Below are 55,377 nucleotides of genomic sequence, written 5' to 3'. Positions count from 1 at the left end.
GTCGCTCTCCCAGCCGAGCACTGCCTCGCGGATCTGCGCGCGGCTCATGACCTGCCCGGGGTGGCGGGCGAGGTACTCGCAGATGGCGTACTCGGTGGGCGTGAGCGGCACGTCCTCGCCGCCCACGGCGAGGACGTGCGCCCCGAGGTCGATCCGCACCTCCCCGAAGGAGAGGGCGTGCGAGCGCGGCCGGCGCTCACGGCGTAGATGGGCCGCGACCTTGGCGCGCAGCTCCGCGGCCCCGAAGGGCTTGCGGACGTAGTCGTCGGCGCCCAGGCCGTAGCCGGCCACGGCATCCTCCTCGGCCACGCGCGCGGTCAGGAAGACGATGGGCCCGTCGAAGTCCGGGCGGATCTGCCGCACGAGCTCGAAGCCGTCGAGCCCCGGCATCATGACGTCGCAGAGCACGAGGTCGAAGCGCGAGAGGTCCATCCCCGGGACCGCCGTCGGGTCCGCTGTCTTGACGACCTCATGGCCGTCGCGGCCAAGGACGCGCGCGATCGCGTCGAGGATCGCCCGTTCATCATCCACTGCCAGTATCCTCGCCATGTTCGACCTCCTGAAACTCCCTTCGGCATTGTACTTGCGCCGCGCTCAGCGGTCCAGAGCCCCGCGCGCAGCCGCGGGCGCGGCCGCCCACATGGCGATCTCAGGGTTGGGAAGCACGCGGTCGGCGATCGAGCGCAGCGCCGACCCCCAGCCGGCGTCGAGCAGGGCATTCCCGCCCAGGACGAGCGCTGCGGAGAGGAGGGCGAGCACGGCGGCGAGCGGCTTCCTACGCATCTGCCCTCCCGTCCTCGAAGCGGCGGAACCAGGCGAGAAGGACGGCGCCGGCTGCCAGGGCGAGCACGAGGCTGGCGAGCGCAGTCGTGAGGAGAGGGGCCGCCGCGCGTGCGGCGTCGATGAAGGCCTCCACCCCGAGCGACCCCAGGCGCGCGGGCCAGGCGAGCGGCACCCAGCTCAGGGGCGTCGCCAGGGCACCGGTGAGCTCGCCGGTCATGAGGCCGTGCGCAAGTCCGCCCACCGAGAAGAACGCGAGGAGCACCCCCGCCGCGCCGGCGCCGATGGCGGCGTTGCGGCCGAGGCGCAGGGCCACGCCGAGCCCCAGCGCGTAGAGGGGCAGGCTGCCCAGCACGATGCCCGCCCAGGCGGCCGCAAGCGGAGCGGGCCCGAGCGGCAGGCGCCCGGCGACGGCGAGCACGGCCCCGAACACGCCGAGCGCCACGGCCAGCGCGCCCGCGCCGAGCGCCGCGAGGGCGAGCAGCTTCGCCGCGACGGCGCGCCCGCGCGAGGGGACCGCCGTGAGGTTGGCGAGGCGCCCGGCAGCGCGCTCCTCGTCCACGGCGAGCCCGCAGACGATGGCGGACATGAGCGGCATGAGGGCGCCGAGGAACTGGGCGTAGGCGTCCGCGCCCAGCGCCGGGTCCCATCGGGTTACGGAGAAGTACTCGCCGCAGGCAAGACCGGCTGCCAGGCCGCAGACGAGGTGCACCACTGCGAGCGGGGAGCGCGCCAGGCGCAGGGCCTCGGAGAGCAGGGCCCGCGGGAGAGTCATGCGCGGCGTCGGGTCGGAGAGTCGTGTCATGGCCATCACCTCTCCTCGGAGCGCGCGAACCAGGCCGCGCCCGCCGCCGTGAGCGCGGCGAACGCGAGCGCGCAGACCGCAAGGCCCGCCAGTGTGAGCATGCCGTCCGCCGTGAGCGCCCCGCCGAGCGCCATGTCCGCCGCGAGTGGCTCGCCGCTCGGCAGCACGGGGATGAAGCTCGTGGGGATGACCATGCTCGCCGACGGCGGAAAGAGCTGCGGCAGCGGCATCAGCGACCAGGCGAACCCACCCACGAGCTGCGTGGCGAGCGGGCAGAAGATGCCCGCGAGCATGCCGAGCCGCGCCGTGAGGAAGAGCCCTGTGGGGATCATCCACGCCGCGGTCACCGTGTTGGCGAGCGCGCAGAGGAGCATCGTGAGCGTGCCCGCGGCCGTGAGGCCCTGCGAGGAGAACGCCGATCCCGTGAGGTAGATGCCGAAGACCACGAGGTTCGAGAGCGCGCAGAGCGCGAGGCACCAGAGTGCCTTGGCCCACCAGGCGCGCCCGAGCGGGAAGCCCAGGCCCAGAAGCCCCCGCATCCGCGTGCGCGCGTCCGCCCGCGCGACGCACGCCACCACGAGCGAGAGAGACACGGGCAGGAAGAGCGCGTACCAGTAGTTCCACGCGCTGAAGATCTGCACGCCCCGGTAGGGCATCGCGCCGAGCAGCGGCATCGGCAGCGCCATGAGCACGGCCAGGCGAACCGGTGCCGCGTGGCGCGACTTCAGGGCCTCGGCGCGCAGGCCCGCGAGCAGGCCGCCTTTCTCGCCCGTCATGCCGCCACCTCCCCGCGCGCTCGTCGTCCTTCCCGACAGACGCTCATGAAGAGTTCCTCGAGGTCCTGCCCGGGCCGAAGCGCATCCTCGTAGGCGAGGCGCCCCCCGTAGATGATGCCGATGGTGTCCGCCATCTGCTGCACCTCGGAAAGGATGTGGCTCGAGACGATCACCGTCGTACCCGCCGCCGCGAAGCCGCGGATCTGGTCGCGCAGCTCCTCGATGCCGATGGGGTCGAGTCCGTTGGTGGGCTCGTCGAGCACAAGCAGGCGTGGCCGAGCGATCAGCGCCAGCGCGAGCCCCAGGCGCTGCCGCATGCCCATCGAGAAGCGCCCGGCGCGCTTCTTCCCGGTGTCCGCGAGGTCCACGGCGGCGAGCACCTCATCTACGCGGCTCTCGGGAAGGCCCAGCAGCGTGGTGCGCACGCGCAGGTTCTCGCGCGCGGTGAGGTTGGGGTAGAGCGGCGCCTCCTCGATGAGGCTGCCGATTGCGTAGAGGTCCTCGCGGCGCCAGGCGTGCCCGGCAAAGAGGATCTCCCCGGCCGTCGGCCGCAGCATCCCGCAGATCATCTTGAGCGTTGTCGACTTGCCGGCGCCGTTGGGGCCGAGCAGCCCGTACACCTCGCCCTCGCGGATATGAAGGCTCACGTCGGCCACGGCATCCTGCGCCTGGTCGCCGCGGCCGAAGCGCTTGGTGAGCCCGCGCGTCTCGAGCATGTAACCCATGGGTTCGTCCTTTCTCTTCCGGGCGCGCGGGCCGAGTCGCCGTGCCCGCGTGCCTTACCTTTCGGGTTCACCATCCATGGTGGGGCTCGTTTCTAACGAAGCTGTAACGGCCGTTGGGCTCTTTTGGCGCCAGCCCTTCTCGAACCGTACGCCGCTCATGGTATTTCTATCGTGATAATAAGGACGGAGGTGCCCGTGGCACGCAATAAGTGCCCGGAGGAGACGGTCGAGAAGATCAGGGGTGACGGCCCAGCGAGTGTTATTTTGCGAGCTAGGCGCATTGAAAGCGACCTTTCGTGGTATAAACTACTTGCCGGAAGCCGCGGCTTTCAGAGTACGGCTTACGTGTACGTTTAACCTCCGTGGGCGACGGGGTGCCGCAAGGCGTAGAATATCGCCCACCTGTAGGGGCCTGCAGCGATGCGGGCCCCGCTTCGTATGAAGGGGGCGTAGCCGATGAAGATCGTATCCATCTCCCAGGACTTCTTCGACCTCGCCGATGGCGACCGCGAGCTCATGCTTAAGCGCGATCGCCCCTGCATCGTGGTGGTGAGGCTGCGTTTCCGCGGGAAGCGCAGGGACTTCGCCGTGCCGCTGCGTTCCAACATCGCCCCCAACGTGCCCAAAGACCAGTACTTTGCGTTGCCACCCCGCCCCACGACGCGCCCCGGCTGCCGCCACGGCATCCACTACATCAAGATGTTCCCCATAACCAAGGCCTACCAGCGCCGCTTCAGGACCGAGGGCTCGGCCTACTACGAGACGCTCCAGCGCATCATCGACGGCAACACCAAGCGCATTGTCTCCGAGTGCCAGGCAAACCTCGACCGCTACGAGCGCGAGGGAAGGCCCCGCTTCGCCGTCGACATCGACCGCATCGTGGGGCTGCTGGAGGGCGAGAAGTAGGGCACCTCGGCTCAGTCTCGAGCCATGCGGAGTCGCTCCGCATTTTTGAACGCCGCGTGTGCGTCTCAAATACTTGAGAAACAAGCTGTGAAGTGCGGTGGCGCGCCCGTGCCCGTGCATGGCCGTCACCATCAGCGTCTACGCGGCGTCGGCTTCAAGTGGAACTGGCGCCGCTGCTGTATATGGTTTGCCTTGCTGCAAATAGCGATCAATGCCCGCGATGTTTCTGCTTGTGCTTCAACTTTCGCTGCTCGAAGCGCGTCTCCGCCTCATCCGCGCGACGCTGACTTCTTGCTTGAGCCGACTCCCGCTTCATCGCTTCCCGCTGTGCCGCGAGCGCCTGTTGTGCCTTGGTGCTCACCGCGGGCCGTTTAAGGGCTTTCGCTGCCTCGCGAGCGCGCCGCTTGGGGTTCTTCGCGGGCTTGCTCGCCTCGGTCGGATCGTGGCCGAAGAACGAGAGTTTCGCCCATTTGTTGACAACGAATCGCAGGATCTCCTCATTGGACGGTTCTGCGCCGAAGACGATGCGGGCGACGCGGTGGAGGTTGTCCGCTCCGACATCAGCCCCGCGCTCTTTGTCCACACCGGCCCAAACCTCGTGGGCGTGGCGGTCCAGGGACTCTAGCGGAGGCGGGGCGTCCTGTCCCAAAAACAAATGCAAAAGACGAGCGCTTCTTGCCGCCCAATTGGCAAGAAGCGCTCGTCTTTTCTTAACGCGTTGTATGGCGGAGAGAGCGCAGGTTACGCGAGCGCCCTTCTTGCCAGCTCGGCCGCGCCGAGGATTCCCTGGTCGCCGCCGCAGGCCGGGGCGCAGATGTAGCTCTCCATGTCCTTAAGCTCGGCGGTCTGGATGTAGCCACCCAGATATTCGAGGGTCTTCTTGCGGACGATGCCGTAGAGCTGCTCCTGGTGCATCACGCCGCCGCCGAGGACGATGCGGCGAGGCGAGTACATGAGCACGAGGTTCGCGCACATCTGCCCCAGATAATCCCCCTCGAGCGCCCACACCTCATCGTTGCCCGCGAGCTCGGCCGCGGGCTTTCCCCAGCGCGCGGCAATGGCGGGGCCGGAGGCGAGGCCCTCGAGACAGCTCGCGTGGCTCGGGCAGACGCAGCGTCCCTCCTCGGTGGGACGGGTCCTTACCAGCATGTGGCCGGCCTCGGGGTGCAGCATGCCGTGAAGGAGCCTGCCCGCGCACATGACGCCCGCGCCCACGCCGGTGCCGATGGTCACGTAGACGGCGTCCTCGAGCCCCTTGCAGCAGCCGAAGACCACTTCGCCGAGGCAGGCAACGTTCACGTCCGTGTCGTAGGCCACCGGAATCCCGAGGGCGTCGGCGAACGCGGCGCGAAGACCATGGCCTCGCCACGCGAGCTTGGGCGTCTGGAGGATGGAGCCGTAGCGCTCGTCGTTGGGGTCGACGCAGGTCGGGCCGAAGGCGCCGATGCCCAACGCGTCCACATCGCGGGCGGTGAACCACTCGATCATCTGCGGGACGGTCTCGGCGGGCGTAAGCGTCGGGATCTCCATACGGTCGAGGACCTCGCCGTCGCCGGACACCACGGCACAGACCATCTTGGTCCCGCCGGCCTCGAGGGCGCCGAGCCCCATTTGCTTTTCGCTCATGTGATCCTCCTTACAAAGGGACGCCCGCAGTCATGGTCAACCGCGGGCGCCCATAACGTTGGCTTGTTTCGAGGCGACCCTACCTGGGCACGCGGTCCTGCCTTGCGGCAAACGGGGCGAGCACGGCGTGCGGCTCGCTTTGGTACCAGTAGGCGACGGTGGAGATGTCGTCCTCGCGCTCGTAGAGCTTGATGTCGTCGTTGCCGAGGTCCTGGAACGTCACGCGCAGGTCCTCCTTGAACGAGATCGGGTCGGGAAGGTGCCACCTGTAGAGGCCGTGCCTGGGCAGCGCGTCGTCGTTGGTCGCGAGCATCGGGTTCGGGTTCGGCTTGCCCGCGCTGAAGCGGTCGCGCGTGGCGTCGCGCGTCGAGCGGTACGGGTAGCCGGCGAACAGCGTGTTGAAGCACTGCGCCTCGGGCAGCGCGTGGGGCGGCCTGTCGAGGAAGGCCCAGGCACCGCCGAAGTAGTCCTCGGCTCCCGTCGAGGTGACCGTGGGGAACTCCTCGTCGCCGTCGAGGAAGAACTTCATCTCGCCCTCGCCCCACCAATAGCGCTCCAGGGCGCACAGGGCCATGTAGGTGCCGACGTAGTAGCCCTTGCCGCGCACGCCGTCGAGCACGGTGTAGTCGACGCCCCTGTGGGTGCTGCGCTCGCGGTTAAAGCGGGCGTGGAAGTACATGGCGTCGTCCGGCACGTCGGTGAGCGCGTAGTTGAACGTGTAGAAGATGTACTTAATGAACCCGGGGTGCTCGCTCGTAAGCGTGACCTTGGCGTGCTTCCTGAAGGGCATCTCGAAGTAGCAGTTCATGCCGCCCGTCGGGTTCACGCAGATGGGCATCGAGTTGACGATGGCGCGCTCACCGAAGCCGTTGCAGAAGAAGTCGCCGACAGGGCACTCGACCGAGGGGGTCTCCTCGTCGTCCCAGTAGAAGCGCAGCACGAGGTCGCGCATGACGAAGCTGCCGGCGGCGGTCTTGTCGGGGATGGTCATCCAGATGTGGCGGATGATGCCGGGGCCCTCGATGTCCGCGAGCGTGATGGTCTCGCCGGACTCAAGGGGCACGCAGCACGAGCCCTTGCGGCCGACGCCGAGGTGGCTGGCCGACATGGCGGCGCGGCCCTTCTCGCCCGTGATGTTCTCGGGGGTGATGGCGCGGCTTTCCTCACCGCCGTGCATCCACACGTCTTTAAGGAACTCTCTCATCGTCGACCTCCTCTATTCGTCGTCTTCGCACTCGGCGGAACTGGCACCGTTCACGTAGACGATCTGCTGGCGCGCCTCGTCGACGAGGGCGTCGAAGTCGAGTTTCTCGTCGGGGCGCGCGAGCGCGACCGTCATGGCGAGCGGGAGGTTGACACCCGCGATCACGTGGATCCGGTCGGAGGCGAAGCGGGAGAAGCGCTGGTTCACGCTGCCGCCGAGCGCGTCGGTAAGGACGACGACCTCGTCAGTGCCCGAAAGCGCCGCCTCGACCGCCGCGTCGAGCCCCTCGCCGTTGTCGCTCACGTAGGCGCACACGGCGTTGACGGCGTCGCTCTTACCCGTAAGGAACTCGAGGGTGTCCTTGAAGCCCTGGGCGAGAAGGGAATGGCTCGCCACAACTATCTTTCTCATTGATTCACCAATCTCTTGGGTCGAAGCTAGGCAAGGATGCCGGCGGCGGAGGCGACCATCGCGAGGACGATCACCACGAGGATGAGGGCCGTCATGCTCGCGTTCTTCTTGGTAAGAAGGTAATACGCGCTTCCCGTGATGGCAGCGGGGATCATGGCAGGCAGGATCTTGTCGAGCAGCGGCTGAATCTCCATCGAGACGTCGCCGAAGCTGAAGCTAATCGGGCAGGTGACGCCGATGACCGAGGCGATGAGGCAGCCGACCACGGTGAGGCCGAGCACGGAGGCGGCGGCAGTGAGGTTGGGAAGCTTCTCGCTGAAGTCGGTGACGAGCTTCACGCCCTGCTTGTAGCCGAACTCGAGGGCGTGCATGCGGACCCAGAAGATGGCCAGGATGAGCGCGAACCAGATGCCGGCTCCCACGGGGTTGCCCTCGATGGCCATGTAGGCGGCGATGGAGCCCATGATGGTCGGGATCATGGTCATGAGCAGGGAGTCGCCGACGCCGGCGAGCGGTCCCATGGTGCCGATCTTCAGGTCTTGGACGGCGTCCGCCGCCGCTAGGCCGTCGCGTTCCTCCATGGCCACGCAGGCGCCAAGGATGATGGCGGCGAGCCAAGGCTGGGTGTTGTAGTAGCGGAAGTGGTTGTTGAGCGCTTGCTTATAGTCCTCGTCGTTCGTGTAGATCTTCCTCAGGACCGGCGAGAGGGCGTAGGCGACTGAGGCGCCCTGCTGGGTCTGGTAGTTGAAGGTGCACACGCTCATGAGCCAGCGCCAGTTCGCGTTGCGCAGGTCCTTCTTGGTGACCTTGTAGCCGGAGGGCTTGCCCTCGGCGACGGCGGTGATGTTCTCGTTTTCCATGGTTACTCATCCTCTCCGATGAAGGCGTCTGCGGAAGCGTGGGCGGCGAGCTCGGTGTCCCTCTCGGCACGCTGGTAGAACGCGATCGCGAGGGCAACGCCGACGATGGCGGCGCCGATGATGGGCACGTTCAGGAAGGCCGAGAGGAAGAAGCCGGCGAGCAGGTACTGGAAGTACTTGCCGGTGGGCATGTAACGCAGCAGCATCGCGATGCCGACGGCCGGGAGCATCTTGCCGGCGAGGGTGAGGCCGGAGAGGAACCACTGGGGCATGACCTCGAGGAGCCAGTTGACGGCGGGCTGGCCGAGGGTCACGGAGACAAAGACGGGCAGGGCGGCGCACAGGCCGAAGAGCACGGGGCAGACCCACAGGATGGCGTTCATCTGCTTGAACTTGCCCTCGTCGCAGAACTTCTGGGACTTCTCGACGACGAAGCCGTTGAGGATCTTGACGATGACGTCGAGCTGGATGCCGAGCATGCCGACCGGCAGGCCGATGGCGAGGCCCGTGTCGGAGCCCAGGGTCACGCCGTAGGCGGTGGCGATGATGGCCATCGTGCCGTAGTCGGGAATCGACGAGCCGCCGAAGCCCGCGACGCCGAGCTGCATGAGCTGGATGGTGCCGCCGATGACGAGGCCGGTCTGCCAGTCGCCCATGACGACGCCGGTGATAAGGCCCCAGAAGACGGCATAGTTGACGAAGATCATCGGGATGCCGTAGTAGTCCACGTGCTTGATGAAGGCCAGCAGGGTCAAAAGGACGACCTGCAGGATAGTGAAGTTGACCATGATCCCTCCTTAGATGAGGTCGGCGACGGAGACGGGCTTGTCGGCGGGCACGAACTGTGCCGTCACCTTGACGCCGCGGGCGATGAGCGCCTTGTAGCTCTGGACGTTCTCGGCGGAGGCATAGGCGCGCTGGGTGAGCTGGACGCCGCCCTCCTTGACAAGAGAGCCGCCGACGATCAGCGACGGGAGCTCGATGCCCGACTCGACCAGGTGAAGGATCGTCTCGGGCTCCTTAGCGATGACAAAGACCTTCTCGCGGTCGTACTTGCCCGCCGCGAAGTTCTTGAGCGCGGTCTGCTCGGAGATGATCGAGACGGCCATGCCCGCGGGGCGCGCCATCCTCATAGTGGACTTCAGGACCTCGTCGCCGGCGACCTTGTCGTCGATGACCATGACTCGGGTCGCGCCCGACACCGGGGCCCACTGCGTCACGATGATGCCGTGAAGCAGGCGATTGTCGATTCGTGCCATAACAACACTCATGTTTGCTCCTATCAAATGAAGTTTTACGTTCGGTACTGCCTCGGCGCTATCCGGATTCGCGCCGGGCAAGGGGTTATCTGATTATTGAGGACGCGCGGTCAGCTTGCGGCGGCGCGGGGAAGGTCACTCGTCGAGCAGGAGGTCCGAGGAGCCGAGGCGCTCTTCTCGCGCCGGGGCGGCGCTCACGCTTATGTAGTCGAAGACATATGCGATCTCGCTTACGGGAACCTCTACGCGATAGCGCGTCGAGATACTCGAGAAGCTCTGCCTGAAGGACTCGATGAAATCGGCACGCTCCTCCTCGAAGCGGTCCTGGCCAACGTAGGTCTCAATGGGGTTTCTGGTAACAAGGCGCTCGACGAGACAGCAGAGGTGGACGTAGAGCCCAATGATGGCGTTGCTGCCGATCTTCTCGCCTGTCCTGCGCTGAAGCTCGTGCACGGCGCTCTCGATCTCGTGGAATAGCCGCTCCGGGTCGAGGATGGTGATGGAGCGGATGACGTTCTGCAGCGTCATGTTCGAGAGCAGCTTCTCGTGGAAAGAAGAGAGCTCGGAAGCGTCAAGCCACCTGCCGAACACGGCATCGACCTTAGAGGCGGACGCCGTCGACATGATGTCCTCGAGGGCGACGAAGGGGACGGAGGCGACCCCGGGGTCTCCCGTGCCGATGACGGCGCAGACGCGGTGCTCGGAGAAAACGGCGTCGTTCGACCCGTTCGCGACAAGCTGCTTGAAGGGCCTCGTGAGCAGGCGCGCGCCTATGGTGCGCGGGAGGCTCTGCGAGACGAGCTGGCGTATCCTCTCCGCGGCGTCGACCCCGGACTCGGAGCAGAAGACGATGGCGTCCTCACGGTTGATGCGCTCGATCACCTTGCAGTGCGTCACGCACGCGGCGGTCGCATCGCCAAGAACCTCGGCGATGGACTTGCCGCCGAGCAGTCCGACCCCGATCTCGAGCGCAAGACCGGTAGAGACGTTGTTCACCACGCCGATAGTGGAGTCGGTAACGTTCTCGAGGGCCTTATAGGCCTCCTCCAAGGAGCCCATGTCGACGAGGAACACGACCCCGGTGCAGTAGGAATGGCGGTCGACGAGGCGCTGGAGCGGACCGACGATGTCCTTCAGCTGCTGGTCGTAGGGCATGTCGACCGCCTCGTACACATGCATGCCGAGCATACGGTTCGCCGCGTCGGCGATGCTCGTCGCCGTTGAGTAGCCATGGGACAAGATGACGCAGAGCGTCCGAAGGGCCTTCGCGTCGCGAGACTCCGATGCGACGCACAGCGTCAGAAGCGTCTTCGTGAAGTGATCGAGCGAGATTCCCAGCGCCCCTTCCACGTCTGCGGCGACCTGATCGGAGACGCTCGAGGCAAACGGTAATTCGGAGGTCACGGCACCGAGGAGATGGGAGATTTGCTCCGCACAGGCAGACTTTCGCTTAGCCAGGCCGATGCCCGGCCACAACTGCAGGCAAATCTCCTGGGCCAGCAGAAAAGCGACCTTCCTCGAAAGCTCGATGCCATAAGAAGAGCCTGCGTCGGCAAGGACCGCGCCCACGATGCGCTCGAAGGCGCGCGACCTCGAGGAGGTAACGCCGCGGCCGAAGATCAAGTGATCCTCAACGCCGCGCACAGCGGAGACAGCTTGCGAGACGAGCTCGGAGACAGAGAGCTCCCCGGCGCAGAATCGCTCATCGAGAGCGCACAGGGCATCGAGCGCCTGCTCGACCGGCCCTGTGCTCTCGGCGGCATCCAGGGACGCGTCGATCAGAACGCCATCGTCGGGCTGTTGATCGATCTGCGCGGAGGAGAGGAGCCCGCTGGGAAGAAGATACGGGCGAACGACGACGTAGTCGCCCTCGCGATTGAGGAACGCTTTGGCGCAGCAGTTCGTCACGCAGGCGCGCAAGCCGGCGATGTTATCGGAAAAGTCCGCGTTCACGAGGCAACGGTATGCGCCGCGGCTGATCTTCACATCAGAACCGATTCGGCACCCCTCGCTGCGCAGGAAGCTCAAGATGAGATCCTCGCGCTCCTCGGGGGTCCGCTCCTTGAGTGAGGGGACGCGGGCACAGATGGGCATTTTGCTGTAGGCCGAGGAAACCTTCAGGTCATCGGCGGAAAGCGTCGTCGAAAGAACGAGGCGAGCGCGCGGCGCATCCTGGGAGGCATCGAGCCCGAGGGCCGTCGCAAGGCAGTGCTCCATCGCAGAGGGAGAGAGTGCCTCGATGCCGTTGACAAAAACCACACCCCCGCGCGATTTCGCGATCGACTCGTCAAGAAGCCCGTTGAACGAGGCGGCGTCCGGGACCCCGGCGCAGTCGATGCGCACATAGGAGGAGTCGCGGGACAGCAAGCCCTGGTTCTTGCCGTACTCGTACACAAGACGAGAAAGGAAAGACTTGCCGACACCCACGCCGCCGCTCAAGAGGATGGGCAGGCCAAACGGAGGGTACTGAACCGCAGCCTTGCACTGCTCGACAACGGAGCTGAGGCTCAGGTCAAAGCCCACGGCACGCGCGAAGTCACGGTGATCGGCGATTCCCGTCGCCTGGATGAGGTCGGCGAGCGAGGCGTACTCGCTTGCAGAGAGCTTTACCTGAAAACGCTTCTGGAACGCGCGGCGATGAAAATAACGGACAGGCCTGCCCGCCACCTTAACCACAAGGCCGGCGCGAACAAGGTCGTTGAGGTACTGGCTCGCCAGGCTCCTGGAGATGATGAGCGTCTCGGCGATGTCGGAGGTGGACAGACGGGCAAGGTCGTCGAGCGAGACGGCAGAGGTGAGGGCTTCGAGATGCTCGAGAATCCTGTCCCTCATGTCGACGGGCTTCTTTGCCAAGCTGTCCTGTGCGGTCTTGTCCATGACTTCTTACCTCCTCGTACAAGGAGTATAAGGGGAGAACAGAGAACGGAAGGGGGCGCGTGGGGGAATCAACAGCCCCGAGGAAAAGTCCACCACTTGAGGGGCAGAAAACAACGGCCATTGAACATTCAGGGCCGACGCTCAACACTTCGGCTCGACACTTCGCTTTGGAAAGGGCCCTGCGCGCCGGGGTCCCAACATAAAGAAGGGCCCCGGCGCGCAGGGCCTAAAGCTTAACCATGCGCGCGGCGATGCGGGCGCAGTCGCAGGCGGCCTTCTTCTCGAAGGTGTTGTAGTCGACGACCTGGCCCTCGGCGCAGGGCTTGTCGCTGATGGCGCGCACGACGACGAGGGGCACGCCGTTGAGATAGGCGGCCTGCGCGATGGTGCAGCCCTCCATCTCGCAGCACAGGTCGCCGAAGGTCGCGAGGATGCGCTCCTTCTGTTCCGCGGGCGAGACAAACTGGTCGCCGGAGACGACGCGGCCCTCGAGGACCTTAATGTCGGGGGCGACGGCGGCCGCGGCGGCGCACGCCGCCAGCAAGGGCCGGAACGGATCGCGCAAGATCAAGGCGTCGCCCGGGAGGTCGGGCGTTACCGTCAGCCGGCGCCGCGTCTGCCGCATCATGAGGGAGAACGGCCTGGCCGGCGCATACGGCAAGAAGAGGTTCAAGGTGCAGCCCGGGGCGGTCAACGAGGCCGACGTGCCGAACGTCGTCGCGCGCGGCTTCGGCGGCAGGGCGCCGTGCACCCATATATGCAGCGACTAGGCCTGCGTGCGCGTCGGGGCTTCGTGGAACTACGTCTGCCTGCTCGTCGACCTCTGCAACGGGGAGATCGTCGGCCACTCCGCAGGACCGAGGAGGGACGCGCGAGCTCCGAGCCAAGCTTTCGGATTACGTGCACTGGTACAACAACTTCAGGATCCACTCGACGCTGGGCTACATGTCGCCGGTCGAGTTCAGGGAGGCGGGGCCGTCCCTCCGGGAATCGTCCAAATAAGTGTTGCCAATCCAGACCCACCTCGCGTTGGGGCAGAGGCGCGGGTCCTGTCGCTGGCAAAGGGGACCGTCAGCATCGAGAGCCTCTTCATCGAGCCGACCTACAGCGCGAAGACCAAGCGGGTCTACGCGGTTCCCAGCAAGCTGAGCTACCACGGCAGGACCTTCAAGGTCACCACGCTCGGTTGCGGCGTCTACCCCAAGGCGAGCAAGGCGGTTGACTGCCGTTGCCTAAGCAGTCTTGTCATATCGTTGCTGCAGTCCCCGGCGCAGTGCGCAGCTCCTGCCGAATCTTCCGAAAGCGTTCCGGGACTTCGGCAAGCTCCATCTTCTGCGGGGCATCGACCGTACCCGCTTCCTTCGCAGTTTCGTAATACCAGCACTTGTAATCTACCATCTCCATGGTGTGCTGCAATTCCGCCATCTGCTGTTTCAGAACTTCTTGTTGGCGCTGGAACATGGCAAGGCGCAGATCGATGGTGTCGTCTCCTTGCAGCGCCATCTCGATGTACTGCCGGATGTCCTTGATGGACATCCCGGCTTTCTTCATGCAGCCGATCACCTGCAGCCATTCGATATCCGATTCCCGGAACATGCGAATGCCACCGGAGGAGCGCTCCACGAAGGGCAGCAGCCCCTCCTTGTCGTAGTAGCGCAAGGTGGACGCCGCAACTCCCAGCAGTTTCGCCATTTCCCCCACCGTATAGACCATCTGAAAACCCCTCCGAATTATTCCAGAATCCCCTTGACTTAAAGTTAACTTCAAGTTCTAGGATGCACATGAAGTTCAAAGGAAGCATGCTTCCAAACAGAATGTTTGTCAATCATAAGGAGGGGAATCGAACGTGAACAGGCCGTATGTTTTCTGCCACATGATGTGCGCTTTGGACGGAAAGATCATGGGCGGTTACATGGGAACGCCGCAGGGCAGAGCGGCGGGCGATGCGTTCTACGACATCGCCTTCGGGAAAGAGCCCTTTTACCATCACCAGGGCTGGCTGTCCGGCAGGGTGACAACGGACGACAACTTCACCTTCTACAGGAAGCCGGATCTGGACGAAGATGCGCCGGCCGTTCCGGTAGGTGATTTCATCGCGCAGCCGGACTTCGGAATGTTCTATGTCTCCGTGGACCCCCACGGCAAGCTGGGGTGGAAAAGCAGCACCCTGCGCTATGTGGACACCACCGCCCATGTCGTCGAGGTGCTGACAGAGCAGGTCGGCAACGCCTACAGGGCATTTTTGAGAAAGCTGGGAATCTCGTACATCATCGCGGGAGAAACGGAGCTGGATTACGGTCTGGCCCTTTCCAAGCTGAAAGAAAAATTCAGCATCGAGACCCTGATGCTGGGCGGTGGCGGCGTGCTGAACTGGTCGTTCCTGCAAGCGGGGATGTGCGATGAGATCAGCATCGTGTTGGCGGCGGCGGCAGACGGGAGCCTGGATACGCCTCCGGTTTTCCGAGCCGCAGAAGGCATTTCGGAGAGTAAGGCCCTTGGCTTTACGCTGAAAGAGGCGAAGGCCATGGACGGCGGGGCGATCTGGCTGCGCTATGGCGTGAATCGATAATCCTTAGCAGGAGGTTTCAATTATGAGGTATGAACGAAAAGAGCAGTTCGAGAAGGTCAACGCATTCGGCACGGGAACGGCGAACACCGCCTATGCCCAGTACTTCACCGGCGATTCGTTCCTGAATCCGCTGACCGATCCGGAAGGCGGCCTGTTCGCCGCCAACGTGACCTTCGAGCCGGGATGCCGCAACAACTGGCATATCCACCACGCGGACAAAGGAGGCGGCCAGCTCCTGCTCTGCACGGCTGGCGAGGGCTGGTACCAGGAGGAGGGCAAGGCCGCCGTCAGCCTGCACGAGGGCTGCGTCGTGATGATCCCCGCCAACGTCAAGCACTGGCACGGAGCGAAGAAGGACAGCTGGTTCAGCCATATCGCCGTGGAGGTTCCCGGCGAGAATTGCGAGAACGAGTGGTGCGAGCCGGTATCCCACGAAGAGTACGCAAGGCTGTAGGGAGGAACGAAACATGGCAGTCAAGCAAACGGCAGGCAGAGATGCCCTGGGCGAATTCGCCCCGAAATTCGCGGAACTGAACGATGACGTGCTCTTCGGAGAGGTCTGGAGCCGTGAGGAGCAGCTCAGCCTCCGCGACCGCTCCCTCGTAACCGTCGTTGCGCTGATGGCTCAGGGGCTTACCGATGAGAGCTTCCGCTATCACCTGACGGCGGCAAAGAAGAACGGTATTACGAAAGAAGAAATCGCGGAGGTCGTGACCCATGCGGCCTTCTACTGCGGCTGGCCCAAGGCGTGGGCGGTTTTCCGTATGGCAAAGGATGTCTGGGACGAGGAGTAGAACGATGGTCTTGAATGAAGCCTACCCGTTGGCAAACGGAGTTCAGGTTCCCAAGCTGGGACTGGGCACCTGGTTCATCGATGATGCCGAGGCGGCGGAAGCCGTTCGCGAGGCGGTAAAGCTGGGCTATCGCCTGATCGACACCGCACAGGCCTACGGAAACGAACGCGGCGTCGGCGAGGGCGTGCGCACCTGCGGCGTTCGCCGGGAAGAGCTTTTCGTCGCCAGCAAGATTGCGGCAGAGCTGAAGACCTACGAGGATGCGGCGAAGTCCATCGATGAGACGCTGGAGAGGATGGGGCTCGGCTACCTCGACCAGATGATCATCCACTCTCCCCAGCCGTGGGGCGAGTTCCGTGTGGAGAAGCGCTATTTCAAGGAGAACAAGGAGGTCTGGCGTGCGTTGGAGGATGCGCGGACAGCGGGTAAGGTCAAGGTAATCGGCGTGTCCAACTTCCTGCAAGATGACCTTGAGAACCTCCTGAGCTCTTGCCGCGTGATGCCCATGGTCAATCAGGTCCTCCTGCACATCACCAACACCGATTCGGCATTGGTGGACTTCTGCAAGGCGCAGGGCATCCAGGTGGAGGCATACTCTCCCATTGCCCACGGCGAGGCGCTGAAGAATCCGGCGATCGTTAAGATGGCAGAGAAGTACGGCGTATCTGCCGCCCAGCTCTGCATCCGCTACGTCCTTCAGCTTGGAGCCGTCGCGCTTCCCAAGACGGCAGATCCCGCCCACATGGAAAGCAACGCGGACGTGGATTTCGCGATCTCCGAGGAAGACATGGAAACTCTCAAGAACATGGAGCGTATCGTCAACTATGGTGAATTCAGCGCATTTCCCGTGTTCAGCGGAAAGCCTCTTGCATGAGGAGAAAGCGTGAAATGAAAACCTTGATTCTGTACTACTCCTATGGAGGCAACACGAAGCGCATCGCCGAGATGATCCAGAGGGAAATCGGCGGGGATATTGCTCGTATGGATACGGTTGTTCCCTACGATGGCGATTATGATGAAGTCGTCAATCAGGGGCAGCGTGAGATTGCCGAGGGTTATTGCCCGGAACTGAAGCCGCTGAACATTGGCTGGAGAGATTACGACGCCATCATCCTGGGTTCTCCTGTCTGGTGGTACACCTTTGCGCCCGCCATGCGCAGTTTCCTGGAGCGGGCTGACCTGACCGGGAAGATCGTGTATCCGTTTGCCACCAATGGCGGCTGGCTGGGACACGCGCTGAAGGACTTTGAGGAAGCCTGCAAAGGCGCAATCGTGAAGCCGGGCCTCGATGTGCAGTTCGATGAATCCATGCTCCGTACCTCTGAGAAAGATATTCAGGCATGGATTAATACTATCCGCAGATAATCGATCTGCAGCTTTCGGCATCCGCCACAGAGCTGGCAAGGGTTTGGGATAAAACGAAAGCTCAACGTCCTGAGTTCGAAGTGATTTTATTGTAACTGTTTTGGCTTTTATTCCCGGAACCGACAAAGCGTGCCTCCGCCTCTTTTGCGTGAAGCCGGCCGGGATGTAGGGTAGTTTTGCGTCAGCAGATTTGCGCAAGGGGCCAACGGACGGGGTTTCATTGGCCCCTTGCACACCGATCGCGAATTAGAGCATGATAGCGTCGTCGGCCGTGAAGGCATCAAGGGATCCCTGCTTGACCTGAATGCAGACGTATGTGATGCCCGAGTCGGACGCGGCGCGGAACTGGCGGTGTGCGGCGGGGGAAATGCGCAGCCAGTCGCCGGCTGCAAGCTCGATATCCTCACCGTCGATCGTGACCGAGCCGGCGCCTTCGAGCACGCCATAGATCTCCTCGTTTTCCTTGTGTGCATGGACAAACGGAACGCCAGCGCCGGCGGGAAGATTGTTGACACTCACCTCTGCCCCGGTAAGCCCGAGCACTTCGTGCAGCTCGACACGGCTCTCATTACCGATGTGGGTCTTTGCATAATTAGCCATAATGGTTCCTCTCTTGGGGTTAATTTACCTTGCAGGCATCTCCTGCGTGAGCTATATTCAACGCGAAGGCGCATGCAAATACGAGTACGCACATATTTGTAACTGCGTACCTTTTTGTGAAACCGGTATGGTCAAGGAGGTTGGGCCTCCCATGATGGCGAAAGAGGAGCTTCCGGAGTGTCCGGTCGCAACGGCGGTAGCGCTCATTGGCGGAAAGTGGAAGCTGCTCATTATCCGTAACTTGCGCGTACGCCCTTGGCGTTTCAACGAGTTGCGCCGCAACCTTGAGGGGATCTCTCAGAAGGTGCTTACCGACAGCCTGCGGCAGATGGAGGATGATGGGCTGGTCTTTCGCCATGACTATGGCGAGAATCCTCCCCGCGTTGAGTATGGCCTTACCGAGCTCGGCCGCCAGATGATGCCCATCATGGACTCGCTCGCAGACTTCGGCGCCTATTACAAGACGGTCGTTTCGTAGCGGACAGGCTGCTTAGGGGGGGGGCGGAGAGCCGCTACGAGTACGATAGCGATTCTCCTGCGGCTGCCGTCGATTCCGTAGTTATAGAGCGGAAGGAGACTGCAATGGCGTCGTCCGCTCCACAAGAAGGTCTTCCCTTCCCGGTGTGTCACCGACATGTGCATGCCGACTCAAACTGCTCGATGCGCGTGGTGTTGTTCACTAAGCCTGCGGATGCCCAATCATCCGTGCACCACATTCTGCCCATGTGCATGGGCGGCTGCCCCCACCGCCATATGGTCTCCGGCGTGCGCCGTTGCCCCTGGTTCAAAGACGACCCCGATGCCTACGTCCTCGCCAAAACTCGCACCGCCCGTAAGAGCCGCCAATAAAACCTCCGGCCCTGCTTGGCCCCGGGAATAAACGTCAGACTTGCCGATTCACGCCTCGCGCAAGGACCGTTCTACTTCCCAAACCTGATCTGCCTGTCGCACAGCTCGAGGGCGACAAGGGAAGCCTGGGTCACCTCCTTGATATCCTCTGCGAACTACTGGAGTGCGGCACAGTCGGATGACTGGACCGTTTTCGTTGGAGCTTGGTTGTTTGCCTGTGTGAATGGCGTATTTGTTTTAGCTAGCGGTTGCGACGCCTTGTTGCGGAAATGCTAACTGATGCAACTACGCCACCGGCAACACTCAGGGCGACTGCTATCGCGCCGTTGTCGCCCGTAGCGGGTAGGGTGGTCCTGGCTGGTTTAACCGCCGCTACTGCCTTAGTGGAAACGGGATTTGCCGCGGGCTTTTCTGCCTTGGGCTGCGGTGTGGGCTCGGGCTTGGTTTCCGGTTCGGGTTTGACCTCTGGGCTCGGTTTAACACTTGGATCGGGTTTGGAACCGCTCGTATCGGTTGCAATCAAGTGCACGTCGCTGTCGAAGACGTAGCGGATGTAGTAATCGTGCCGCGTCTCGTGCGTAATCCCCTGCCCGCTGTCGAAGTCGCGGTCAACGTGTGTGCCGAGGCGGGTTGAGCTGGTGAGGTTCAGTCTGTAAGGGATTTGGTCGTCGGCGTAGCCGCCTGTAAAGACAGCGGTTGCTCTAACGTGATTGTCGATCATGGTCAGGGCAATAGAGACGCTGGCCTCTTTGGGGTTCTCGGTTTTTATAAGGCCTTCGGTATCGGTGTCGATCTTGAAGAGATGGACGGTGTCGTTAAGCCCGTAGATGAAGTCCTCGGGTTTGTCGGGGAAATCGTATACAAACGCCTCATTCTGGACCAACATGAAGGCAGGAGGGAGCTCCAGGTCATAGTTATGGTCGACAACGGTGGTAGCTGTGAGGCTGCCTTCTGCGTTGGCTTCGTTGCAGGTAATGGGTGCTGCGACATCGGTTTCGGGCATTTCTGTCGCCAGTGCTGCGCAGGGTAGCAAAAGCAGTCCTGCCACAAGAATGCTTACTCCGAAGGCGGCGATTCTGGCGTCTGCATGACGCTTGACGTCGCGGATAGACAGGCCAGTCCGTTTGTTATGGGTCTGCGGTGCAACATGCTGTTCATACATAAGACGCTCCTTGTTCGTAGGCCGGTTTCGCGGATCTATATTGCGCCTGGCCGATGCGGCTAGGCTCTTTCACGCGAACGCTTACGCGAGCAGGGAGAAAGCTCAAGCTAATTTTCCCACAGTCGATACTTTGTGAGCAACGATTTGCTGTTCAATTTTCGGAGAGAGAATCAAGACGGTCGAGGAGTTATCAGGCAATGAGATTGTGTCTAGAGAGCGCGAACGAGAGATGCGATCTACAGACGACTGAATAGCTCCATCTGTTTTGGTTACAACGAAATGTGTGCCGCGCGCCTGCGGCATGAAGAAGGGAGATTCTTATGAATATCGTTGTATTGAGCGGTAGCCCGCGCAAGGGCGCCAATACCGACACTATGGTCGAGGCCTTTGCCGAGACCGCGCGCGAGGCCGGCAATACGGTCGAGGTCATCCGCGTTGCCAGCAAGAAGATCGCTGGTTGTCTGGGGTGCCAGTATTGCTTCGCCCACGAGGGCACTTGCGTGCAGAAGGATGACATGGCCGACGTGATCGAGTCGCTGAAAGGCGCCGATATGGTTGTCTTCGCTTCGCCTATCTACTGGTTTGATATCACTGCGCAGGAGAAGGCCGCCATCGACCGCCTGTACGCCTTCGGTGCCACGGGCTTCCCGTTCACCAAGACGGCCCTTTTGCTCGATAGCCACAGCGAGGGCGTCTATGATGCGGCGATCGCTATGTACAAGTCAACCTGCGCGTACTGCAAGTGGGAGGACCAGGGCATTGTCACCGTTAGCGGTATGACCGAGCGCGACAGCATGGCATCGTCGCCCAAGTTGGAAGAGGTGCGAGAGCTCGCTCGCAAGCTGGCCTAAGGGCAAGAAGAACGCATGGCAATCGGTGTTGGTGGAAAGCCTACTTCCCTTGCCAAGAGGGTTACTGATTGCCATGCATAGTTGCTGACATTTTCTTTTGCAACTTTTGCTATTTTTTGCAAGTTTTGCTACCAGCTGTAACTGGCCTTTATCTGAGGAACGCTCCTTGATTTATTGCTTATCGTTGGTAGCTGTCACGGTCGAAATGTCTTCGCGGCAGTCGATCGGCCCTCGTCGAGCTCCTTCAGCCGGGAGAGGCAACGGTCCAGAAACCCGCTCCTGGCTTGCGCGGCAAGGAGTCCGTCGCAGAAGCGGTCGCCACGAACGCACCACGTGATGCATGCACGTATCAGGTCAATGTCCCCATGGTCGATGTCGCAGCTGTCTATGCCTTCCGAGGTGTCGATGCTATGGCGTTCAAGCGTCTCGAAGTAGCTGGTGTCCGCGAACCCGTCCAGTTCATAGAAATCGTCGACGAAATCCTCGAGTCCGAACGTCCCGCCCCCAAACTCGACATTCATGTTTCTGTCCGCCAGCTTGCCAGCGTACTTGGTTAGTCTTTCGAACATGTTCGCTCCTTAGCTCAAAAGCCCGTTGTCGCCCAGGTAGTCCACGAAGGCATCGATGATCCGTGCCGTGCGAGTCGCGATGTCTATTTCGGTGAAGTCTCCCATGACTTGCGTCAGGCGCTTGAGTTCCGCGATATTTGTTCCGGCTTTGCGCTTGCCATTGCCGTCGGTGTATCCCTCATAGTACTTGCGTTTATCGCAGAATCTGTAGTCGGCCGCGCGGATGTTTACACGCTTCTCGAGCAGCGCCTTGTTACCCAGCGCCTCCAGGCTGGATTGATCGACGAGCGGGTCTATCTCGTTGCGCTTCTTGGCATAGATGTGCTCAATTTCGAGCGTGGTGTCTAGGTCCATGAGTGGTTGATCTGGGTCTGCGTACGCCCACCAAGTGAGCATGGACTTCGTTACAGGCCTGCCGTTGGTGAACACGTAGGTCCGGAATCGCTCAGCAATATTTGCGCGATTGAAGTGGTGGTTAGGAAACTCCACCGGGCGGTGCTCCACGATGTTGATCATCTCGGGATACACTGGCGAACGCAGCGCGTTCACGCCGGGTCGCTCAATGGCGTAGGCGAAAATGAATGCCGTGATCTTGTTTAGAAAGCCGTAGAGTGCCTCGTCATCGAGGACACCTTTGCTGTCGCTGTTGGCAAGGAACCATACGCTTAGCAGATAGGTCCACATGCCGTTGGGGGCGTAGTTCAGCACGAAGAGCCTGCGGAGCACGCGCTCGCTGAATCCTTCCTGCGCGTCGACGCGTTGCCAGAAGCCGAGTAGGGCCTCAAGATCGCCGAGCGTGGCGTCCTCCTTGAGTATGGCGTAGCCATCGGCACCGAAGAAGTCGCGCAACGATGCGGTGGTCGTGTCGCGGATGCCTTTCTTCGCGCGGCGGTAGTACATATAGCGCGTAAATAGCTCATCGGTTGGTGTACCGCGCATGGGCCGGAAGATAGCGTTCGCTCCCTCCTCGAGCCCCTTCCAGCGACGGATGAACTCATCCTTGCGCCCCGTGTCGGAATAATGCTTGTAGAACTGGCTCTTGAAGATGTCGGCATCCGAGAGAGGCAACCCTCGGTCGTTTAGAGTCGAGAAGATGCGTAGCGCGGTGTCCTGCGACTCCGCTTCAATGGGCAACAGTATCACATTGTTGATGACGCGTGTGGCCATGTAGACGGTGTAGGTGGGCCACTCGCTCACCAGTTGCTCAATTTTCCTCTGGAAGAAAGCAAAGTTGCGGGCATAGGCGCTTTTCCAGCCATCGCCTACATTGCCCTCTCGTAAAATCTCGAGGAATTCATTTTTGTCGTTGTCCGATGCAACCTCGGAGTCGATCTTGAGACGCTCCATGTCGGGCTCGTCGAACTCGTCGGTCTTCCATACACAACGGGCGATTGCCTCGCGCATCTTCACAGACTGCTTATCCTTCATGTTGGTGAACTTGTCGTAGAACGCGCGGAGCAGCAGCATGATGGTGGTGAGGCGTTGCTGGCCGTCAATGATCTCGAGTTGGCCAGAGAGGTTCTTAAAGGTGACGATGGGTCCTAGGAAGTATTCGTCGTTCTCGCTGTCGAAACGCTCGTAGTCATCGCCTGGAAAAGCGAACGAGAACAGGTCATCCCACAGCGTTGCGCATTCATCCTCGCCCCAGGCGTAGGGCCTCTGGTAGTCGGGGATGAGGAAGTCTGATCGCTTATCGGTGAGAAGATCGCGAATCGATCGCTGGTCGATGTTGAGCTTGGACATGAGCTGTACCTTCCGCGCGGGAACAATCAAGATGACACGGATTATATCGCCGAAGTCGTCATTCGCTCTATTGCTGCGAGCTACTGAATCTAGCAACCTCTGGCCAACCCTTACGGTTTCATGTCGTGATCCATATCGGCGCCGATCAATGCCCGTGATGCTTCTGCTTGCACCTTCTTTGGAGAGCGCGAACGAGAGATGCGATCTACAGACGACTGAATAGCTCCATCTGTTTTGCTTACAACAAAATGCGTGCCGAGCGCCTGCGGCATGAAGGAGGGAGTCTTCGCTTCGCCCATCTACTGGTTTGATATCACCGCGCAGGAGAAGGCCGCCATCGACCGCCTGTACGCTTTCGGTGCCACGGGTTTCCCGTTCACCAAGACGGCCCTTTTACTCGATAGTCACAGTGAGGGCGTCTATGATGCGGCGATCGCTATGTACAAGTCGACCTGTGCGTACTGCAAGTGGGAGGACCAGGGCATTGTCGCCATCAGCGGTATGACCGAGCGCGACAGCATGGCATCGTCGCCCAAGTTGAAAGAGGTGCGAGAGCTCGCTCGCAAGCTGGCCTAAGGACAAGAAGAACACATGGCAATCGGTTGTATCGCGAGTATATGAATAGGGGTGTATTCCCTCAAGTACCGTATAGAACAATTTTTAAACGCAGAAAAATAACTGAAAACAAATTAATCTGCGTTAAAATATTGTTGAACAGAAATTCATGAGGGAAGGTTGCGTATGCGTCGCAAGGCAGACGAGCTCCTTAGGGAATGGCGAGACAAGGCTGATAGAAAACCTTTGCTGGTCAAAGGCGTGCGCCAGTGTGGCAAGACCTATCTGCTCAGAACGTACGCCCAGGATCTTTTCGAATCGGTTGTCTACGTTAATCTTGAGAACGACCGGTCGGCGCGAGCGGATTTTTCGGGCGGTCTTGACCCTCATTCGATCGTACACGCGATCGAGGCTCGCACGGGGCAGCGTATCGTGCCTGGCAAAACCTTACTGTTCATTGACGAGATCCAGGCATGCGAGGAAGCGCTCACTTCCCTTAAATACTTTTGCGAAGATGCTCCCGAGTATTACGTTGCGGCTGCTGGGTCGCTTCTTGGGGTTGCCATTAACCATCAGTCGTATTCGTTCCCCGTTGGAAAGACCGACTTGATTGAGATGACTCCACTCGATTTCGAGGAGTTTCTCTGGGCGATGGGGCACGATCAGCTGGTCGACGAGATACGCTCATCATTCGAGTCAATGGGACCTCTTGCGCCAAGCCTTCATGAAAAGGCGCTTGGGCTCTATCGACAGTATCTTGTTGTTGGCGGAATGCCCGAGGCGGTCCAAACGTACATCGATGATCAGTCAATCATTGATGTGGCCGAAAAGCATCGGATTATTCTCGACGGATATTCCGCCGACACCAATAAATATGCTGATGAACGCTTGAGCGCAAAGACGCGTGCGTGCTTCGACTCCATTCCACAGCAGCTTGCCAAAGAGAATCGTAAATTTCAATACAAGGTAGTGCGAGCGGGGGGCAATGCGTCTCTCTTTGGAGATGCTCTCGACTGGCTTGTATTGTCGGGTACGGTGGCGCGCTGCAGCCTAGTCGGGCAGATCGAAAGCCCCTTAGAGGCCTTTGTTAACCCTTCTGCTTTTAAAATCTATCAGGCTGATACAGGGCTGCTCGTCTCCAAAGCCGGTGCTCAACGCGCCGATATTCTTGCCGGTATCGGTGGCACATTCATGGGCGCACTTACCGAAAACTACGTTGCCCAACAGCTTTCAGCCATGGGCTATCCGCTGCATTATTGGGCGCGAGACAATCGTGCGGAAATCGACTTTGTAGTAGAGAAACAGGGATGCTTGTCTGCGATTGAAGTCAAGGCGGGGGAGAACACAAGATCTCAAAGTCTGTCCTCGCTAAAAAAGACCCATCCAGGCGTGCGCCTTATCAGGCTATCGACTAAGCCCTTTGGAATGAATGATGGGCTTATGTCTGTTCCACTTTATGCAGCATTTTGTCTATAGGGATGATGCTGCTGTAATGCATGGGACCCGGAGCGCGATGTTGCTGCGCTTCGGGCCCCGCTGCTTTGTAAAACCATGACGGTTTGGCTGCCGCTGTTTTAGTCAAACAGACTCGGCATGTCGTTTTCCTTCATGAGGGCACCGGCTGAGGGGAGGCTCTGCGCGGTGAACTTCTCGGCCGAGACGCCGGCGCCAAGGATTTCCTCGGTCGTGCCGACGGTGGTGACCGAGCGGCCCTTCTTGGCGGTAAAGGCCTGGACGCCCTGCGTGTTGGTGGTCGTCTTGGTCTTGAGCAGCGACGTGTTGAAGTTCATCAAACGATAGTCGCTCGAGACCAGCGCGATGTCGCGATCTTCCTTGAGTACCTGGGCATACAGCAGCTTGCTGCCACCGTAAATGGCGTTCTTGAGGCGCTTGCGGTTGGTCTTGGTGACGTATCCAGAAAGCGCGACGCGCACCACGCGGCCGTTCTCAAAGACAAACAGCACGTCGGCCTTGTAGTCCTCGGGGTCGATGACCCAGATGACGCTCTCGTCGGGTTCCATCTCGAGATCGGTCGGCAGGTACGAGCCCAGCTGTGCCGACTTGGTATCCTCAAACGCCGCGACTTTGCACTTATACACCTGGCTCTTGTTGGTAAACACGAGCAGCTCGTGCGTATTGGAGGACGGGAACTCGATAAAGGGTTTGTCGCCGTCCTTGTACTTGAGCGTGGTCGCCTTCTTGAGCACGCGGTCCGTCATCTTCTTAAGATAGCCATCGCGCGAGAGCATGATGGTAACCGGGTACTCCTCGACCTCGGGCTCCAGGCTTACCTCGATGACCTCGTGGGGCTCGATCCTGCCCGTGCGGCGCGGCATCACGTACTTCTTGTTGACCGCGGCCAGCTCGTCGCTGATGACCTTCTTGATGTTCTCCTCGCTGGAGAGGATCTCCTCAAGCTCGGCAATCTCGCCCTCAAGCTTGGCAATGTCCTTGGTGCGGTTGAGGATGTACTCCTCGTTGATGTTGCGGAGCTTAAGCTCGGCAACAAACTCGGCCTGGGTCTCGTCGATGTCGAAACCCTTCATAAGGTTGGGCACGACCTCGGCTTCGAGCTTGGTGCCGCGGATGATGGCGATGGCCTTGTCGATGTCGAGCAAGATCGCCTCGAGGCCGTGCAGCAGGTGCAGGCGCTCGGACTTTTTGCCCAGGTCAAAGTTAATGCGGCGACGCGTGGACTCAATACGCCACTTGACCCACTCGTGCAGAATCTGGCGCACGCCCATAACGCGAGGGTAACCATCGACCAGCACGTTGAAGTTGCACGAGAACGAATCCTGCAGCGTGGTCGAGCGATAGAGCTTGGCCATGAGCTTGTCGGGGTCGACGCCGCGCTTAAGGTCGATGGCGATGCGCAGACCCGAAAGGTCGGTCTCATCGCGGATGTCGGCGATCTCCTTGACCTTGCCCTCCTTGGAGAGCTTGACGATGCGCTCGATGATGACATCGGTCTTGGTGGTGTAGGGAATCTCGTACACCTCGATGATGCGCTCTTCGGGAATCCAACGCCAGCGGGAGCGAATCTGGAAGCTGCCAAGGCCGGTCTCGATGATCTTCTCCATCTCCTCGCGACGGTAGATAATCTCGCCGCCGGTCGAGAAGTCGGGCATGGGCATGTACTCGAGCAGGTCGCAGTCGGGATCCTGCAGGTAGTGCATGGTGGCAGTACAGACCTCGTTGAGGTTGAAGCCGCAGATGTCGGATGCCATGGCGACGCCGATGCCCTTATTGGCCGAGACAAGGATGTTGGGAAACGTGGTGGGCAGCAGGCGCGGCTCCTTCATGGCGCCGTCGTAGCTGTCGACGAAGTCGACCGGATCCTTGTCGATGTCCTTGAAGATCTCGGCGCTGATGGGGGAGAGCTTGGCCTCGGTATAACGCGAGGCGGCGTAGCTCAGGTCGCCCGAATAGTACTTGCCAAAGTTGCCCTTCGACTCTACGAAGGGGGCAAGCAGCGCTTCGTTGCCCGTCGCCAGGCGCACCATCGTCTCGTAGATCGCGGCGTCGCCGTGCGGGTTGAGCTTCATGGTCTGACCCACGATGTTGGCGCTCTTCTGGCGCTCGCCCTTGAGCAGACCCATCTTGTACATGGTGTAGAGCAGCTTGCGGTGCGAGGGCTTAAAACCGTCGATCTCGGGGAACGCACGCGAGACGTTGACGCTCATGGCGTAGGGCATGTAGTTGACCTCGAGCGTCTGCGTGATCGGCTGGTCGGTGACCTCGGAGTGCAGGCCGATGACGTTTTCGGCGTTGACCTGCTTTTTCTTTGGCTGGTTCTTCGTCTTCTTCTTTGCCACGATTTCCTCTTGAACTTCTTATGGGCCGTCGTTATCGATTTGCTGCTATTGCAGGTCCAGCTGGTCCAGATATTCCTTGCCGTGCTCGGAGATATGGCGCTTGCGGCCTGCCTCGTCGTTGCCCAGCAACAGGTTGAACATGGTTTCCATCTTGGTGACGTCCTCGGGCTCCACCTTGATCAGACGACGCGTCTCGGGATTCATGGTGGTGAGCCACATCATGTCCGGGTCGTTCTCACCAAGACCCTTGGAGCGGTTGATGGAGCACTTTTGGTCGCCAATCTCCTTGAGGATGCCGTTCTTCTCGAGCTCGGTGTAGGCAAAGTAGGTCTTCTCTTTGCAGTTGATCTCGTAGAGCGGCGATTCGGCGATATACACGTAACCCTCGTCGATAAGCGTGGGCACCAGGCGGTAGAGCATGGTGAGCACGAGCGTACGGATGTGATAACCGTCGACGTCGGCGTCCGTACAGATGATGACCTTGTTCCAGTTGAGGTTGTCCAGGTCAAAGGCACCAAGGTTCTTGATGCGCTTGTCCTTGATCTCCACACCGCAGCCCAGCACGCGCATAAGGTCCATGATGATGTCGGACTTAAAGATGCGCGGGTAGTCCTCTTTCAGGCAGTTGAGGATCTTACCGCGGACGGGCATAACGCCCTGGAACTCGGCATCGCGCGAGGTGCGAATGGCGCCTGCTGCCGAGTCGCCCTCTACGATGTAGATCTCGCGACGGTTCTTATCTTTGGAGCGGCAGTCGATGAACTTCTGCACGCGGTTGGCCATGTCGGTCTTCTGCTGCAGGTTGGTCTTGATGCTCTGGCGCGTCTTTTCGGCGTTCTCGCGCGAGCGCTTGTTGATGAGCACCTGCTCCATGATCTTGTTGGCAGCGTCTTTGTTCTCGATCAAGTAGGTCGAGAGGCGCTCCTTAAAGAAGGCCGTCATAGCCTGCTGGATAAAGCGGTTGTTGATGGCCTTCTTAGTCTGGTTTTCATAGGACGTCTGGGTGGAGAAGCAGTTGGTCACCAGCACCAGGCAGTCCTGGACGTCTTGCCACTTAATGCCGCTCTCGTTTTTGTTGTACTTGCCCTGTTGCTTGATGTAGGCATCGATGGCGCTGGTCAGAGCGCTGCGGGCGGCCTTCTCGGGCGAACCGCCGTTCTCGAGCCACGATGAGTTGTGGTAGTACTCCTGCATCATGAAGGTGCGCGAGAAGCACATGCACGCGGTAATCTTCACGTTGTAGTCGGGCAGGTCCTCGCGGTCGCGACCGCGACGGTCGGCCTCGATAAAGAAGGGCTCGGTAAGGTAGTCGGTACCGACCTTCTCGAGCACATAGTCCTCGATGCCCTTGGGATAGCAAAAATCCTCTTCGGAAAACTCACCATCGTCGCCCTCGATGCGCAGGCGGAAGGTCACGTTGGCGTTGACCACGGCCTGGCGGCGCATGGTCTCGCGATACCAGTCGTGGGGAATGCTGATCGAGGTAAAGACCTCAAGATCGGGGCGCCACTTGATGGTGGTGCCGGTGCGGTTCTCGTCGCTGGGCTCAATCTCGAGTGCCTTCTTCTTGGCGCCGACAACCTTGCCCTTCTTAAAGTGCAGGGAGTACTTGTTGCCATCGCGCCAAACCGTGACGTCCATGTACTCGGAGGCGTACTGAGTCGCGCAGGAGCCCAGGCCGTTGGTACCGAGCGAGAAGTCGTAGTCGCCGCCCTGGTTGTTGTTGTATTTGCCACCTGCGTAGAGCTCGCAAAAGACGAGCTCCCAGTTAAAGCGCTTCTCGGAGGGGTTCCAGTCGAGCGGGCAGCCGCGGCCGTTGTCCTCTACCTGAATGGAGCCATCGCGAAAGGCGGTAAGGGTGATGAGCTTGCCGTAGCCCTGGCGCGCCTCGTCAACGGCGTTGGACAGGATCTCGAAGGCGGCATGCGCGCAGCCGTCGAGTCCGTCCGAGCCAAAGATGACGGCGGGGCGCAGGCGTACGCGCTCCTCGTCCTTGAGCTGGCGGATACTGTCGTTACCATAGTTTGCGGTGTTTTTTGCCATACTCGCTCTCTCGGTGCTCCTTTGCTGCGTTTAAGTCATATAGATAGTCAAGGTAGCATAGCCCAGCCCACAGACGATTCCACCCAACACGAAATCCATCGAACAATCGTTCGATTAGATAATGAATGCTTGGAATGCGGGAGGGACCTGTCCTGTCCTATTCAAACATCTGCGGCAGGTCGATGAAGACGGTTCGATCGCTTTCGCCAGCTTCGAAGCCCGAACGGGAGAAGAATCCATAGCGATGGCACTTGAGTCCCGTTGCCTCGACTTGGGCGATTTCCTCGTCGACCATTTTTTGCGTGATGGGGGATTTGCGGAACTTTGCTTCGTAGAATGCGTAGCCCTCGGGGTCTTGCGTTACCACATCGAATTCGCCGCTCGTTTTGTTTGCGGGGTCGTCGTACCAGTACTTGCCTATGGCGTCGAAAGCCGGTTCGATCTTGCCGGTCCTGTTCTGCCGCACGAGGTATTGACGGCAGATCTCCTCGAACATATGAGGAACGTAGTTTTCCTCGAAGTCTTGGAAGACGTGACGATCATAGAAGACTTCCGAGTCGAGCAGCTGACGCGCTGAGGCATTGCGGAAAACATAGCGATAGTAAAAGAGCGAAAGCGGATCCACTACAAAGTAGCCAGACTTGCGCTTGTTCGTAGGGTCGTTGATGGGTGCACGCTTTTGGACGATTTCGAGTGACATGAGCTTGTCGAGCACGTCTGCCATGGCCGGACCGCTCGAGACGTGCGACTGTGCCAGCACGTCCCCCCAACGGGAGTAGCCTTGTGCGAGAGCCCCGAAAACTTCGTTGGCGTTGGTCATCTTCGAGATCTCGGCGTTGAGATAGGACGGCACCTCGCTTTCTAAGCGGGCGCCAGGTTCCGTGACGAGCTCGATGATGTTGTCGCGTACGCTTTGGGATTGATCGATGAGGCGATTGTAAAAGGGGATACCGCCAAAAACGCTATAGAGCCGCACCTTGTCCTCGGGCGAGAACGCGGGATAGAACTTCGCAGCGTCAAAGTAATCCATGGGCTTAAGCTCAAGCGCGAGATCAATTCGCCCGTAGAGGGGGCTTTCATGCTCGATGAGGGATTTCATAATCTCAACGTAGGAGCCGCACAGGACAATGTTTAAACGTGAGTCTTCCCTGTGGGCGTCGATTGAGGTCTGAAGAATGCTGTCTAGGCCTTTAACCGCATCTCTCAAGTAGGGGTATTCGTCGAGAACGAGGGTAATGTTCTTGTCTTTAGCTTGGGCAAACAGAAATTCGATGAGCTCGCGGATGCCTGTGAAGGCGAGCGGAGGAAAGCTCAGCGCTTCAGCAACAAGGACGGACAGACTCTCGAGGTTGTCTGCCTCGGAGGTTTGGCGGCACTCGTAATAGACCGTTGCGACGTCCGACAAATCGGTTAGCGCCTGCTTGATGAGCTCACTTTTTCCGACGCGACGCCTGCCGTAAATGAGAACATTGCGCTGCTCGGGTGCTTTGAGCGTTTTCTTAATACGGGCGAGCTCACGCTCCCTGCCAATAAATTCCACTTACTCGGTTCCTTCCGACTCGGTTTTGTCCGAGTTAATTGTATCGCATGGATCAGTTTATGCTCGAGTTTACTCGGACAAAACCGAGTCGGTTCTGCCCGAGTAAATTTGAAGGCGGCCGAATGCGTCTTGCTGCGTTTGCGGTTGGATACGTTGTCGAAAACGTGTCGTGCGGATTGTTGGATCGAATCGAACATTGGGACAGACGTCTCGTTTTATGGGCCGGGGGCGTGCATGTGCGAGTTCTTTTGGCCCATAAGGAACGCTGGTGGGTCGTTATTTGGGCCACGGGTCACTTCGCCGGCGCCGTGTTTCGTCATACGCTCATAGTGGAAGCCGATGCCACGGGACGACGAAGGCCTTGGGCAACGGATGAGGTGCAAGCGAAAGGAGCGGTGAGGATGATGAAGCCCATGACGAAGAAGCTGCTGTTAGGAATTCCCACCGTGACGCTTTCGGCCGTGCTGGCGTGTACGGTGGCCGGCTGTGGCGGTAGTGCTCCGAGCGGCTCGGCTGGCAGTTCGGGCGGCAGCGCGCCTGTGCAGGAAAAGCCCAAAGCCTATGATTCGCAGACGGTCGAGGTGGCAGGCATTACCTATGAGTCGGTGGCTCACGGTACGTTCTATCGTGGCGATGCCAAGCTACAGGACGGCTTTTACCTGCACATCAAGATCACCAACAACAACACAAAGAACAGGACGTTCAGTTCCTTTAACGTGCATGCTGCCCAGGGCGATCTTGAGGCAGGCGACCCGTTGTTTACTTCCGGCAAGGCGGCCGTGCTCGACTACGTTGCAAGCGAGGCCCCCGATGAGCTGCACGAGGGCATCGACCTTTCCGAGAGGCCAGATATCGGCTCGGGCGAGACCGTTGAGTACGTGTATTTCTGGGCGCCCAAGACGGCGTACTACGGGCCTATCACTGTCGAGTTCGTAGACGCTTATGCCCCCGCTAAGAACCACGAGGCCATGCACTTTGACACCACGGGATGCGAGACCAAGGAGTTCAAGGCGGCCGGCGGCGTGGCCGATTCTGGCGAGAAGGCAGATTTAACGGGCATCGACTGCGCATCGTACAGCATCGAGGCCGCCGATGGGTACACGCTGGATTCGTCCGACGAAGAGCGTGAAAAGGCAAACTTCTTCCATGACGAGACTGGAGGACGCCTGAACATCAGCATCTTCCCGCGCTCGCCGGAGGAAGAGGTTGCAAGCCTAGAGCAGGTCTACGAAGGCAAGGAGACAACAACCGACCAGGTCGAGTACAACGGCATAACGTGGCTGCGCTTTACCGGTCCCGACAACGGCCATACACTGTTTGCGACGGCTCCCGCAACGGGTGAAACCGTCCGCGTGTCGATTGGCTGGAAGATCGATTGGGACGCCGCCGTGCCCATGATGGAGGCTCTGAAGCTCAAGTAACAGGCTGCGATTCCCACGTCAGGCGACTCAGGGCTGGCTCCGAGTTATCGGGGCCAGCCCCTTTTGGTGTTCGATGAGCCGAGTCGGCGTCTCTCGCAAAGGTAACTGAGAGCTAGTGAGGCTTATCAGAATTGACCTCATCGGCGGTGTCTTTTTCGAGCGCCGTGCGGCGGGCGCTGTAGGCGATGAGGCCGGCGCCTGCCACGGCGAGTGCAGCAGCGGCTGCCGTAAGGGGAGCGTTGACATCGCCCGTGCCCGCAAGCGCGCCCGCTTTTCCGGAGCGCTTGTTAGTGCCGTGGTCCTTGCCACTGCTGGAGCTGCTTCCGCCGGAGTCGCCGCCCTTGTCAGTACCGCCGCCACTCGAGCCGCCACCGCCGTCCGCCGTCATCGGTGCATCGTGAAGCCCCGTCGTATCCGCGCTGTCGCATACGCCGACCTGAACTTCTGAGCGTTCGCATGCCGCGTCGGGCACATGAAGCTCGTGCAGTACGGCGCCCAGCGCCGAGTTTGCGCCCGGTCGAATTTCCTCGAGCGTTACGGGATCGAGCGCCACCAGATTACGCGCCTTCGCATATAGCGTTACGCGTTTGCCCACCTCGTCGCTCCAGCTCTCCGGGATAGCAAAGCTCATGCGGAACTGTGCCGTGCAACCCGGTGCCAGCACGGCGTTGCCGTTGTCGGCTACCAGCGGGTGCGTTGCAAAACATGTGCCCAGCGTCTCGAGCGCGTACTTCACGTGTGCCATGTCGTTGGCCGAAGCGTTCTCGGCAAGCTCTGGATCGTAGATCGATGCCATGCGTGTGTTCGCTCCGAACCCGATGGATGCGCTGGAGAACGGCTGGCTGGAGCTCTCTCGGTACAGATCGATCGTGCCGGCGGTCAGCAAGGTGTTGCCGTCGTTTCGCACCGTGACCATGAAGGATTCGCCTGCTGCTCCGGGCACCACCGCGCCCGAGGTAGCGACTGCGCCCGTCGGAGTGGCACACGCCACCAAGGGCACTTCGATGCCGTGTAGTTCTGCCTCGCTCTTCTCCGCGCTCACAATGTGCGTGGCGAGCGCGGAGAGCATGCTCCCCGACGTCAAAAATGTCGTTATCTGATCGACGGGATGGTCTAGCTCGCACATCACGAACGGCTCCGTAAACAAATCTCCCGCCAAGGTGCTGGCGAAGATGCGGAAGTGCTTGCCCATCACTGCTACCGGGTTGCCTTCTTCGTCGTAGGTTTGTCCCACCTTGCCATCGGTGTTCTCTACATAGAGCACGCACCTGCCGTTGTTGCTTACGCTAAACGATGCCGGACCACAGCCTGCGGCACCCACGGGCTGCGTTGCAAATGCCGATGCGCCTCGCGTCCAAGTAATATGCTGCAGTTGCTCGTTGACGGTTGCCAAAAAGCCCGAATGTTGTGGCCACGGCACCGCGTGGGGTACTGTGGCATCTGGCGGCATAACGCCCCAACCCGCGATGGACTGGCCGATCACGGCATACGATGCGCAGCCGCAACCGTCTGCGGTCTCGTACGCAACGGGCACCACCATTTTGCCGTTGATATTCTCGGGCGCGCCCAGCTCGATGCTCGACGGTGCCTGTGGAAAGCGGAGGACCTGACGGAACGTGAGACTGTCGCCCGAAACGTCCGACCACAGGGTAAAGCACTCCAGCGCAACCTCGGCCTCGCTGCCGAGCGCCTTTTCTGCGGTGGTTCCGCGGCGGTGGAGGTAGGCACCCGACAGACGTCCGTCGACAAGTGTCTTGCCCACCGTGATACGTGGGCACTGCAGGCAATGGTAGCCATCCTCCTGAAGGCGGCCGCGCGAGATGCTGCGCCACGACGTGTGCGATATCACGCGAACTCCGTCGTTGCTTATGCGCAGGCGCACAACGGACAGTATGCCGGATGTGCTCGCCGTATCGAAAAGGGTGTTGTCACCGGCGGGGCGCTCGCCCGAGACCAGCAGCACGTAGGCGTCCTGGTTTCCCCTCCCGTCCGTATATTCCACCACGTCGAAGTCGTAATCGTATATGCCGTCGCGCTCCACGTCGCCCTCGCCAAACCCAAGGGGGAAGTCCACGGGTGTGGGAGCGGACCACGTGCCGTTCGTCTTTGTATGCACCACCAGGCGCGAACGACCATTCTCGCCGTAGCGCACCGAGGCGATACGGAATAGGCACTCCACGCCGGCAATCATCGTTAGCTTCATGTGGGCTTCGCTGAGCACGCCGGAAAACAGCACGTTGTCGCTCGAGGGTTTTATGCCGCCACGCTCGTCCTCCGACACGCCGGCAGAATTGGCGTTCGGGTCGGCAACGGTGTTCGTTGCCTGACCGATGTAGGTGTACTCATACATCGGCGCGGCGTTTTCGTCGTTCTCTATCAGTGCATGGACGAAATGCTCGATCTGCCCCGTGTCGTCGCTTTCTGCATCCGCCTCGAGCTCAATGCGCGTGACCGCTTGATCCCAATCGCGCACGACAGGCGCAGCGTTTACGGCAGTGGCCTTAACCTCGGCGCGTGCGAGCAGTTCGGCGTTGGTGACGATGGTGGCCGATGCGATAAATTGCGGCACACCACCCGCCTCGGCGTTGCCGGCCGAGCCGAAGCGGGCATCCAGCGTATAAGGCGTATCTCCATCCAATGCGAGCTCAGAGCGCTGGAGCACATACTGGTCGCCATTGTTCACCGACATATTCCACGAATCGATGAGTGTGGGCCACGACCCCGACCAAGCCTTGGTGGTCCACTTGAACATTACGAACTGGAGTATTACATCGACATCGACGTCTGCACCTACACGCAGTCGCGGAAGCTGGTGTCCATTTGCCTTTTCGTACCCAATGAACAGCGTGAGGGATGCGGCGCCGCGCACGGCAGACGAAGCGACGCCTGCAACGCCGGCGCCAAAGGTGACGGCAAGCCCGATCTGGATGGTGAACGAGCCCGACGTGTTTGAATAGTCGAGCGAAATGTTTTTAAAAAACGCCGCGCCGCTGCCGTGCGTGTGGGCACCCACGGCGAGCGCCAGTTTTGCCAGCACCCAGGGGTTGACGTTTAGGAAAAATGGCACCGGTCCTAGGGTAAACTGCTCGGTCCAATTGAGGTCGGTTCTTACCTGGAAGAGGGCCTTAATATTGCCGTATGCGGGGTCGTTGTTGTTGCCCCAGGTTTTGCCCACCCAATCGTAGGCGAGCGAGCCGTACAGCTGTGTGGCGATATCCATCGTGAACAGCGGCGTGCAATGGTGGCGAAGGAGCTTGGTGTTTCTTGGATCGGTGCCCGAACCGGCACTCATCCTCTTGTACTGATTCCACTTCCCCTCCATCTCGTCGAGGTAGCGGTTTGCCTGCTTGGCGCCCGACTCGCGCGGCGATTTCTTCCAGTATTCCGGATCAGGGTTGCCCGAATCGTTCATATAGCTAGCTGGTTTGCACCCTCCGCCAAACAGCACGTATCCAGCAAACGAGAAATCGAACAGAATGGGAAATGTGGGCATCCAGCACGTGAACTTATTGCCGCCGATACCGGGAAACGCCGCGGGGAAATCAAACGGAGTGATCTCTTGGTCCATGGTGGTGGGAATGATGGTGGTCGAGCCCGATTCCGCCTTTGCGGCCGGCGCGGTGACAACGGCCATAGGGGATGAGAGCGTGTAGGTTTTGCCCTGGTAGTCGAGCATAAAGCGCAGCTTGCACCTTTCCTCCAGAAGGCCCGAAGCTGCATCGAGGAACGTGTCTTCAAGCGTGAACGTCGCCAGATTATCCGCGCCCGATGCGCTGGCCTTGATCTGGCCGATCTGCGTGACGGTTTCGGTTGAGCTGCCCGCAGCGGGCATCACTTTATTGATATGCAACGTTGCCTGCCCGCCCTGCGGCAGATGAGCCTGCACGGTAAAAGCGTGCGTGTCGGGCTGGTCGTTTGCTGCTTCGTCCGCTGGCATTGCCATAAACGTGGCGTCGGCGTACTGGATGTCCCATTCGTCGAACGTGAGCTGTCGAAAGTACGGCTCGCCATCGGAGAGCGGACGTGTGGGTGCGGTAATAGCGGTGCCGCCCTGGATACGCGCAAGGGGAATCTCGACATCGCGGTAGCCTGCCATGCTAATGGAGATGCCGCCGTTAAAGTCGTACGCGTCGAGAAGCGTTGCCTCGTCCACGTAGCCTTCTGAAAGAGGGGCGACCTCAAAGATGGCCGTGCCTTCGTCATCGGTCGTGGCGGTGAGCTGCTTGCCTGCGGCATAGCGCGATATGAGCGTGACCTGGGCACCCGTAATGGGCGTATTCTTGTTGGCGACGTCGACCACGACCACACCAAACATGGTGCGCGAGAGCACCAAGACCTTGAAGGGATCATCTTCGTCGGCGTATGCCTCGGCGGGGGCGAACGGCAATATGAAGGCGTTTGCGCTTCCCGGCACGCGCGGCAACATAATGCTCGCCAGCGAGGACGCTCCGGCAACAAGCAACGAACGGCGATCAAGCATCTTTGGCTCCCATCCCGCAGGTATCGGTGGAAATAATCCAATTTTGCGAGAAGGCATCCTGTCACGGTAGTGCCGTCCGAGGGCCAAAATGTCCAATTTGAGCGAGCGAAGCGCCGGGGCTCCGGGGCGCACGTGCCGCGCTAGGCAGTCTGGCCGCTAACGCAGCATATGCGCGACCAGTTCGGTGCGCGTGCCGATGCCAAGCTTTGCATACACGTTGGACAGTCGATTTTTAACGGTACCTGGCGACACGCCCATGTGGCGTGCGATTTCGGCGTTGGTCCATCCGCGGCAGGCGAGCATGGCCATGGTGAACTCCGTGGTCGTTAAATCGTCGGCAACGTCCTCGCCCGAATCGGGGTTGTGGATGCGCCGCCAGCCGTAGCTGAATCGATACGTAATCTCGATGATACGTGCGAAATCGTCAGGGTATTGCGATTTTAGGCATGCCTCGATGAGCCCCTGCAAAAGGCCGTGGTGCTCGCCAATGAGCTCGATAAGGCCGTCGGGGCGCGCAATGTTCCAAGCGGCTCCGAAGTGCGTTTTTGCGGCGTCGACGTCTTTGAGACTCATGCATGCCATGGAAGCTGCCAGGTGCAGGAACAGTTCCGAGATCGGATAGCTCCCCTGTTTCATGATCAGGGCGTTTTCCGCCATGCCCAGACTGCGGCCATATTCGCCGCGCAGGTACAGGGCATGCGCCATCACGTAGCTGGCGAACAGGCGCAGGCCTTCGGGCAGATGCGCCGCAAGCGGATAAAACTCTTCGGCAGAATACGGGGAAGACAAGTGCAGCAGGACGCTCGCGGCCGAGGCGAACAGGATATGCGTGGCGTGGACGGCGGGTGATTCCTCGTCAGTTGGCGTATCGAGGATGCCCGCAAGACAACGGCGGGCGTCGGCGATACGGTTGAGCGACAGGCTGGCGTATCCGCAGATAAAGCATGCGGAATAGCGCAGTGCGGAATCGGTGGCGTCAAGATAGGGGCGCGCCGTCTTGGCAGCGAGGGCGGCCTGTCCGCGAAAGTACAGCGCTTCTGCCGTGGCGATGGTGCGTGAATCGGGGCCGGAAATGCCTGCAACCGCAGCGTCAATCTGCCCCGGCACAAAGGCAGTGCACATCAACGGCATGGGAACGCATGGGTAGCCATCGCAGTCCATCTTCCATCTCCCAACAGCTGGCAACAATAGCAGCAATTGTACTCCTGTTGCTCGGGACCCCTTTCGTTTTACTGCTCGGTTGACGCTGCGGATCGTTTTGGAAGGCTTACGAGCATGGTGGTCCCGTTCTCGGAACTTGTTTCGACCTCTACTGTGCCACCGTGAAGAGCTGCAATCTCCCAAACGAGCGCTAGTCCGAGTCCTGCGCCGCCGTATGCCCTGCTGCGGGATTTGTCTAGACGAAAGAACGGTTGGAAGATGCTCTCACGGTACTGCTTGGGTATTCCCGGGCCCTGGTCCTCGACTCGCAGGAACACGTGGCTGTCGTTGTCGCAGATGGAGACGTTGACAGTCGAGCCGGGGCGGCTGTAACGGATGGCGTTTTCGACCAGATTAAACACCAGCCGATAGAGGAGCGTATCACTTCCGATTGTCAAAGCGTCTCCGGCGCAATCGAGGGTTACGTCCTTATTCTCGGCAAGTGGCGCAAGGTCGGTGAGGACCTCTTCGGACAAGAGACCAAGTTCCACATCGTCCTCGCAAGGAACGCTGCGGAGCTCACTCATCTCGAGCAATACCTTGGCCATTCGAGACATGCGCTCGGTTTGTTCTTGTAGCAGGCCGAGTAGCTCGGCAGTTTCGGGTTGCAAACCGGAGTGCTCGGAGATGAATAGTTCAATCTGTGCTTGCATAAGGGCGAGCGGGGTGCGCAGCTCGTGTGCGGCGTTGCCGGTAAACTGACGCTGTGCAGAGAACCCTTCGCCAAGACGGGCGATCATGTCGTTGAAAGAGGCGCTGCATCGTTGTAGCTCGATGGGCACATCTTCACTGAGCCTGATTTCGCTTAGGTTGTCAGGCTGCACACGCTCGACCTGGGCCGCAAAAGCCCGTAGCGGTTTGAGTGCACGGCCGCTCACAAAGTATGCCAGCGCGCCGCCAAGGAGTGTGACTCCAGCCGTGATGTACCAGGCTGTCGTGCCAAAAGACTCCTGTGCGTCGTTTACGACGATCGTGACCTCGTCATCGAGGCTCTCCTTCGTTGGGTCAAACGCCTGAGGTGCATCTACGCCGGCTGCGCTAAGGGCCGAGATGTCGCTGCCGATAGCATCCATGTAGCGCATGCCCGTATAGCCGACCAGACAGTTCGTCAGCACGCATGCCGCACACGTCAGCAGTGCCGTCATAATCGTTATGCGCCATTGCAGCGAAAGCCTTTTCATTCGCTATCCTCCATAACGTAGCCCTCTCCAATCCGATTGCGAATCGGGTCGTATCCCAAAGCGCTGCGTAGCTTTTTGCGGAGTGACGAGATGTGAACGCGGGTTGCGTTGCTAAAGCTGTTCACGCTGCTATCCCAAACGTGCTCGATAAGCTCCTCTTGGCTTACCGGTCGCCCCTGATTAAGCATCAGGTATTCCAAGATTCCCGTTTCCTTGCGTGTAAGAGATAGAGCCTCACTGTCCACGGAAGCGATGCGCGCCTTGGTGTCAAAGCTGAGCTTTCCGCAGGCTAATACTATGTCGCTTTGTGCGAAGCGCCTGAGGGTAAGGCTGCGGATCCTTGCCGCAAGTTCGTCCAGATGAAACGGCTTGGTAAGGTAATCGTTGGCGCCGGCATCGAGTCCGGCGACTTTATCGGATACTTCGCCACGCGCGGACAGAATCAGTACCTTAGTCTCGCAATCGGTTTTCCTAAGTTCCCTGAGCACGGCCATGCCGTCGATACGGGGAAGGTTGAGGTCGAGTACCACGAGGTCAAAGACTTCGACGCCCAGCAGGTCGAGCGCCTCCTGCCCGTCGTGGCAGCAGTCGACGCTGTACGCCAGGTTTCGCAAGCTGCGTGCGATCGTGTCGCACAGTGCTCGCTCGTCCTCGACGATCAAAATACGCATAACAGTCTCCTTGCACATTCCAAATCGCGCTTAACACGGATTTTATAGTCGATATGGTCCAATGGTCGCGTAACGAAAGGAGTGGTCAGGTTGTTCAAAGCGGTAAAGCCCGTGGTACAGGTCGCTTTGTTGATCGTCGGAATTGCCATGGTGTGCTTTGGTGTTATGCGTGGCGAGGCGGATGCCGTGCTGGCCAAAGCGATTAGGCTGTGCTTGGAGTGTATCGGAATTGGATAAAAGAGAAAACACTGCGTCGCATGTTTTGGCCCGATTTCGCGGATTCATTCAGGCGGCGGCGACGCTGGTCACCAACATTCACCTGCCAAACTTTGCCAAAGGCGGCATCTATCAGGGCGCGGGAAAAACAGTCTGCGTACCTGGACTTAATTGCTATTCGTGCCCCGCGGCATCGGGTGCGTGCCCCATCGGGTCGTTCCAGTCGGTGGTAGGTTCATCCAAGTTCAACTTTTCTTACTATGTTACCGGTACGCTCATTTTGCTCGGCGTGCTGCTGGGACGCTTTGTATGCGGCTTTCTGTGCCCGTTTGGCTGGCTGCAGGAGCTGCTTCATAAGATTCCCGGAAAAAAGTTCTCCACGAAAAAGCTTAAGCCGCTCACGTACATCAAGTACGTCGTGCTGCTGTTTGCCGTGGTGCTGCTGCCCGTCTTGATGGTTAACGACGTGGGCATGGGCGACCCGTTCTTTTGCAAGTACATCTGTCCGCAGGGTGTGCTCGAGGGCGCCATTCCGCTGGCCATCGCCAATGCCGGCATTCGATCTGCGTTGGGACATCTCTTTACTTGGAAACTTGCCGTTCTCATTGCCGTGGTAGTGCTGAGCGTTTTGTTCTACCGCCCCTTCTGCAAATGGATTTGCCCACTCGGCGCATTCTATGCGCTCATGAATAGGGTGTCCTTGTTGGGGATTCAGGTTGACGCGTGCAAATGTGTCTCGTGCGGCAAGTGCTCAAAGGTTTGTCAGATGGACGTTGATGTGGTCCGCGCGCCCAATCATGCCGAATGTATCCGGTGCGGAAAGTGCATCGGGGCCTGTCCCGTCGATGCCATCAGCTATCGCTATGGCCTGGATGTGTCGGCGGAAAAGCTTCCCTTGACCGCTGATAAAAAGTAAACAAGCTTCGACAAAACGGAGGAATGACTATGAAGCTTTCTAAGATTGCGGCCCTGTTTATGGTGCCGGTATTGGCCTTGTGCCTTGTGGCATGTTCGGCGCCCGGTGGCAATGCGAGCGAATCTGCGAGCTCCGATCCTAAGATCGCAGAACTCACTGCGCAGAAGCCGGCCAATGCCGACGAGGCCGCCGAGCTGTATGCGAAGCTCATGCAGAAGGAGAACGAGATCTTTTCGAGTGATAACGCGCTGTGGGAAAAGGTATTCAATGCGGCAAATAAAGACTCGACAATGATTGAGGACGGCAGCAATTACGGCGATTTCTTGCTCAAGACCATCGACGGCGCCAAGGATGAGTTTACGGCGGATGAGCTTAAGACGCTCAAGGCCGGTGCGCAGCAGATCAAGGAAATCGAGGACAAGCTCGAGAGCTTGGAGAAGGAGTTCCCCGGCTGTGGAAGCACGCCGAGCGCAGGCGAGAGCGTCGATGCTTCGACCGCTGGCATGACGGCTGGTGCCAATGCTTCGAGCGAGGCGACGAAGTTCCCCAGCTTTACGGGCAAGGACCTGGACGGCAACGACGTGAGCAGCGACGAGCTGTTCTCTAAGAACAAGGTTACCGTCATGAACTTCTGGTTCACCACTTGCAAGCCGTGCGTGGGTGAGTTGGGCGATCTTGAGAAACTGAATCAGGAGCTTGCCGAGAAGGGCGGCCAGGTCGTGGGCGTCAATTCCTTTACGCTCGATGGCAACAAGGGCGAGATTGCAGATGCCAAGGACGTGCTGAGCAAGAAGGGCGTGACATATAAGAACATCTGGTTCAAGTCGGATAGCGAGGCCGGTAAGTTTACGTCAAATTTGTTCTCGTTCCCGACGACGTATGTCATCGATCAGAATGGCAACATCGTAGGGGATCCAATCGTGGGAGCCATCAGCTCCGCCGAGCAGCGCGCAGCACTCAACAAACTTATCGACCAGGCGATTGCGAATAGCGAGCAGTAGAAAACGCGTAAAGCATAGCGAGGATCGTGTGTCGCTGTGCGAAGTAGTTCGCTCCCTTTCAAGATAAACTCCACCATATAGAGGTCCCGCTCGGGACCTCTTCTTTTAGGCACCGTCCCGTTCGTTTTTTGATGCGGTTCCCTACATTCCTCACTGGCGCCGGCAAAAAATGGGGATAGAGTAGGACAAACGCGTCGAATACGAACGGCGGGGGAGAGCGGGCGAATGTGCCTGCGCAGGAGAGGTTGCCGTCCATGCTGGAGCTCAAAGGTATTTGCAAAAGGTACGTTACGCAGGCGTTTACGCAGGTGGCGCTCGACAGCGTGAGCCTGTCTTTTCGCGATAACGAGTTCGTGGCCATTCTGGGACCTTCGGGGTCGGGCAAAACTACGATGCTCAACGTTATCGGTGGGCTCGACCACTTTGATTCTGGCGACCTGCTGATCGACGGTATTTCGACCAAAGACTTTCACGATCGCGATTGGGATGCCTACCGCAACAACCGCATCGGCTTTGTGTTCCAAAGCTATAACCTCATTCCGCATCAGACCATTTTGGAAAACGTGGAGCTGGCGCTCACGCTCACGGGCGTGGGGCATGCCGAGCGCCGCCAGCGTGCGCGCGAGGCGTTGGAGAAAGTCGGCTTGGGCGAGCACGTTAACAAGCGCCCGAGCCAGCTTTCGGGCGGGCAGATGCAGCGCGTGGCCATCGCCCGCGCCCTGATTAATGATCCCGAGATTGTGCTGGCAGACGAGCCGACCGGCGCTTTGGATTCAACGACATCCGTACAGGTCATGGACCTGCTCAAGGACGTGGCGCGCGACCGCCTAGTCATCATGGTCACGCACAATCCCGAGCTGGCGTACCAATATGCCACGCGCATCGTCAATCTGGCGGACGGCAAGATCACCGACGATTCCGATCCCTTCGATGCTGCCAAGGTCGCGCGTCGCGAGGCAAAGCCTACGCGCAAAACCTCGATGAGCTTTGTGACGGCGTTGGGGCTTTCTGCCCGAAACCTCATGACCAAGAAGGGCCGCACGGCCATGACGGCCTTTGCGGGCTCGATTGGCATTATCGGTATCGCGGCGATTCTGGCGCTGTCCAACGGCGTAAACGGCTACATCAAAAAGGTCGAGGAGGATACGCTCTCGAGCTACCCGCTCACCATCTCCAAGCAGGATTACGACCTGTCGTCCATGATGGGCGGACAGGGGGCTGCGGATGATGACTCGCCTGAAAACGTGGATTCATCCGACGACAGTGCCGGCGGCAAGGCTAAAGGAACCGATAAGATTCCTGTGGTCACGGCCGTAAAGGATATGTTTGCGAGCGTTAAGTCCAACGACATGACGAGCTTTAAGGCATGGCTCGATGCCGGTGGCGACGGCATCGATAAAGAGGTCAACGCCATTCAGTACGGCTACGGTGTATCGCCGGTTGTCTATCGTGCCGGCAAGGGCGATGAGAAGCCTGTCCGGCTGGTGCCCAACGCCATGACCGAGGCCATGAGCGGAGGCGCGAGCTCGGCGGCAACGGTGAGCATGGAATCCATGGGAACCTCGGTCTTTAACGAGATGATCGACGACCAGAGCCTGCTCGACAGTCAGTACGATGTCGTCGCCGGTCATTGGCCCACGTCCGCCAACGAAGCCGTAATGGTGCTCTCGAGTCGTGGCACGGTGGGTGACTACACGCTCTACAGCATCGGCGCGCTGGATATCAATGAGCTCAACGATCTGGTAAACAGCGCTATGACGGCTGACGGTGGGGTCGAAACGCCCGAGACCGGCACCGAATTTACCTACGACGATGCGCTGTCCACGACGTTTAAGGTGCTGTCGCCGGCCGATGCCTATCGCAAAAACGAAGAGACCGGCATGTGGACTGACATGTCTGACGATGCCGACTTTATGACGGCCAAGGTTGCCGACGGTATCGACGTGCACATTGTGGGTGTGGTGCGACCTAACGAGACCGCCAACGCGAGCGCGTTGTCTCCGGGTATTGCCTATACGCATGCACTGACTCGCCAGCTTATGGAGCGCGCCGCCGATTCGCAGATTGTGCAGGAGCAACTCGCCCACCCCGAGACGGATGTCTTTACGGGCAAAACCTTCGACGAACTGCAAGGCGAGGCCAAGCAAGGCGTGGATCTGGGCAGCATGTTCAGTGTGGACGAGGCAGCGCTCAAGAGCGCGTTTTCGTTCGATACATCTGCGCTCTCGGGTGCAGCCGGCGGTATGGACCTTTCTGGCATCGATCTGTCGGGGCTGGACATTGACCTTTCGGGCGTTGGCAAGGACATCGACTTCAGCGACATCATGGCAAAAGCGCCAACCCCAGATTTCTCGGGTATCTTTGACGGTCTGGAACTCACGCCCGAGCAAATGCAGCAGGTGGGAACACTAGCCAACCAGCTGTTTGAGGGCTTTTTGCAGTCTGATCAGTTTAAGGCGCTGTCGCCCGAAGACCTTAAGGACGCGTCAAAGCTCGCCGCCGCATTCTCGACGTATCTTGAGAATGATGCCGCAGCCCAGCAATATCTGGCTCAGCTCAAGGCACTCGGTGGCGATGCCCTGGCCGAGCGCCTGCAACAGGCGATGACCGACTATGTGCAAAAGCAGCTGGCTCCGTATCTGCAGCAGGCTATGGATCAGGTGATGAAGACAATTAGCGAGCAGATTGCGACGACGGTATCGTCCCAGCTCAAGGCGGGCGCGGCAGGGCTCATGGGCCAGATAGCGACACAGATGTCTTCGAGTTTTGCCAACCTGGCGGGCGCTATGCATATGGATGCGAGCGCCTTTGCCCGCGCCATCCATTTCAACATGGACGCCGAGGATCTGAGTTCGCTCATGATGAGTTATGCCAAGGCATCGCAGCTTACCTATGACAACAACCTGACCACACTGGGTTATGCGGACGAGGCGGACCCCATCTCGGTCAAGATTTTCCCGCGTGACTTTGAGGCCAAGGAGCGCGTACTCGACCATATCGATGCGTACAACAAGCAGGTCAAAGCCGCCGGCCACGACGAGCAGGCAATCTCGTACACCGACTACATGGGCATCATCATGGGCTCGGTAACTGATATCGTGAATACCATCAGCTTGGTGCTCATCGCATTCGTGAGTATCAGCCTGGTGGTGAGCTCCATCATGATCGGCATCATCACGTACATCAGCGTGCTGGAGCGCAAAAAGGAGATTGGCATCCTGCGCGCGATTGGCGCGTCGAAGCGTAACGTGGCAAACGTGTTCAACGCCGAGACCTTTATCGAGGGCCTCATTGCCGGCGTCTTTGCCATTGTCGTCGTGGTGCTCGTGAGTTTCCCGGTCAATGCCTGGGCACTTGCGGTCAAACAGGTTCCCAACCTGATGAGCCTGCCCGTGCAGGATGCGCTGGTACTCATTGCAATTTCGGTGCTGCTAACGGTCGTTGCCGGCCTGCTGCCTGCCCGCAGCGCATCCAAGAAGGACCCCGTCGAAGCCCTGCGCTCCGAATAATGCGACAAAGGGACTGTCCCTTTGTCACGTTCGTTGATATGAGAGAAGAGTAGATGATCCTTTCGTTGGCCCCCATGGAGGGGATTACCGGGCATGTGTTCCGTCACGTGCATGCGGAGTGCTTCGGTGCGCTCGATTGCTATTACACGCCGTTTTTGCCGCCGCCGCGGGTGGGAAATCGCTTTGGCGGCAAGGCGTTTAAGGAGATCGATCCTGCCAATAACCAGGGGCTCAACGTGGTGCCTCAGCTGATGTCCAAGAACGCGGACGAGTTTGTGTGGGCGGCGCAGGTGCTCGCCGACATGGGCTATCGCGAGGTCAATCTCAACCTGGGTTGTCCTTCGGGAACGGTTGTCGCCAAGGGCAAAGGATCGGGCTTCTTGCGCAATCTCGACGAGCTCGAGGCGTTCTTAAGCGATGTGTGCGAGCGGTCGCCGTTGCCGGTGTCGGTAAAGACCAGGCTGGGGCTGGAGAATGACGACGAATACGAGCGCGTGCTCGATCTGTATTGCCGCATGCCGTTGGCAGAGCTGATCGTGCATCCGCGCGTACAGAAGGACCGCTATACGGGCTTGCCGCGCAAAGAGTTTTATGGCGAGACGCTGGAGCGTGCGCCGTTCCCCGTGGCCTATAACGGTGACATTTTTGATCTTGAGGATATGGACGCGCTGGTGGAGGCCTATCCCGGCACGCGCCATGTGATGTTGGGGCGTGGCCTGCTCGCGAACCCCGCTCTGGCTCGCATGGTCAAGGGCGGCCCTGCTGCAACGGCTGCTGAGCTGCAGCGCTTCCACGACACGCTGTTTGCGGCATATGCAGAAGAGATTGGCGGCAATGCGGTCTTCCGCATGAAGGAGTGGTGGTTCTACGCCAAGTGCGCTTTCGCTGATCCCGCTACCGTCCACAAGATCGTACGCAAGACCAAAAAGGTCGACGAATACCGCGCTGCCGTCGAGCGCGTCTTTCGTGAACAGCCGCTTGCACCCACAGCTCGCTTCCACGGCTAACTAGTCATCGGGGGCGTTCTTTAACGACTGGTCATTTAAGGACGTCCCCAACGACTATGTAGCAAAAACATGTACACCAGCATCCAAAGATGTCGAAAAATGTCGACTTTGGATGCTGGTGTACATGTTTGGGTCCGACGGGGGAGCGGGCCTAGGCAATCAGTGCATCAAGTGTAATGAGCTCTCTGAGCCGCTCCGTGCGTGTTTGCCCATGGCGTTTGGCTTTTTCGTCAAACGCCTCAAGAATCGATTCGCCCACACGTGCTGATATAACGACGCTCGGCTCATCGGAGATTGGTGGCCTTCCCAACTTGATGGTGTGACCTTTCGGCCACTCATCTTTTTCGTAGGCTTCCGCGGCTTTCTTCAACTCTCCGGGAGCAAACCCCATCATCTTTTCGAGCTGCTTAGCATCCATGGCGCCTCCTATCGATCGACATAATGTCGAGCGCCGGTTCTCGGATTCTCTTTTTGTATACAATTTTGTAGACAAAAATACAAGCAGTTCATCGGGCTAATTAGCTTGTTTTGACCTGCCTGTTCGATAGGAAATGAGCATTGACGGCTTCGATACTCCTTTGCTTTTCAGCTTGGAATTTGGATGCTCATTGAACTTCCGGAGGGGAGCCCTTTATTAAGCTATTGAGATTCTGGGCAGGAGCTCTCACTGGTCTTCGGTAATGGGGCCAGCTTAATTCGCGACACAGTGTGTCGCGAATGGGAGTAGTCGTTAGGTGTCCTTCAATGGCTACTCATATAAGAACGTTCAAGTGTCGGATTTTGTCATTTAGTGTCGCTCTCAGCGACTATTCTGGAGGGTCGTGGTCAAAAAAGGGCAAATATGAGTACTGTTGCCATTATGGTTGCATTTATTTGCTATAAATTGTAGCTCCTGATGAGATTTGTTCCCATTAAGAGCTACTTTTATTGAACATATGAGGAGAAATAACGTCGTCTGCGGACGAGTGGAACGTTGAATAGTTCCTGAAGTGATCAAAATCGCTGCTACTAAACAGGTAGCAGTACTCATATTTGCCCTTTTTTGACCACAGCCCTCTCGGAAACCTTTCCAGAGGCGTCAAACAGCCATAATCCAAAGGTCTCCTCAAACAATTAGCCGGCCAAGAGCGTCCATGACTACCAAAAAGCTGTACGCCAGCATCCAAAGATGTCGAAAAATGTCGACTTTGGATGCTGGTGTACATGTTTGGGTCGTATGGGTTGGGGCCCTGGACGGACAGAGCGTGCGTACTAGAGCAGGTTTTCCTGCACCCACGCGATGATGTCGCTCGATTCGTAGAGTGGTTTGCCGTCGATGAACAGGCAGGGAACCTGGCGTTTTCCGCCGACGGCGATGAGTGTCTGTTCGGCATCGGAATCGGTCGAGATATTGCGCTCGGGAATGGTCACGCCGTTATCGGCCAAAAAGTGCTTGACCTTTAAGCAATACGGGCAGCCGGTCATAACGTACAGCGCGAGCTCGTGATTAGTAGCCATAGGTCTCCAATCGGTTGAGGTTTTGATTGAAATACCCAAAGCCGCCGCGGTCTATGCGCGCGTCAACGAAGACTCGATGGCCTGGACCAGAAACGCCGTGGCTCCGGTGGCGCAGGGCTTGTCGTAGTAGTCAACAAAGCGCTGGTCGGCAAGATAACCGTGGGCGAGGCCCAGGTACGCCTCGTCTTGGGGCTCGCATCCCCAGTTGAGAGCAATCCAGCGACGATGCATCGCGACAAGCTTACGAGCCTCGTTGCTCTCTGGGTCGCCAATGCCCATGGCAATTGAGAGCTGGCCCAGAATAGCGCGTTCAAGTTCCTTCATGTCGTTCCATGTCTCGGGGTCCATGTCCAGCAACGCTTCGTTTGCTGCATCGATAGCCTCATCGCCGTAGCGCGCCCGCGCCTCGGCACCGTAGCGCGCCTCGTTTTCCTGCATGGTGCGCCAGCGCTCCAGTTGCGGCAGGACGGCGCCCATGAGCGAGACGGCTTCGTCGAGCGACATGCCGGTGTTTTGTGCCAGGCGCGGGGCACAATCCTCAATCATTGCCTCCATGGTGGTGTCATAGGTGTACTTGCCGTGGTCGTAGCACCACTTGCAGTAATGATCGGTCGCGGTGCCCGTGGCATCGGTGCCGCAGTCGTCGGGCGTGAGTATCATGCCGCAGCTCTGGCAATAGTGCTCAGGCATTTCGAGCAGGTGGGACAGCGGTTCTCCGGTTACGGCGGCGATGAGCTTCATCATGTCGATGCCCGGTGTGACCTCGCCGCGCTCCCACCGGCTGATGGCCTGGCGTGTGACGAAGAGCTTAGCGGCAAGCTGCTCTTGGGTAAGGTGATGGGCGCGACGGACAGCAATGAGCTTTTCTGCAAAGGCCATAGCGGCTCCTTTCTGCTGGTTGATGGCTTAAGCATACGCGGCGGCAGGCGCCCTTCCAAGCAACCGTTGGTTGCACGACGGGGGACCGCGGCGAAGAATTGCGCGCAACGCCCCACGCCTCCATGCCGTACAATGACCGGCATGGAACCTATCGCACGCATACATACCGACCTGCCGCAGAAGTTCGGCATTCCGCGCAACAGCTTTTTGGCGCCCCATCTGCAGGGACGAATCTTTTTTGAGCCGGAATTTGCCTCCAATGCAGCGGTTGAGGGCCTGGACTCCTTCTCTCACCTGTGGCTGCTGTGGCGCTTCGAAAACGGAACGCCCGGCGGCACGGCTAAGGATATTGCCGTCGACGCTAAAACGCAGGACAGGTCCGGCACCAACGCAAAATGGTCGAAAACCGTGCGCCCGCCGCGTCTGGGCGGAGCCGAACGTGTGGGAGTGTTTGCCACGCGCAGTCCGTTTCGCCCTAATCCCATCGGGCTCACCTGCGTCAAGCTTGATCGTGTCGAGCTCACCGACGATGGCCCCATCATCCATGTGTTGGGGGCCGACCTGCGCGACGGTACGCCCATCTACGACATCAAGCCCTACATTCCGTTTGCGGACTGCCACCCGGATGCGACCGGAGGCTGGATCGAGGATGCTCCGTGGCAAGAGCTCGATGTTGAGTTTCCGCAAGCACTGCAGGATATGGTCCCGCCCGCAAAGCTCCTCGGCTTGGTCGAGGTCCTTCGCCAAGACCCGCGCCGCGCGGGCAGCAAGCACGAGCCACACCGCGTCTATCATCTGGCTTACGCCGGGCTCGACATATCGTTTACGGTCGATGAAACCCAGCTAACCGTAGTTGCCGTCAACGACGCGCAAGACTAACCAGCCATTCGTCCGCACCCGTCAAATTAAGCGCCAAACCCCGCGCCAAAACCGCCCACGCTGGTGGACAATAACGCCTACCAAAACAATCAACTTTGCACGGGAGTCCAGCATGAAATACGACTTCACTTCAATCATCGACCGCCACGGCATGGACGCCATCGCCGTTGACTCTTGGGGTGAGATCCCCGGTATGGCCCCGAACGCACCCGACGAGGGCTTCGACCGCATTCCCATGTGGGTGGCCGACATGAACTTTGCCACGGTGCCCACGGTCCAGGAACACATCATTCAGCGCGCCCAGCACCCCATGTTTGGCTATTTCAATCCGCGCTCCGAGTATTTCGACCGCATCATCGAATGGCAGAGCCGCCGCAATGGCGTCGAGGGCCTGCGCCCTGAACATATCGGTTACGAAAACGGCGTGCTGGGCGGTGTCGTGTCGACGCTGCGCGCGTATGTCCAGCCGGGCGATGCGGTGCTGGTCCACAGCCCCACCTACATCGGCTTTACCAAGTCCATTGAGGCCGCGGGCTATCGTATTGTCCATAGCCCGCTTAAGCTCGACGATCAGGGCGTGTGGCGCATGGACTTTGAGGACATGGAGTGCAAACTCGCCCAAAACCACATCCATGCCGCGGTGTTCTGCTCGCCGCACAATCCCTGCGGCCGCGTATGGGAGCGCGACGAAATCGAGCGCGCCATGGACATCTATCGCCAGCACGATTGCGTGGTGATTTCGGACGAGATTTGGTCCGATATCATCCTGCCGGGGCACAAGCACATCCCGACGCAGTCGGTGAGCGAGGATGCCCGCATGCGCACGGTTGCCCTCTATGCGCCGAGCAAGACGTTTAACCTGGCGGGCCTTGTCGGCAGCTACCACATTGTCTACAACGAGACGCTGCGTGACCGCATCTGCGCCGTGTCCAACAAGACCCACTACAACGAGATGAATGTCCTCTCCATGCATGCGCTTATCGGTGCCTACCAGCCGCAGGGCTACGAGTGGGTGGACGAGCTCAACCAGGTGCTTGCCGGCAATATCGAGTGCTTCTGCGATTACGTGGACGGGCATTTTGAGGGCGTGTCCTATTCGCGTCCGCAGGGCACGTACATGGTGTTTCTGGACTGCACCGAGTGGTGTCGCGAGCATGGCCGCGATATTCAGTGGCTGCTCGACGAGGGGGCGCGCGTGGGCGTGGGATATCAGGACGGCCGCCCGTTCCACGGGCCCTGCCACATTCGCGTGAATCTGGCGCTGCCGCTTTCGCGCGTAAAGGAAGCGTGCGACCGCCTGGACCGCTACGTTTTTAATGCACGGTAAGTGAGCACTGCATGCGGGGCCTTCTGCCAAGTCGGCTGGAAGGCCCCACATGGTAAAACGTCTGTAGCCATTGGGCACTCGTGTGGTTTTGTTTGCTATTATTTTTTACCATTTCAGTCTGTAAACAGGATCGTATGGAGCTCGATGAAAAGGTCCCGTCGCTCGGTTGCCATTTCGTTGTTTGTTGCGCTTGCGGTAGCGTGCGCCTTTGTCGTAGCGATAGCCGGCTGTTCCGGGTCGAATGGCAGAGCCTCGACGTCTGCATTAGAAGGCCTGGATGCCTCGCAGGCCAAAGACGACAACCTTAAGACGCTCAACGTCGGCAGCGACCTCTATCCACCGTTTGTGTATACCGACGAGTACGGCGATATCGTTGGCCTGGATGTCGAGATATTGACCGAGGCTTTGGCTCGCATTGGTTACAAGCCAAAATACCAGCTGATCGACTGGGAAAAGAAGAAGGAGCTGCTGGCGAGCGGCGAACTCGATTGTGTCATGGGCAGCTTTAGTATGACGGGTCGCGAAAACGAATATCGTTGGGCCGGCCCGTACCTTGCGAGCCGCCAGGTGGTTGCGGTCGATCCCCAGAGCGATATCTACACGCTTGCCGATCTTGAGGATAAGATCGTGGCGGTTCAGTCCACCACCAAGCCCGAGGACATTTTGCTCAATCGCATAAATGAAAACGTTCCGCAGATCAAGGAACTCTACAGCTTTTCGGACGGTTCATACCTGAACCCGGCGCTCGTCGAGGGCCTGGTCGACGCTATCGCCGCGCATGAGTCCTCGTTCCTCACCTACGAAAAAGACTATGGTGTGACATATCGCATTTTGGATGAGCCGCTGCTAGAGGTCGGTTTGGGCACCGCTTTCGATATCAACGATACGCGTGGCATCGACGTCAAGCTCACTCATGCCTACCAAGAAATGCTTGCCGATGGCACCATGGAACGCCTGGTGTCAAAGTACTTCGATGACCCTTCGCCATTTTTGAATATGGAGGCCTGTCATGATCGATGCGCCCGACCACGCTGCTCAGGAGCGGGGCAATCGTTCGGCAGGGGCATGGCTCCTTGTCGCTCTGCTGGGGATAGCGCTCTCGGTTGTTGCCGGCATGATGAGCTACGATTACACGACGGCCCAAGCCGAGCAGCGCTTTGCCGACGTTGTCGATTACGTGGCGACGCAGAGCCTTTCCTACGATGCATTCAACAGCGCCTATACGACCAAAAACCTGATTCGCGTTATGGAGATCGCCGGAGAGGCTGCCCGCGATATGGAGCGCGACGGTTCGGTGGATAACGCCATGCTGGAGCAATACGCCGACCAGTTCAACGTGAGCGCGCTGATCGTGACGGACGCATCGGGCAATTTGGTGTCCGAGTCCTCGACGGGCGATGTGGACTACGGGTCGCTCGCTACGTATCTCAAAGAATCACCCGTGCTTGAGGTGGCAACTCATCCGCTTAAGTCCTATACCGCCCGCATCACGCTTGCGGATGATTCGGTCGCAGACATTGGCTGCGTGACTCGGCAGGATGGCGAGGGCATCGTTATCGCGGTAAGGCATCAGAGCGCGAAAGCGGTTGCAAGCAATACACTCAAACTGCAGAGCTTGCTTGATGGCTATGAAACCATCGATAGCGGCAATATCGTGATCGAAAGCGACGGCAAGGTCGTTGCGACCAATGCCGTTGAACCCACCGTATTGGGCGTGTTCGATCTGCCTGCGACGGATGTCTTTATTGTCGACGGTATTAAGGATCGATGCCTGGCTGGTAAGGTCAGATTGGTTAACGCCGACGGCGAGTGGTATTTGGGCACATTTGGAAAAGCGCACAAATTCTATGTGTACACCTATGCCTCGGCGCAGCGCTACTTTGAGGTCGCCGCGGCTGTTGCCGCCGGCGTGCTGGTGCTCTACGGCGGTGTTATAGCCGTTGTTGTGACGGTGCGTCGCCGCGCTGATCGTCGACGTTTGACGGACTTGCTGCAGCAGGAGCGCGACTATGGCGACAAGCTGGCAAAGGCGGCGCGTGAGGCCTCGTCTGCCAACTCGGCAAAGACGGAGTTTCTGCGTCGCATGAGCCACGATCTGCGCACGCCCATCAACGGCATTCGCGGCATGGTCGAGGTTGGCGATGCCAATGCGGACGATCTGCAAAAGCAGACCGAGTGCCGCTCAAAGATCTGGACGGCATCGGGACTGCTGCTCGACCTTGCCAACGAGGCCCTGGATATGAGTCGCCTGGAGAGCGGGCAAATCGATCTGGAGCTTGTTCCCACAAACTTGGTGACCCTCAACCACGAGGTGCGCGATATTCTGGAGCGCCAGGCCGAGGAGCGTCTGGTGACAATTATCTGCGACCAGCAGACGCTTAATCATCCCTATGCGCGGGTGAGCGTGACGCACCTCAAGCGCTTGTTGCTCAATATTGCCGGCAATGCCGTCAAGTACAACCGCCAGGGCGGCTATGTTCGCCTGGTGTGCCGCGAGGTGGAGCCAGCGGATGGCGTCCCCGTCTATGAATACACGATCGCCGACAACGGTATTGGCATGAGCGAGGAGTTCCAACAGCGCCTCTACGAGCCGTTTTGCCGTGAGGGGCAACAGGTGGAAGGCGCTTCATCGGGAACTGGCCTGGGCGCGCCTATCGCAAAACAGTTGGTCGAGCTTATGGGCGGAACCATGAGTTTTACGAGCGTCTTGGGGCAGGGGACGACGTTTACCATCCGCCTGCCGTTCGAGAAATGCAAGCGCTCCGAGATTCCTCAGGCTGTGCGCGTGGACGCGGGAGACGGCGATGCACTCCAGGGCTTGCGCGTTTTGCTCGTAGAGGATAACGATCTGAATGCCGAGATCGCGCAGTTTACACTCAGCCGTGCCGGTGCCGTCGTGACGCATGCTAAGGATGGCGAGTCTGCCGTTGAGGCGTTTGCCGCGAGCGCACCGCACGAGTACGACGTGGTGTTGATGGACATCATGATGCCTGGCATCGATGGCCTTGAGGCCACGCGTCGGATTCGAGCACTCGATCGCGAGGATGCCGCGACCACGCCGATTATCGCCGTGAGTGCCAACGCCTTTGCCGACGACCGCAGACTTTCGCGCGAGGCGGGCATGGACGCGCACCTGAGTAAACCCGTGAGCTCGCAAGAGCTCGTCGAGGCGCTTGCGCACATAGCTGCCGACGCTTCATAAGCATATGGCCCGGTTCCAAGGTGGGTTGGAACCGGGCCATATTGCTATTTGTGAGTTTTGCTTTTGAGGCTTACTTTTCTTGAATCTGCTTGCCGCAGAGATGCTCAATCGTAATCTCGTAGAGCCGGACGCCCTTAATGTCCTTGGCGATTTCCTCTTCGACCTCCTCGGCAGAAGGGTAGTACTTAAGCGCGAGCTGGCGGACTTTATCCTCGATAAACGCGGGGGTGTCATTCGCCAGGCGACAGCGGCCAAAAACCACGGTACTCATAACGTAGGGAGCCCAGTCACCGTCCTTGTACCACTCGTTGCCGTAAACGGTAAAGCAGACCTTGTCATCGCGCTTGAGTGAATCGACCTTGTGGCCGGCCTTGGCGCCATGGAAATAAATCTTGTCGTGCTCGGTGTCAAAGAAGTAGTTGACGGGAATGGCGTACGGGTAGCCATCGTCGCCGTTGACGGCAAAGACGCCGCGCTTGCAGGTAGCGAGCAGCTCGCGCGCTTCCTCGTCGGTGATGGCGCGTTTCTTTCGACGTAAGGGCCTAAACATCGTTGGCTTCCTTTCTGGTCGTGCGTGGTAGTTGAGCACAAACTATAGCGAAACGGATCCGTTTTTCTTGATGCGGGCGAGTATGTTTTTGAGCTTGTTAAAGTCGAGCGGTTTGGACAGATGGGCGTTCATGCCGGCGTCATGTGCCGCCTTGGAGTCCTCGGCAAAGGCGTTGGCGGTGAGCGCGATGATGGGGATATCGGCTGCATCGACCTTCTCGCTCAGACGAATCGTGCGGGTTGCCTCATAGCCGTCCATGTCCGGCATCATAATGTCCATCAGGATCGCATCGAAGCTGCCGGCGGGATGCGACAGGTACAGATCGACGACTTCGTTGCCGTTGGCGGCGCGGGTGACCACGATGCCCTCGGATTCTAGCAGCGCCTGGGCAATCTCGGCATTCAATTCGTTGTCTTCGGCGAGCAGTACGTTCATGTCGGCGAGCGAGCAGTCGAGCGCCCCCTCGACCGTATTCGCCCGCGCCTGGGGGTTCTTGTCGATATCGAGCGGAATCTCCACGTAGAACGAGGTGCCCGCATGGAGCTCGCTGGTGACTTCGATGGTGCCGCCCATCAGTTCAATAAGCGACTTGACGATTGGCATGCCCATGCCGGTTCCTTGGAACTTGCTACGCGCATCGTTACCTTCTTGGGCAAACGGCTCATAGATATGCTTTAAAAACTTGGAAGTCAGGCCAATGCCGGTATCCGAAACGCTAAAGCAAAAGAGCGCGCGCCCGTTATCGAGTGGCTTGGTC

At 59.4% G+C, this 55,377-nt stretch carries 55 protein-coding genes (2 of these 55 running past the window's edge); 23 read left to right on the top strand and 32 right to left on the bottom strand.

The genetic code is table 11. From position 1 onward, the window contains the following. The 5 genes in view from AAA021_RS06535 to AAA021_RS06515 are tightly spaced (at most 45 nt apart) and all read right to left on the bottom strand, a layout consistent with a single transcriptional unit that may run on beyond the window. A protein-coding gene (locus AAA021_RS06535) for a response regulator transcription factor (RefSeq protein WP_349088522.1) crosses the window boundary here: on the bottom strand, positions 1 to 549 show its 5' portion. Its footprint begins 114 nt before the window's first position; the window shows 549 of its 663 coding nt (coding positions 1–549); its start codon is at positions 547 to 549; its stop codon lies beyond the left edge, outside the window. A 45-nt stretch (positions 550 to 594) separates the two neighbouring features. After that, positions 595 to 783 carry a hypothetical protein gene (locus tag AAA021_RS06530; RefSeq protein ID WP_349088520.1) on the bottom strand — a complete coding sequence of 63 codons (189 nt, stop codon included), beginning with the start codon at positions 781 to 783 and terminating at the stop codon, positions 595 to 597. Next, positions 776 to 1,591, bottom strand: coding sequence for a lantibiotic ABC transporter permease (locus AAA021_RS06525; protein ID WP_349088518.1), 816 nt, complete (start codon positions 1,589 to 1,591; stop codon positions 776 to 778). Before AAA021_RS06525 ends, AAA021_RS06530 begins: the two co-directional genes overlap by 8 nt. Continuing rightward, on the bottom strand, positions 1,591 to 2,361 hold the full coding sequence (locus tag AAA021_RS06520) for a hypothetical protein (RefSeq protein ID WP_349088516.1): 771 nt from the start codon (positions 2,359 to 2,361) through the stop codon (positions 1,591 to 1,593). The genes AAA021_RS06525 and AAA021_RS06520 overlap by 1 nt, the downstream gene beginning before the upstream one ends. After that, the gene (locus tag AAA021_RS06515) at positions 2,358 to 3,086 is read right to left on the bottom strand and encodes a lantibiotic protection ABC transporter ATP-binding protein (RefSeq protein ID WP_035136943.1); all 729 of its coding nucleotides are present in this window, start codon (positions 3,084 to 3,086) and stop codon (positions 2,358 to 2,360) included. Before AAA021_RS06515 ends, AAA021_RS06520 begins: the two co-directional genes overlap by 4 nt. Before the next feature lie 456 nt (positions 3,087 to 3,542). Between AAA021_RS06515 and AAA021_RS06510 the strand changes: the two genes are divergently transcribed. Beyond that, positions 3,543 to 3,992, top strand: coding sequence for a hypothetical protein (locus tag AAA021_RS06510; RefSeq protein WP_349088514.1), 450 nt, complete (start codon positions 3,543 to 3,545; stop codon positions 3,990 to 3,992). Positions 3,993 to 4,200: 208 nt separating this feature from the next. On the opposite strand, the gene AAA021_RS06505 is transcribed toward AAA021_RS06510, so the two are convergent. The 9 genes from AAA021_RS06505 to AAA021_RS06465 form a co-directional block, all read right to left on the bottom strand. Then, the gene (locus tag AAA021_RS06505; RefSeq protein ID WP_349088512.1) at positions 4,201 to 4,575 is read right to left on the bottom strand and encodes a YjdF family protein; all 375 of its coding nucleotides are present in this window, start codon (positions 4,573 to 4,575) and stop codon (positions 4,201 to 4,203) included. A 158-nt stretch (positions 4,576 to 4,733) separates the two neighbouring features. Beyond that, positions 4,734 to 5,618 (bottom strand): ROK family protein, encoded by an 885-nt coding sequence (locus AAA021_RS06500; protein WP_349088510.1) that lies wholly within the window; start codon positions 5,616 to 5,618, stop codon positions 4,734 to 4,736. A gap of 79 nt (positions 5,619 to 5,697) precedes the next feature. Beyond that, positions 5,698 to 6,822 carry a glycoside hydrolase family 172 protein gene (locus AAA021_RS06495; RefSeq protein ID WP_349088509.1) on the bottom strand — a complete coding sequence of 375 codons (1,125 nt, stop codon included), beginning with the start codon at positions 6,820 to 6,822 and terminating at the stop codon, positions 5,698 to 5,700. Positions 6,823 to 6,834: 12 nt separating this feature from the next. Next, complete coding sequence (locus tag AAA021_RS06490; protein WP_349088508.1) at positions 6,835 to 7,233, bottom strand: PTS sorbitol transporter subunit IIB; 399 nt, start codon at positions 7,231 to 7,233, stop codon at positions 6,835 to 6,837. Between the two features lie 26 nt (positions 7,234 to 7,259). Next, on the bottom strand, positions 7,260 to 8,093 hold the full coding sequence (locus tag AAA021_RS06485) for a PTS system mannose/fructose/sorbose family transporter subunit IID (protein WP_117680463.1): 834 nt from the start codon (positions 8,091 to 8,093) through the stop codon (positions 7,260 to 7,262). Between the two features lie 2 nt (positions 8,094 to 8,095). Then, entirely contained in the window at positions 8,096 to 8,881 is a 786-nt protein-coding gene (locus tag AAA021_RS06480) for a PTS sugar transporter subunit IIC (protein WP_117680462.1), read from the bottom strand. A gap of 9 nt (positions 8,882 to 8,890) precedes the next feature. Beyond that, positions 8,891 to 9,364, bottom strand: a complete 474-nt coding sequence (locus AAA021_RS06475; RefSeq protein ID WP_055287016.1) for a PTS sugar transporter subunit IIB — start codon at positions 9,362 to 9,364, stop codon at positions 8,891 to 8,893. A gap of 123 nt (positions 9,365 to 9,487) precedes the next feature. Continuing rightward, complete coding sequence (locus tag AAA021_RS06470; RefSeq protein WP_349088505.1) at positions 9,488 to 12,229, bottom strand: PRD domain-containing protein; 2,742 nt, start codon at positions 12,227 to 12,229, stop codon at positions 9,488 to 9,490. A 226-nt stretch (positions 12,230 to 12,455) separates the two neighbouring features. After that, a complete protein-coding gene (locus AAA021_RS06465; RefSeq protein ID WP_349088503.1) occupies positions 12,456 to 12,857 on the bottom strand; it encodes a 5'-methylthioadenosine/S-adenosylhomocysteine nucleosidase in 402 nt (133 codons plus the stop codon). On the opposite strand from AAA021_RS06465, the gene AAA021_RS06460 reads away from it, so the two are divergent. Both AAA021_RS06460 and AAA021_RS06455 read left to right on the top strand, forming a co-directional pair. Then, the gene (locus tag AAA021_RS06460) at positions 12,796 to 12,999 is read left to right on the top strand and encodes a hypothetical protein (RefSeq protein ID WP_349088538.1); all 204 of its coding nucleotides are present in this window, start codon (positions 12,796 to 12,798) and stop codon (positions 12,997 to 12,999) included. The two genes, AAA021_RS06465 and AAA021_RS06460, sit on opposite strands and share 62 nt — an antisense overlap. A 130-nt stretch (positions 13,000 to 13,129) precedes the next feature. After that, positions 13,130 to 13,231 carry an IS3 family transposase gene (locus AAA021_RS06455; protein ID WP_349088502.1) on the top strand — a complete coding sequence of 34 codons (102 nt, stop codon included), beginning with the start codon at positions 13,130 to 13,132 and terminating at the stop codon, positions 13,229 to 13,231. Positions 13,232 to 13,474: 243 nt separating this feature from the next. Here the strand turns inward: AAA021_RS06455 and AAA021_RS06450 are convergent, their stop codons facing one another. After that, positions 13,475 to 13,942: a MerR family transcriptional regulator gene (locus AAA021_RS06450; RefSeq protein ID WP_349088501.1), complete on the bottom strand. Its 468-nt coding sequence runs from the start codon at positions 13,940 to 13,942 to the stop codon at positions 13,475 to 13,477. A 133-nt stretch (positions 13,943 to 14,075) separates the two neighbouring features. Here AAA021_RS06450 and AAA021_RS06445 point away from each other — a divergent pair, with 133 nt between their 5' ends. From AAA021_RS06445 to AAA021_RS06425, 5 genes are read left to right on the top strand one after another with little or no spacing between them, the layout of a single operon-like run. After that, on the top strand, positions 14,076 to 14,798 hold the full coding sequence (locus AAA021_RS06445; RefSeq protein WP_349088499.1) for a RibD family protein: 723 nt from the start codon (positions 14,076 to 14,078) through the stop codon (positions 14,796 to 14,798). A 22-nt stretch (positions 14,799 to 14,820) separates the two neighbouring features. Then, on the top strand, positions 14,821 to 15,252 hold the full coding sequence (locus AAA021_RS06440) for a cupin domain-containing protein (RefSeq protein ID WP_309320926.1): 432 nt from the start codon (positions 14,821 to 14,823) through the stop codon (positions 15,250 to 15,252). Positions 15,253 to 15,265: 13 nt separating this feature from the next. Continuing rightward, positions 15,266 to 15,592 (top strand): carboxymuconolactone decarboxylase family protein, encoded by a 327-nt coding sequence (locus tag AAA021_RS06435; RefSeq protein WP_349088496.1) that lies wholly within the window; start codon positions 15,266 to 15,268, stop codon positions 15,590 to 15,592. Positions 15,593 to 15,596: 4 nt separating this feature from the next. Then, a complete protein-coding gene (locus AAA021_RS06430) occupies positions 15,597 to 16,466 on the top strand; it encodes an aldo/keto reductase (protein ID WP_349088495.1) in 870 nt (289 codons plus the stop codon). A 14-nt stretch (positions 16,467 to 16,480) separates the two neighbouring features. Continuing rightward, entirely contained in the window at positions 16,481 to 16,957 is a 477-nt protein-coding gene (locus AAA021_RS06425; protein WP_226812589.1) for a flavodoxin, read from the top strand. A 246-nt stretch (positions 16,958 to 17,203) separates the two neighbouring features. Here AAA021_RS06425 and AAA021_RS06420 read toward each other — a convergent pair whose 3' ends face one another. After that, positions 17,204 to 17,557, bottom strand: coding sequence for a cupin domain-containing protein (locus tag AAA021_RS06420; protein ID WP_349088493.1), 354 nt, complete (start codon positions 17,555 to 17,557; stop codon positions 17,204 to 17,206). A 151-nt stretch (positions 17,558 to 17,708) separates the two neighbouring features. Here AAA021_RS06420 and AAA021_RS06415 point away from each other — a divergent pair, with 151 nt between their 5' ends. Both AAA021_RS06415 and AAA021_RS06410 read left to right on the top strand, forming a co-directional pair. Next, a complete protein-coding gene (locus AAA021_RS06415) occupies positions 17,709 to 18,035 on the top strand; it encodes a helix-turn-helix domain-containing protein (RefSeq protein WP_055286984.1) in 327 nt (108 codons plus the stop codon). A 104-nt stretch (positions 18,036 to 18,139) separates the two neighbouring features. Next, the gene (locus AAA021_RS06410; RefSeq protein WP_349088492.1) at positions 18,140 to 18,406 is read left to right on the top strand and encodes a hypothetical protein; all 267 of its coding nucleotides are present in this window, start codon (positions 18,140 to 18,142) and stop codon (positions 18,404 to 18,406) included. 241 nt (positions 18,407 to 18,647) lie between these two features. Here the strand turns inward: AAA021_RS06410 and AAA021_RS06405 are convergent, their stop codons facing one another. Continuing rightward, entirely contained in the window at positions 18,648 to 19,568 is a 921-nt protein-coding gene (locus AAA021_RS06405; protein ID WP_006234606.1) for a hypothetical protein, read from the bottom strand. 320 nt (positions 19,569 to 19,888) lie between these two features. Between AAA021_RS06405 and AAA021_RS06400 the strand changes: the two genes are divergently transcribed. Then, positions 19,889 to 20,419, top strand: coding sequence for a flavodoxin family protein (locus AAA021_RS06400; RefSeq protein ID WP_055309966.1), 531 nt, complete (start codon positions 19,889 to 19,891; stop codon positions 20,417 to 20,419). Between the two features lie 194 nt (positions 20,420 to 20,613). Here the strand turns inward: AAA021_RS06400 and AAA021_RS06395 are convergent, their stop codons facing one another. The 3 genes from AAA021_RS06395 to AAA021_RS06385 form a co-directional block, all read right to left on the bottom strand. Next, positions 20,614 to 20,988: a DUF6508 domain-containing protein gene (locus AAA021_RS06395; RefSeq protein WP_055309967.1), complete on the bottom strand. Its 375-nt coding sequence runs from the start codon at positions 20,986 to 20,988 to the stop codon at positions 20,614 to 20,616. A 9-nt stretch (positions 20,989 to 20,997) separates the two neighbouring features. Continuing rightward, a complete protein-coding gene (locus AAA021_RS06390; RefSeq protein ID WP_055309968.1) occupies positions 20,998 to 22,731 on the bottom strand; it encodes a DUF262 domain-containing protein in 1,734 nt (577 codons plus the stop codon). A 110-nt stretch (positions 22,732 to 22,841) separates the two neighbouring features. After that, positions 22,842 to 23,003: a hypothetical protein gene (locus AAA021_RS06385; protein WP_227789905.1), complete on the bottom strand. Its 162-nt coding sequence runs from the start codon at positions 23,001 to 23,003 to the stop codon at positions 22,842 to 22,844. Between AAA021_RS06385 and AAA021_RS06380 the strand changes: the two genes are divergently transcribed. Further along, positions 23,002 to 23,307 carry a hypothetical protein gene (locus AAA021_RS06380; protein ID WP_187359586.1) on the top strand — a complete coding sequence of 102 codons (306 nt, stop codon included), beginning with the start codon at positions 23,002 to 23,004 and terminating at the stop codon, positions 23,305 to 23,307. The two genes, AAA021_RS06385 and AAA021_RS06380, sit on opposite strands and share 2 nt — an antisense overlap. A 165-nt stretch (positions 23,308 to 23,472) precedes the next feature. Continuing rightward, on the top strand, positions 23,473 to 24,762 hold the full coding sequence (locus tag AAA021_RS06375) for an ATP-binding protein (protein ID WP_349088489.1): 1,290 nt from the start codon (positions 23,473 to 23,475) through the stop codon (positions 24,760 to 24,762). A gap of 98 nt (positions 24,763 to 24,860) precedes the next feature. Here the strand turns inward: AAA021_RS06375 and AAA021_RS06370 are convergent, their stop codons facing one another. From AAA021_RS06370 to AAA021_RS06360, 3 genes are all read right to left on the bottom strand, one after another. Then, positions 24,861 to 27,101, bottom strand: a complete 2,241-nt coding sequence (locus tag AAA021_RS06370) for a DNA gyrase subunit A (RefSeq protein WP_117840397.1) — start codon at positions 27,099 to 27,101, stop codon at positions 24,861 to 24,863. A gap of 45 nt (positions 27,102 to 27,146) precedes the next feature. After that, entirely contained in the window at positions 27,147 to 29,144 is a 1,998-nt protein-coding gene (locus AAA021_RS06365; protein WP_006234601.1) for a toprim domain-containing protein, read from the bottom strand. A gap of 157 nt (positions 29,145 to 29,301) precedes the next feature. Beyond that, positions 29,302 to 30,684 carry an ATP-binding protein gene (locus AAA021_RS06360; protein ID WP_349088487.1) on the bottom strand — a complete coding sequence of 461 codons (1,383 nt, stop codon included), beginning with the start codon at positions 30,682 to 30,684 and terminating at the stop codon, positions 29,302 to 29,304. Positions 30,685 to 31,085: 401 nt separating this feature from the next. Between AAA021_RS06360 and AAA021_RS06355 the strand changes: the two genes are divergently transcribed. Beyond that, positions 31,086 to 32,105 carry a hypothetical protein gene (locus AAA021_RS06355; RefSeq protein ID WP_349088485.1) on the top strand — a complete coding sequence of 340 codons (1,020 nt, stop codon included), beginning with the start codon at positions 31,086 to 31,088 and terminating at the stop codon, positions 32,103 to 32,105. Between the two features lie 112 nt (positions 32,106 to 32,217). On the opposite strand, the gene AAA021_RS06350 is transcribed toward AAA021_RS06355, so the two are convergent. The 4 genes from AAA021_RS06350 to AAA021_RS06335 all read right to left on the bottom strand — a co-directional run bounded on the left by AAA021_RS06350 (position 32,218) and on the right by AAA021_RS06335 (position 39,637). Continuing rightward, complete coding sequence (locus tag AAA021_RS06350) at positions 32,218 to 36,585, bottom strand: hypothetical protein (RefSeq protein ID WP_349088483.1); 4,368 nt, start codon at positions 36,583 to 36,585, stop codon at positions 32,218 to 32,220. Between the two features lie 156 nt (positions 36,586 to 36,741). Continuing rightward, positions 36,742 to 37,746 carry a LuxR C-terminal-related transcriptional regulator gene (locus AAA021_RS06345; protein ID WP_349088481.1) on the bottom strand — a complete coding sequence of 335 codons (1,005 nt, stop codon included), beginning with the start codon at positions 37,744 to 37,746 and terminating at the stop codon, positions 36,742 to 36,744. 68 nt (positions 37,747 to 37,814) lie between these two features. Then, positions 37,815 to 38,966, bottom strand: coding sequence for an ATP-binding protein (locus AAA021_RS06340; protein ID WP_349088479.1), 1,152 nt, complete (start codon positions 38,964 to 38,966; stop codon positions 37,815 to 37,817). Continuing rightward, positions 38,963 to 39,637 carry a response regulator transcription factor gene (locus AAA021_RS06335; RefSeq protein WP_349088477.1) on the bottom strand — a complete coding sequence of 225 codons (675 nt, stop codon included), beginning with the start codon at positions 39,635 to 39,637 and terminating at the stop codon, positions 38,963 to 38,965. The genes AAA021_RS06340 and AAA021_RS06335 overlap by 4 nt, the downstream gene beginning before the upstream one ends. Before the next feature lie 90 nt (positions 39,638 to 39,727). On the opposite strand from AAA021_RS06335, the gene AAA021_RS06330 reads away from it, so the two are divergent. The 5 genes from AAA021_RS06330 to AAA021_RS06310 all read left to right on the top strand — a co-directional run bounded on the left by AAA021_RS06330 (position 39,728) and on the right by AAA021_RS06310 (position 46,286). Then, complete coding sequence (locus AAA021_RS06330) at positions 39,728 to 39,874, top strand: CD1871A family CXXC motif-containing protein (protein ID WP_040219972.1); 147 nt, start codon at positions 39,728 to 39,730, stop codon at positions 39,872 to 39,874. Next, a complete protein-coding gene (locus AAA021_RS06325; protein ID WP_349088476.1) occupies positions 39,867 to 40,769 on the top strand; it encodes a 4Fe-4S binding protein in 903 nt (300 codons plus the stop codon). The genes AAA021_RS06330 and AAA021_RS06325 overlap by 8 nt, the downstream gene beginning before the upstream one ends. Before the next feature lie 29 nt (positions 40,770 to 40,798). After that, the gene (locus tag AAA021_RS06320) at positions 40,799 to 41,770 is read left to right on the top strand and encodes a TlpA disulfide reductase family protein (RefSeq protein WP_349088475.1); all 972 of its coding nucleotides are present in this window, start codon (positions 40,799 to 40,801) and stop codon (positions 41,768 to 41,770) included. Between the two features lie 254 nt (positions 41,771 to 42,024). Beyond that, positions 42,025 to 45,279 (top strand): ABC transporter ATP-binding protein/permease, encoded by a 3,255-nt coding sequence (locus AAA021_RS06315; protein WP_349088473.1) that lies wholly within the window; start codon positions 42,025 to 42,027, stop codon positions 45,277 to 45,279. Between the two features lie 53 nt (positions 45,280 to 45,332). Then, on the top strand, positions 45,333 to 46,286 hold the full coding sequence (locus AAA021_RS06310) for a tRNA-dihydrouridine synthase family protein (protein WP_349088471.1): 954 nt from the start codon (positions 45,333 to 45,335) through the stop codon (positions 46,284 to 46,286). A 151-nt stretch (positions 46,287 to 46,437) separates the two neighbouring features. Here the strand turns inward: AAA021_RS06310 and AAA021_RS06305 are convergent, their stop codons facing one another. The 3 genes from AAA021_RS06305 to AAA021_RS06295 all read right to left on the bottom strand — a co-directional run bounded on the left by AAA021_RS06305 (position 46,438) and on the right by AAA021_RS06295 (position 48,662). Then, positions 46,438 to 46,704, bottom strand: a complete 267-nt coding sequence (locus AAA021_RS06305) for a ribbon-helix-helix protein, CopG family (RefSeq protein WP_055309982.1) — start codon at positions 46,702 to 46,704, stop codon at positions 46,438 to 46,440. A gap of 833 nt (positions 46,705 to 47,537) precedes the next feature. Continuing rightward, positions 47,538 to 47,783 (bottom strand): glutaredoxin, encoded by a 246-nt coding sequence (locus tag AAA021_RS06300; RefSeq protein ID WP_117763676.1) that lies wholly within the window; start codon positions 47,781 to 47,783, stop codon positions 47,538 to 47,540. A 51-nt stretch (positions 47,784 to 47,834) separates the two neighbouring features. Beyond that, entirely contained in the window at positions 47,835 to 48,662 is an 828-nt protein-coding gene (locus tag AAA021_RS06295; RefSeq protein WP_158558640.1) for a TipAS antibiotic-recognition domain-containing protein, read from the bottom strand. Positions 48,663 to 48,803: 141 nt separating this feature from the next. Between AAA021_RS06295 and AAA021_RS06290 the strand changes: the two genes are divergently transcribed. The 4 genes from AAA021_RS06290 to AAA021_RS06275 all read left to right on the top strand — a co-directional run bounded on the left by AAA021_RS06290 (position 48,804) and on the right by AAA021_RS06275 (position 54,070). Beyond that, the gene (locus tag AAA021_RS06290; protein WP_229028242.1) at positions 48,804 to 49,541 is read left to right on the top strand and encodes a tRNA (N6-threonylcarbamoyladenosine(37)-N6)-methyltransferase TrmO; all 738 of its coding nucleotides are present in this window, start codon (positions 48,804 to 48,806) and stop codon (positions 49,539 to 49,541) included. A gap of 112 nt (positions 49,542 to 49,653) precedes the next feature. After that, a complete protein-coding gene (locus tag AAA021_RS06285) occupies positions 49,654 to 50,868 on the top strand; it encodes an aminotransferase class I/II-fold pyridoxal phosphate-dependent enzyme (protein WP_349088469.1) in 1,215 nt (404 codons plus the stop codon). A 144-nt stretch (positions 50,869 to 51,012) separates the two neighbouring features. Next, positions 51,013 to 52,170 carry an ABC transporter substrate-binding protein gene (locus AAA021_RS06280; protein WP_349088468.1) on the top strand — a complete coding sequence of 386 codons (1,158 nt, stop codon included), beginning with the start codon at positions 51,013 to 51,015 and terminating at the stop codon, positions 52,168 to 52,170. Continuing rightward, positions 52,115 to 54,070 carry a response regulator gene (locus tag AAA021_RS06275; RefSeq protein ID WP_349088536.1) on the top strand — a complete coding sequence of 652 codons (1,956 nt, stop codon included), beginning with the start codon at positions 52,115 to 52,117 and terminating at the stop codon, positions 54,068 to 54,070. Before AAA021_RS06280 ends, AAA021_RS06275 begins: the two co-directional genes overlap by 56 nt. A gap of 70 nt (positions 54,071 to 54,140) precedes the next feature. On the opposite strand, the gene AAA021_RS06270 is transcribed toward AAA021_RS06275, so the two are convergent. Both AAA021_RS06270 and AAA021_RS06265 read right to left on the bottom strand, forming a co-directional pair. After that, on the bottom strand, positions 54,141 to 54,620 hold the full coding sequence (locus AAA021_RS06270; RefSeq protein ID WP_349088467.1) for a pyridoxamine 5'-phosphate oxidase family protein: 480 nt from the start codon (positions 54,618 to 54,620) through the stop codon (positions 54,141 to 54,143). A 42-nt stretch (positions 54,621 to 54,662) separates the two neighbouring features. After that, on the bottom strand, positions 54,663 to 55,377 hold the 3' portion of the coding sequence (locus AAA021_RS06265) for a transporter substrate-binding domain-containing protein (protein ID WP_349088466.1). The gene runs 2,090 nt beyond the window's last position; 715 of the gene's 2,805 nt are visible here — the last part of the coding sequence; its start codon lies off the right edge, out of view; the stop codon is at positions 54,663 to 54,665.

The organism is Collinsella sp. CLA-JM-H32 (assembly GCF_040098165.1).
Classification (GTDB): Bacteria; Actinomycetota; Coriobacteriia; order Coriobacteriales; family Coriobacteriaceae; genus Collinsella.
Note: the sequence above shows the minus strand (reverse complement) of the source record. Positions and strands in the feature narration are given on the sequence as shown.

Bases quoted from the DNA above. Each gene is read 5' to 3' on its own strand.
- AAA021_RS06530 (WP_349088520.1), bottom strand. From the start codon at position 783: ATGCGTAGGAAGCCGCTCGCCGCCGTGCTCGCCCTCCTCTCCGCAGCG.
- AAA021_RS06525 (WP_349088518.1), bottom strand. From the start codon at position 1,591: ATGGCCATGACACGACTCTCCGACCCGACGCCGCGCATGACTCTCCCG.
- AAA021_RS06520 (WP_349088516.1), bottom strand. From the start codon at position 2,361: ATGACGGGCGAGAAAGGCGGCCTGCTCGCGGGCCTGCGCGCCGAGGCC.
- AAA021_RS06515 (WP_035136943.1), bottom strand. From the start codon at position 3,086: ATGGGTTACATGCTCGAGACGCGCGGGCTCACCAAGCGCTTCGGCCGC.
- AAA021_RS06510 (WP_349088514.1), top strand. From the start codon at position 3,543: ATGAAGATCGTATCCATCTCCCAGGACTTCTTCGACCTCGCCGATGGC.
- AAA021_RS06500 (WP_349088510.1), bottom strand. From the start codon at position 5,618: ATGAGCGAAAAGCAAATGGGGCTCGGCGCCCTCGAGGCCGGCGGGACC.
- AAA021_RS06495 (WP_349088509.1), bottom strand. From the start codon at position 6,822: ATGAGAGAGTTCCTTAAAGACGTGTGGATGCACGGCGGTGAGGAAAGC.
- AAA021_RS06490 (WP_349088508.1), bottom strand. From the start codon at position 7,233: ATGAGAAAGATAGTTGTGGCGAGCCATTCCCTTCTCGCCCAGGGCTTC.
- AAA021_RS06485 (WP_117680463.1), bottom strand. From the start codon at position 8,093: ATGGAAAACGAGAACATCACCGCCGTCGCCGAGGGCAAGCCCTCCGGC.
- AAA021_RS06480 (WP_117680462.1), bottom strand. From the start codon at position 8,881: ATGGTCAACTTCACTATCCTGCAGGTCGTCCTTTTGACCCTGCTGGCC.
- AAA021_RS06475 (WP_055287016.1), bottom strand. From the start codon at position 9,364: ATGAGTGTTGTTATGGCACGAATCGACAATCGCCTGCTTCACGGCATC.
- AAA021_RS06470 (WP_349088505.1), bottom strand. From the start codon at position 12,229: ATGGACAAGACCGCACAGGACAGCTTGGCAAAGAAGCCCGTCGACATG.
- AAA021_RS06465 (WP_349088503.1), bottom strand. From the start codon at position 12,857: ATGATGCGGCAGACGCGGCGCCGGCTGACGGTAACGCCCGACCTCCCG.
- AAA021_RS06450 (WP_349088501.1), bottom strand. From the start codon at position 13,942: ATGGTCTATACGGTGGGGGAAATGGCGAAACTGCTGGGAGTTGCGGCG.
- AAA021_RS06440 (WP_309320926.1), top strand. From the start codon at position 14,821: ATGAGGTATGAACGAAAAGAGCAGTTCGAGAAGGTCAACGCATTCGGC.
- AAA021_RS06435 (WP_349088496.1), top strand. From the start codon at position 15,266: ATGGCAGTCAAGCAAACGGCAGGCAGAGATGCCCTGGGCGAATTCGCC.
- AAA021_RS06430 (WP_349088495.1), top strand. From the start codon at position 15,597: ATGGTCTTGAATGAAGCCTACCCGTTGGCAAACGGAGTTCAGGTTCCC.
- AAA021_RS06425 (WP_226812589.1), top strand. From the start codon at position 16,481: ATGAAAACCTTGATTCTGTACTACTCCTATGGAGGCAACACGAAGCGC.
- AAA021_RS06420 (WP_349088493.1), bottom strand. From the start codon at position 17,557: ATGGCTAATTATGCAAAGACCCACATCGGTAATGAGAGCCGTGTCGAG.
- AAA021_RS06415 (WP_055286984.1), top strand. From the start codon at position 17,709: ATGATGGCGAAAGAGGAGCTTCCGGAGTGTCCGGTCGCAACGGCGGTA.
- AAA021_RS06410 (WP_349088492.1), top strand. From the start codon at position 18,140: ATGGCGTCGTCCGCTCCACAAGAAGGTCTTCCCTTCCCGGTGTGTCAC.
- AAA021_RS06405 (WP_006234606.1), bottom strand. From the start codon at position 19,568: ATGTATGAACAGCATGTTGCACCGCAGACCCATAACAAACGGACTGGC.
- AAA021_RS06400 (WP_055309966.1), top strand. From the start codon at position 19,889: ATGAATATCGTTGTATTGAGCGGTAGCCCGCGCAAGGGCGCCAATACC.
- AAA021_RS06395 (WP_055309967.1), bottom strand. From the start codon at position 20,988: ATGTTCGAAAGACTAACCAAGTACGCTGGCAAGCTGGCGGACAGAAAC.
- AAA021_RS06390 (WP_055309968.1), bottom strand. From the start codon at position 22,731: ATGTCCAAGCTCAACATCGACCAGCGATCGATTCGCGATCTTCTCACC.
- AAA021_RS06380 (WP_187359586.1), top strand. From the start codon at position 23,002: ATGAAGGAGGGAGTCTTCGCTTCGCCCATCTACTGGTTTGATATCACC.
- AAA021_RS06385 (WP_227789905.1), bottom strand. From the start codon at position 23,003: ATGCCGCAGGCGCTCGGCACGCATTTTGTTGTAAGCAAAACAGATGGA.
- AAA021_RS06375 (WP_349088489.1), top strand. From the start codon at position 23,473: ATGCGTCGCAAGGCAGACGAGCTCCTTAGGGAATGGCGAGACAAGGCT.
- AAA021_RS06365 (WP_006234601.1), bottom strand. From the start codon at position 29,144: ATGGCAAAAAACACCGCAAACTATGGTAACGACAGTATCCGCCAGCTC.
- AAA021_RS06355 (WP_349088485.1), top strand. From the start codon at position 31,086: ATGATGAAGCCCATGACGAAGAAGCTGCTGTTAGGAATTCCCACCGTG.
- AAA021_RS06350 (WP_349088483.1), bottom strand. From the start codon at position 36,585: ATGCTTGATCGCCGTTCGTTGCTTGTTGCCGGAGCGTCCTCGCTGGCG.
- AAA021_RS06345 (WP_349088481.1), bottom strand. From the start codon at position 37,746: ATGGACTGCGATGGCTACCCATGCGTTCCCATGCCGTTGATGTGCACT.
- AAA021_RS06340 (WP_349088479.1), bottom strand. From the start codon at position 38,966: ATGAAAAGGCTTTCGCTGCAATGGCGCATAACGATTATGACGGCACTG.
- AAA021_RS06335 (WP_349088477.1), bottom strand. From the start codon at position 39,637: ATGCGTATTTTGATCGTCGAGGACGAGCGAGCACTGTGCGACACGATC.
- AAA021_RS06320 (WP_349088475.1), top strand. From the start codon at position 40,799: ATGAAGCTTTCTAAGATTGCGGCCCTGTTTATGGTGCCGGTATTGGCC.
- AAA021_RS06315 (WP_349088473.1), top strand. From the start codon at position 42,025: ATGCTGGAGCTCAAAGGTATTTGCAAAAGGTACGTTACGCAGGCGTTT.
- AAA021_RS06310 (WP_349088471.1), top strand. From the start codon at position 45,333: ATGATCCTTTCGTTGGCCCCCATGGAGGGGATTACCGGGCATGTGTTC.
- AAA021_RS06305 (WP_055309982.1), bottom strand. From the start codon at position 46,704: ATGGATGCTAAGCAGCTCGAAAAGATGATGGGGTTTGCTCCCGGAGAG.
- AAA021_RS06300 (WP_117763676.1), bottom strand. From the start codon at position 47,783: ATGGCTACTAATCACGAGCTCGCGCTGTACGTTATGACCGGCTGCCCG.
- AAA021_RS06295 (WP_158558640.1), bottom strand. From the start codon at position 48,662: ATGGCCTTTGCAGAAAAGCTCATTGCTGTCCGTCGCGCCCATCACCTT.
- AAA021_RS06290 (WP_229028242.1), top strand. From the start codon at position 48,804: ATGGAACCTATCGCACGCATACATACCGACCTGCCGCAGAAGTTCGGC.
- AAA021_RS06285 (WP_349088469.1), top strand. From the start codon at position 49,654: ATGAAATACGACTTCACTTCAATCATCGACCGCCACGGCATGGACGCC.
- AAA021_RS06280 (WP_349088468.1), top strand. From the start codon at position 51,013: ATGAAAAGGTCCCGTCGCTCGGTTGCCATTTCGTTGTTTGTTGCGCTT.
- AAA021_RS06275 (WP_349088536.1), top strand. From the start codon at position 52,115: ATGGAGATCGCCGGAGAGGCTGCCCGCGATATGGAGCGCGACGGTTCG.
- AAA021_RS06270 (WP_349088467.1), bottom strand. From the start codon at position 54,620: ATGTTTAGGCCCTTACGTCGAAAGAAACGCGCCATCACCGACGAGGAA.